We start from the raw sequence: 57,671 nt of genomic DNA on the forward strand, positions 1-57,671 counted from the left end.
TTTTTTTTCTGCTGTGTATTATATTGTTTCATAGATATTCCTTTTTTTTATTTTTAGCAATTTAAATTATAAGGAATATCTGATTTTTTTAAACTAAAAGTGTGCAATATCTATGGAACTTAAACAATTATTAGTATTTTTTAGTATTGTAAGTATAGCTTTTTCGCAATATTATTATTCTCCAAGCCCAAGAGTAGGTAATGTGAAACCATTTGTACCGCCAAGAACTAAAACTACAATACCTCTTTACACTTACAAAAATGATTTAACATCTCCAAGATATTCAAATCCTGGCTATACTAAAAGCTATTATAGAAATGGAAGATTTCATTATTTTGGAAATGGATATATGAGTTATAGAGAAAGACAGAAGTTAAAGGAAATAGATGGAAGATATTCACCTAGATATAGAATGCTTGAAAATGAAATGCGTTTGAATAATTCTGCTATAAAATCTCAAATATATCAAAGAAATCCAAATAATAATGTTATAAATAGTGCTGTTAATGATAATTTTAGAATAGAGATGGAAATGCAGATGATTAGAACTTTAAGAGAATTGGATATAAACAGACATTTCAGATAATAAAAAGGTGTATTAATAAAAATGATATTATTTTTTATCAATAATAATCTCTATAATATTTTTTATAATCATCTTCATCATTACTTTCTTCATCATCTTCAATATCTTTATAATTATTATCAAAAAATTCAAACATGCTATTAATGAATTTATTGCTTATATCCAAATCTCCAAGATGTATATAAAGAGGATTTTCAGATATTATTCTTCCTTTGAATTTCTTTAAATAATAACTTTGAGGATCTTTCAAATATATAAAAAGATAGCTTCCTATAATATCTAAATCTTCTATTTCTTTCCAAAGTACATATATATAACTTTTTACAAGAAGATTGTTATAATATATTCCTTTATCATCTAGTATAAAACTAGCTTTTTTAAAAAATATACTTCTTATCAAAATTATAGATAGTATAATCACTCCAAACATAAAAAAAGATACTACAAATATAATAGCAGCTTTCATATCACTATCAGTTTCTCTGGTAAAAAGTACATGAGTTAAAAGTACAGTAGTAATTAATCCTATTATCATCACAGCAAAAAATCTCATGTTATTAATATAAACTTTAATAGAAAATTTACTCTCTGAAAATAATTCATGTACATCTTTCATAGTTTTAAATCTCCTTCATAATTATTATTCTCAAAATAATATGTGATGAGATATATTAAAGTATCTCTTTTCATTTTTAATTCTGATATATATAAAACAATAGGTTCTTCATTATTTTTTTTATTTTCTAATAATCTGCTTTCTTCTTTTAGATAAATATATATAAATGTTTTTGAAGAAATTATTTCTTTAATATCTGTCCATTTAATAGATATATTTTTATTTTTTAACAGCATATAATATTTTATACATTTATCATCTAATATAATTACAGGTCTTTGTGATTTTAGCCATTGCAAAATAAAAATTAAAAGATATATAGTAAAAAATATTAATATAATAATACTTATAATCTCTTCTTTATATTCTTTTCTATTGATAAATAAGAATATAGCTATTAATATAAAAATTAAAGCCATAAATGTAAGCATGGATAATTTTCTTTTATTTATATATATTTCAATCTTTGGGAAAGAGTTTTCATTATTAATTAGTATTTCATTATTAGTTAATTCTTCATTCATAAAAAACACCTATAATTTATTTATATATCAAGTATTATAATAATTCAATAGTTTATAATGTATTTATTGCTATAGTATGATTTAAAATAATTAATGAAAAATTTTGATAGAAGTATATGTAAGAATAAAAAATAATTAATACTTTTTTTATTGCTTTATTTCAATCCCCACCCTTTATATTTATTGTTTTATTTTGTTATATGAAATTTTTTTTATATTTTTTATCTATTTTTGCAATTATAAAACCCACCCTAAATTTTATTATGTTTTATAATTTTTATACATAAGGAATATATATCTATTAATAATAACATTTAAATTATATAAATAAATTTTGTTAAATTTGCAGTTAAATAGATAAAAAATTTTATTTTTAATTTATATGACTTATAAAGCTTTTATAAATTCATCAATATTTTTTGTCCTTGAACTTTTACAATACGGACATTTTTGTTTATTTAGTTTTATTATCAATAAATTTATAGTATGTTTCTTTCTTCTTACTGTGAATTTTCTTTTGCAGCTCTTACATTGATAAAAATATGGAGGTTCATCTAAACGCATAAAAATATCCTTACAAATTATACTTTTATTTATTATCGTAAAACTTTGAATTTTATTAAGAGTTAATATTATGATATAATACCAAAAGCTTAACAACCCTAGAATAACTCTTAATTCCATCTTTTTGATTATTCGCTTTTAAATATGTATCATTAATTTTTTGGCTTACTCTTGATAAATGCCCCATATAGTTCTGCCAAAATTCATAATATTTTTTTATTTCTTCTTTGGTATCATTATTTAAATTTGACATTAAATGAGCATAGTTTTCATCTCTTTTAACTTCATTTAATACATATAATAATGCTTCAAAATTGGCAGAATACCTTATGAAAGGATCTGTATGTTTAGAGCATGCTACATACGATATAAAATTAGCTTCATCTTCATAGGCAATACCTATTTGATGTGATATTTCATGTCCTATAGTAAATGGAATTGAAACGCTAGGAATTAATATATTTACATTAGCCTCAGATGTAAAAGGTGAGTATATACCAGTTATTTGCAAATAAAGAAATATTTTTGATATCATTATAGGTTTAGTTCTTGAATAATTCATTTCCAAAAAAGGAAAATCTTCAAACACCTTATTATATTCAGCCTCTACCATTCTATTTAAAGCCTGATAATTGGTGTTAATTTCTTTATACTTCATTTCATGTTTTATATTATTAATATTTTTTATTAAAGTATCAGCTAATGTATATATATCATTATCATTTATATCTCTAGTATGATAATTTTCTATTAAAGGAAGTCTATGATAATTTAATCCCCATACCAAAATAAATACTATATATAAAATAATCATAGAAGATACAAATATATATAAGAAATTTAATGCTGCTTTAGTTTTGTTTGCTAATGTATTTATGTTGGCATTAAAGAAGGATTTCTTCATTGCTATTATGAAGAAAATAATGATCGCTACCACAAATAAAAATAACAGTAATTCCCCAATAGAAAAACTAAAATTTGAAGATATTTTATTAATTGTTCCAGATATTTTTTTATATAATGATCTAGAATAAAAATTTTCTATAAAATTTTTTGATAAAGTTATGATTTTTAATACAAAAACAATAAAAATAAGAGATAATATTAATGTGATTTTACTTTTCATCTTAATAATATTATACAAAAAAAGCAAAAATTGTAAAGCTATAATCTTATTTCATTTTTTTGATATCAGCATCCATTTTCTTCTTCCAAAGATCATACATTTTTTTCTTCTCTTCGGATTCTTCCATTTCATTCAAGTACACATGTATTCTTCTAAGTGAAGCTATGATATTTAGAGCCATTTTCATATCATCTAATCTTTTATCCTGAAGTTCGTATTTAGTTCTATAGTGTTCAGCGGCAGCAGCTAGTAATTTTTTTACTAATTCCATGAGTTTTACTCTGAATTTATATCCTTCAATTTCAGGACTTAATTCTTTAATATAGCTTTTAAAATCTATAATATTTTTTGCTATAACTGCAAATCTAGCTTCTATTTCTATAAAGTTTTGAAGCCATTTAGAATTTTCTCCATAGCAGTATTTAAAATAATCTATAATATATCCAAATGAACAAATAAATTTATATCTCCATTCATCGGATAATTTATCTTTGAAATATTCATGCATTTCTTCATTTAATGAAAGTGAATTATCAGTATGATTTCCAAATACTTCTTCCAAAAGCATAATAGCTTTATTTATATACCTTCTTCCATCATTAAGCTGATTATCGGAACGCACATCTATATGTTCTATTGCTATATAACAAATAGTAGCAACAAATGATGATGCTTGAATATAAAGTACAGCAGCCTCTATCTTTTTATTTGCTATTTCAAAATCATCTTCCAAAGTTAGAAGATCTTTTTCCACTTTTACCAATTTAGATTCTACACCTGCAAGTAAATTCTTGTATTTATTTTGCATTCTAGTACATTCGGCTTTTGCAGCTTCGCTTATTTTTGCCATAATTTACATCTCCACGCTATTTATTATCGGAAAATAATTTTTAATTGTTTAAATTAATAGGCATAGAAACAAAAAAAGTAGTTATTTTGAAATATTCATTTATACTTTTTATAATCATGCTTCCTCTATGAGCTTCAACTATTCTTTTTGAAATAGCAAGCCCTATTCCTACACCATGACTTTTTGTTGTGAAAAAAGGTGTAAATATCTTCTCGGCTACTTCAGGTTCTATATATGAATTTGTATTTTCTACTATTATATCAATAATAGAATCTCTATAAGCATTATCATCAAATACTACGCTTATAAAAGAACCTTCTTCATTATCATTGATAGCCTCTATAGCATTTATTATAAGATTGAATATTACTTCATTCATTCTATCATAATCCCATCTTACAATATCTTTTTTAGTTACTTTTACAGCATAGAATTTTATATTTTTTCCGCTTTTTTTAATATATTCATTTGTCAAAATAGTGAGATATTTTATCATATCATCAATTTTTATATTATCAACTTCCAAATTAATGCTTTTGGCAAATGATAAATTTCTTTTTAAATAATTTTCTAAATTTTCTACTTCATTCGCTATTATTTGAGCATAGTTTTTAATGTTTTCTTCTTTACTTACTTTAACAAGCCTATTAGCAAATCCAGCAATAGGTACTATAAAGTTTCTAAGATTATGAGCCATTGATGAACTCATTTCTCCTATTATAGCTAAACTTTTTAAATCCAATAAAGTTTTTTCAGCAGCTTTAAGAGCATTATTATTTTTTTCTATTTCATTATAAAGAGAAGAGTATTCCAAAGCAACAGCCGCCTGCCTTCCGAACATCTTCAAATAATCTAAATCATCTTCAGGTATAGGCTTACCATTATAAGGATTATCAACAACTATCATACCTATACAATTTGTAGCATTCATTATAGGTATAATTGCAAAAGGGCAGTCCCCGAATATGTCAGTATACTTTTTTATCTGATATACATCTTCATCATTTATATTAACAATATTAATACTTTTTTTATTGTTGTATACATCAAAAAATAATTTGCAGTTTTTATTATTTGGTATAACAGTATTCAAAAATCTTTGATTCAAATCCCAAGAATCTTCCATACTCCTTTTATCAAAAGAAAGCATTAATTTTTCTCTTAAAGCATATTTATCCAAACTTTTCATATTACTCCATATCATACCAGCATCTTGGGAATTTTTAGGAGCAACACACATTCTTCCTCTAAATACATTGAATTCTTTATCATAAAGAAAAGCAAAAGCTCTATTAAAAGCAAATACATCTCCTATCGTTGTAATAGTAAGAAGCAGAAATAATATATCTTCAGTTTTTGAACGTTCTAATAAAATATTGCTTATATCGTATAAAGTGTTCAAACGAGACATATGTTTAGTATTTTTTTCATTTGCTTTGCTTAATTCCACTATATTATAGTGTTCAGACATTCTGCTTGCTATATTTGCCAGAAGAGGGTTGAATAAATTAGAATCATTAAAATCAAAATCACCTAAAGGATTTTCAGCATCTGGTATCTTATCTATAACAGCAATATATCCGAAACAATCTTTTTTGGTTGGTATTCTATTAAACAATATTGATCTGTTTATAATGCCTTTGAATTTATCATAGTATTTATTTTTAGCAACATTGTTTATATAAAATATACCATTATCCCAATATTCATCAGAATATATTTTGTCTTCAAATATAGAATAGTCAAAATAATCTGGAAATCCAAAACTAGATCTTGTATAAAAATTATTATTTTCATCTATTAATCGAATAAATGCTTTACTTGATGTGAAAATATTTGCTATATCAGCTGCTAGATTATTTAAATTATTTTCAAAATCATCAACATCGCTTAATTTTAAATATAATTCTCTAACTAATTTTAACTGTTTATCTCTTTCATTATATGTAACACTTTGAAGCACATTATTGGCATATACAGCAAAATGACCTATAACATTTTTTATTTCTTCTATTATTGAATTGTAAAGCTCTATTTTATTTTCTTTATTTCTAAATACTACAACGCCTATAGGATTTGCATAGAAAAATATAGGAAGTATAAACATAGAAGAATAGTTAGAAAATACTTCCATATCTGTATGATTAATATTATCCCCTATAAATATTTTTTGTTCATATAATACATCTTTACAATGATTTGCTAATATTGGAAAATCTACTTTACATACATAGTATCTGTCTATACCATATACTCCCCTTAATATAAGATAATCACCCTTTGGAAAGTATACTTCCCCGCAATCGAACCCATAATACTGACAAGTTTTTTCTAAAAATAAATCGACAACTCTGTCTATTTCATTTGTATTTTCTGCAAAAAGCAGTCCCATAGATAAATCTGAAAAAAAACTGTCTATTGATTTTCTATCTTCCATAAAATAAACGCCCTATAATTCTAACCAATATGTATTTTTTAAACAGTAAATATTTTTAATTGATACGGCAATATTTCTATAGTATCATTGATATTCTCTATTTTATTTTCAAAAGATATATCTTCTTTTATACCATATTTCACCGCGTTCAACTCCCCAATTTTAGATGTTATATTAACTATAATAAGAAGTTTATCATTTTCATCTAAACTATATTTATAAAATTTTCTAAAAGGACTCTTTTCTTTTTTTTCTTTTTCATAATATTCATGACTATGTTCATTATTATTTTCTTTTTTTAATTTATCGAGTTCCTTTTTTTCTTCTATATCTATAGAAACTATTTTACCGCAATTGGCAAGTATACTATTATTTTTTATATAATTAGTCATGTTCTTTATGTATTCACTAAGATCATAACTTATATTTTCATAGTCCATTTCATTTCCACCTACAACATTGCATCTTTTGAAAAATCCGTATTCATCTCCAGTTGTAATCATCCACATATCGCATACTATAGCTGTAAATAGGAATGTTTGTTTTACCTTCCAAATATTACCGTCATATTCAGAAATAAGTCTTTTTGTGTCATGATTACTAGGGAAAGCTATTTGTCTGCATTTCTCTCTTGCAAGATCATACTGTTCTAAAAACCATTCGCTCTCATAATCCCACCATTTAGCACTGCTTGCTACATAATTAAAACCAGCATCTATTAATTTTTTGGTATCTTTGATAGAACAACCCAAGCTTTCTGCAAAGAATATTACTTCATTATTTATTTTTTTAGCATTATCTATTAAATATTTCCATAATTCTTTAGGTACTTTATAAGCAGCATCGCATCTAAACCCCATAAAACCCAAATTAAGATTATGTTTTATTAAATCATTCCAATAATACCATATAGGATTTAATATTTTATCATAATTTATTTGAATTTCTTCATCTTCTTTTTCTTCATTATTATTTTCATCTTTTTCATTAGGATCCATTTTATTATTGAATATAGCTAAATCACCCCATTCAATCCATTGTCCATTATCCCAAGCTCCTGGAGATTGTAAAGCACCATCTTTTGTTTTGTACCATTCAAAATGTTCTTCTGCTAAATTACAGTCTTTAGATGAATGGTTGATAACTAAATCTATCATTACTTTTATTTGTTTATTTTTGCAATATTCCAGAAAAACTTTCAATTCTTCTTCGGCGGTATTTTTATCAGTACTGCTGAAAAAAGCAGGGTTATATTGATAATAATTTTTGGTGGCATATAAACTTCCGCTAAAACCGGGATATGTTATTGGATTAATATATACCCATTCAAATCCCATTTCTTTAACTCTGTCAATATGACTGTACCAATTTTTTATATGCCCCAAGAGAGGCGGAAATAAATTATATCCAGATGTTTTCATATATAAATTATATATAAATAATAAAAAAAAACAACTTTTTATCATATTTTTGTGATTATATTTTATAATTCTATATAATATATTTATGTGTTATTATACAATAATATTATTATATGATTTGTATATATTATTGATTTTAATTTTTTATATTATATAATTATAGAGTATAAAAGTGTATCATTATTATTAGGTATAAGTTTTATGAGAGTATTAGTTTATGATTCATCTATGCAGATAAGAGATAGTTTTATCAGTATACTTATTACTGCAGGATATGAGGTAGTTGCTGTAAAGGATAAAAATAATATTTTAAGTATGTTTGGAAAGCTTCCGTTTTCTATTGCTATTATAGAAGCCGATGAAAATGATGAAGATATGTGCAATATACTTGAAAAAATTTATTTAGATGACAGATACAGTAATGTTCATGTTATAGTTCATGTTGAAGATCCAAGCAGAGAATTTTTTACTAAGATGATGAGAATAGGAGTTTCTGGTTTTTTATTAAAGCCTTTCAATGAAAAAGAGTTTTTGAATAGATTTAAGCTTTTAATAGAAAAAGCTGGAGTTAAATCTAAAAAATTAAAGCATATAGTTGTAAATAATTTAGATAATTTCAAATTGGTATTCAGACATGAAGGTGCAAGACAGATTCTTCATGGTATGATAATAGAAATGTCTCCTATAGGATTAAAATTTATTATGCCTCCTAATGAGCCTGATATAGAAATAGGGGATTCTATAAAAAATGCTTCTATGTCAATTAGTTCTTATAAAATTAGTTTCACTATTAATATCACAGAAAAGATTGGAAATGAATATATAGGATTATTTGAAGATTTATCTGTTTTTAATTCTAAATTAATATGTAAATTTATATATGATAAATATGTTGAAAAAATAAAATAATTAAATGGGGATTTTTTATTATGATAAAAGCTTTAACAATAGCAGGATTTGACGGTTCAGGAGGAGCAGGAATACAGGCAGATTTAAAAACATTTTCGGCTTTGGGTTGTTATGGAATGTGCGTACTTACTGCATTGCCTGTTCAGAATACTCAAGGAGTAAGAAACTGCTATGAGATAGATATTAAAGCTATAAAAGAACAATTAGAATGTATATTTGATGATATTACACCTGATGCCATTAAAATAGGAATGCTTTTTAATAGCGATATAATAAAATTAGTAGCAGAGTTTCTAAAAAATAATGCAAAGGATATACCTATAATAGTTGATCCTGTAATGGTAGCAAAAAGCGGAGATAGACTTCTTTTGGAGGAGGCGGTAGACAGTTTAAAAAAATATATACTTCCTATTTCAACCATTGTAACTCCTAATATACCAGAGGCTGAAGATTTAACTCTAAAAAAAATAAAAACTGATGATGATATGATATCTGTTGCTAATGATATACTTGATATGGGAGCTAAAAATGTTATGCTTAAGGGCGGACATTTAGAAGGAGAATTGTCAAGAGATTTATTTATGAACAGAGATAATAAAGAGTTTTTGGACGCTTTAAGAATAGATACAAAAAATACCCATGGAACAGGCTGTACTCTTTCTGCTGCTATATGCAGTTATATAGCACATGGAAAAACTCCTCTTGAGGCATCTAAATTGGGAAAAGAATATTTATTTAATGCCTTGAAAGCAGCCAAAATAGATAGTGTTGGTAAAGGTCATGGTCCTGTTCATCATTTTTATGAGGCTTGGAAACATTTAAATATATAATTTTATGCAATATGAATATTATAAATTTTCAATTATTATTAGCATAATCGCTAAATTCTTGTCTTAATTTTTTTACTAATAGTATTTATTAATTCTTTATTATCAAATAATTCTTGATCATTCATTTTTAATTTCCATTTTAATATGACTTATTTTTTATATGTTTTATAATGTATAAAATTTCGGTCTTTTTGTTTCTCACCGTAACAATAAAAGAACAGTGGGTTGTGGCAAAGCTACAATTATAAATAATGGGACTTTATCTTATCAATAAAATCCCATTTATAATTATGAATATTCATTATTTATTTTACCAAACTAGAAAAATCAAGCATATTCTTGAAAATTTTATCTACTGAAGAAAGTAAGGCTATACGATTATTTTTGATTTTTTCATCATCTACATTAACCATAATATCTTTAAAGAATTTATCCAATGGTTCATAAAGACTTGCCAATAAAGCAAATGTCTTTTCATATTCCTTATTTTCCATAAGTTTATTAACTTCATTTGATTTTTCTTTATATATATTGTATAAAGATTTTTCAGCTTCTTCTTTTAATAAAGATTCATCTAAATTGGTATCTTTTGATGATTTAATAATATTTTTTACTCTCTTGAATACTAAAAGAAGATTTGAGAATAATTCTTCATTTTTCTTTCTGAAAGCATCAATAGCTTCTATTTTTAAGTAAGCATCATACATATCATCTATACCAGTAGAAAGAACTCCAGCAATAGAATCTTTAGCAAAGTCAATATCATTTTCAAAACGCGATTTAAAGAATTCAAATATATCTTTTATCAAATCTTCGCTTTTGTTATTTCTAGCATTTTTAGGCATAGAGTTAATAGCATCTTCTATTAATTTTTTTAGATTGATATGATTTTTAGATTTTATAAGTATATTTATAATACCTAGTGCCTGTCTTCTCAAAGCATTAGGGTCTTGAGAACCAGTAGGTATATCTCCAACATAGAAACCTGCTGCTATATTATCCATTTTATCAAGTATAGCTATAGCCTTTCCCGTATCATTAGAAGGTATTTCATCTGCCGCAAATAAAGGTCTGTACTGTTCATTGATAGCCAAAGCAATATCATCATTAAGATTCATAGACTTGGCAAAATAACTGCCCATTATACCTTGAAGCTCTGGGAAATTATAAACCATATTACTTACCAAATCAGATTTCATATATTTAATAGCTTTAAGTATATTCTCTTTATCTTTTTCATAGCCTAATAATTTTATTAATAGTTCAGAATTTTTTTCAAGCCTTTTTACTTTATCAGCTACACTTCCTAATTCCTTTCTAAACATAAGTATTTCAAGTCTTTCATTCATCTCATCCATACCTTTTTTAATATCTTCTTGGTATAAGAATCTTCCGTCTGAAAGTCTTGCTGTTAAAACTCTTATATTTCCTGCTATTATTTGAGGAGTTTTAGGCTGATTTGCTGTTATTATAAATAGATTAGTTAAAGTACCGTCCTTTTTGCATAATGGGAAATATTTCTGATGTTCTATCATTTCACTTGTTAATACTTCTTTAGGTACTTCCAAGAATTTAGAGTCAAACTCTGCAGTAAGAAGATAAGGCTCTTCTGTTAAATCAACAACTATTTCAGATACTTTTTTCTTTGAAACAGCTTCATAACCATGTTCTTTTTCAATATTTTCTAATTGATTAATTATATTTTCTAATCTTTTTTCTCTTGATACAATTACATGCTTTTCTAATAGAATTTTTTCATAATCTTTAGGATTATTTATTTCAGCAAATTCAGGAGATAGAAGTCTATGTCCTGTTATTTTATTATTAGTTTCTATTCCCGCAATTGAAGTTTTTATAATTTCATTTCCGAATAATGCTAATATATTTCTAATAGGGCGTACGAATGCAAAATCTTTATTTCCCCATCTCATTTTCTTTTTAAAGTCTATAGAGGCAATTATATTTTCTAATTTTTCTTCAAATAATTTTTTAGTTTCTATACCTTTTTTTTCTTTTTTTACAAAAATATTTTTTTTTCCATTTACTTCTTTTATATACGGTTTATCAAATGATTCATTTTCATCTATATTTTTTATAGCATTTACATCAATATTATGAGATTTTAAAAATCCTTCTCCAGCTTTTGTCGGAACGCCATCTTTTACTGCACTTTCAAATAAAGGTCCTCTAAATTCTATAATTTCATCTTTTGATTTTTCTTCAACATCTTCTGCCAATACTGCTAATCTTCTTGGAGTAGTATATGAATTTATACAGTTGAAATTAACGCCGTTATTTTTCAATGTGTTTTCTACTATCTTTTTGAAACTTAAACTTGCATGGTATGCAAAATCGGCTGGTATTTCTTCAACTAATATTTCAATAAGCAAATCTTTCACTTTAATATTCCTTAAAATAATAATATATTAATGTTTTATATTGTATATTTATAGTATAAAAAAAACAATATTTTTTATATATATATCTATAATTTTGTTAACTATTTGTTTATTTGTAAGGTTTTATTTAAAAATGATGTAATATTTAGTAAAAATAATTATTATTTGACGATAATATATAATTTAGATATTTATTTTATATAATTAATATAATAATATTAATATAAACGGAAGATTTTGTAATATGCAAACAGTAACAACTAAACAAAATATACTAATCATAGATGATGAAGAAGATATACTTATTACCTGTCAGAATATATTAGAAAGTGAAGGCTATGATGTAGTGATAGCAAAAAATTATAAAGAAGCAGAATACATTTTTAATAAAAAAAAAATAAATTTGGTTTTTTTAGATGTATGGCTTCCAGACACTGATGGATTAGATATTTTATCATATATAAAAGAAAAATATCCTTCTACAAATGTAATTATGATGAGCGGACATGCAGGAGTAGAAACTGCAGTAAGAGCTACTAAAATGGGAGCTTATGACTTTTTGGAGAAGCCTATTAGTATATCTAAACTTCTCTTAAGTTGTGATGAAGTATTCAAAGAACATAAAAATGAAAATGATAGTATTGAATATGATAATAAAGAATGTCAGAATATAAAACATAATGGAAAATATAAAATTAAGCAGAGAACTTTAGCTAAAAGTATTGTAGTAAGCGGATTCGCTTTGATGGAAGGCAGAAAAACTGCTTTGACCTTAGTTCCTGCTGAAGTTAATACAGGAATAGTTTTTATAGATATTAATACAAATACTCGTATAAAACTTTCACATGATAATATACTTTCCAAAGATAAATCAGGAGCTGTTAATTCTACAGCATTAATATCAGGAAACAGATACATAAAAACAACAGAGCATTTTTTGGCTGCTCTTCATATGATGGGAATAACCAATTTAATAGTAAAATGCGATGGAGAAGTTCCTAATGTTGATGGCTCTGCTTTAGTATTTTGTGATGCATTGAAAGAGGCTGGATTTGTTGAGCAGAATGATTATATAGAACCTATAGTTATAGATGATACATTAACTTACGGAAATGTTAATGATAATGATACTTATATAATACTTTCACCTTATGACGGACTTGAAGTTAGTCTTCGTATAGATTTTGCTGGAAGTATAGGCGTTCAGGAATATACTTATAAATTTGAAGATTTTAATCAATTCACTGAAGAAGTTGGAAGAGCTAGATCATTTAATACTATAGATAATATAGATTATGCTCAGAAAATGGGTATGGCAGGAAGCGGTATGATAGGAAGTCATATACTTCTTTGTGATGGAAAGGTTATAAATACTAAATTACATTTTGATAATGAGTTTGTAAGACATAAAATCTTGGATATAATTGGCGATTTATATATATTAGCCAGACCTATAAGAGGAAAAATAGTTGCTAATAAATCTTCGCATTCTTTTAATCATTCAGTTGTTCATGATCTTGCAAATAGATATTTATAGAGCTTTATTTGAAAAACTGTATGATTAAAAACTAATTTGAAGAGTAGAATATATGTCAGAAAGCAGACCAAGAACAAATACGGAAGAACAGAATAATATATCATTATATTTTGCTGATGCTAAAAAAGAAAATCTTTTAACTAGAGAAGAGGAAATAGAATTAACTAAAAGATTAAAAGAGGGAGATGCAGAAGCAAGATCCAAACTTATTAGAAGTAATTTGAGATTCGTAATTACAATAGCAAAACAGTATAAAAATAGCGGACTTTTACTTGAAGATTTAATAAGTGAAGGAAATTTAGGGCTTATAATAGCAGCTGACAGATTCGATCCTGATAAAGGCTACCATTTTATATCTTATGCAGTATATTGGATAAGGCAGAGTATTTTAAGAGCTATTAATGAAAAATCAAGACTTATAAGACTTCCTTTGAATAAGGCTATGGACTTGGTTGATTTGGAAAGAGCTGTACATCAATATTATTATAAAAGCGGTTATACTCCTGATGTTAATGAACTTGCTACTATATTAAATAAAGATCCTAATGATATTCTTCATATTATGTCTATGAGTACTGAGCATATTTCACTTGAGGGTGAATATAATTATGACGGTATGAAAGATAGGCTTATAGATATTATAGAAGATAAAACTTCTGTAAATGTTGAAGAGACTGCTATAAATAAAGAGCTTATGGAAGAATTAAAAACAGCTATTGAGGGCTTATCGGATATAGAAAAGCAAATCATAAATGCAAGATATGGTATAGATCAGGATAGAAAAACTCTTAAAGAAGTAGGGGAAATGTTTTCTTTCACCAAAGAGAGAATAAGACAGATTGAGAAAAAAGCATTGAGAAAAATGCATTCTCAGAAATATAGTTCTTTAAAAGATTTCTTAAAGTAAAATTATTTATTTATTTTTCTTTAATTAAGTATTTTTATAAAATTGTTATGGAGGAATATCATTTTGAAAGATGCACAACTTTTGGATATACTTAATAAATTTTTGAAAGAAAAAGATAATATAATTAATAGCTTAAAAGAAGAAAAAAAAAGAAGAATACCTAAATTCAATATTATAGAATTATGTTCCAATAATGAAGTTTATAATACAAAATTATTAGATGAGATGCTTAAAATTGATTTTATTATTGATGATAAGGAAATTAATTTTGCAAAATACTTTTCTAATTATATTATTAAAGATAAATTAAATCATAATGATATTAATATAGATAATAATATAAATGTTGATACTGAAGTAATATCAAAAAATGGAAGAAGAATTGATTTGCTTATACATAATAATGATTTTGAAATCATTTTAGAAAATAAGATTAATGCAAATGAATTAAAAAATCAATTGCAAGATTATTATAACGAAAGACTTCAGTATATTGATGAAGAGAAATTATTTATTATATTTTTAACTAAATATGGTAATGAAGCATATTCATTAAATGAAGATTTAAAATGTAAATTAGAAAAAGATAATAGAATTTGTTATTTATCTTATAAAGATATAGCTGACTTTATAGATAAATGTTTAAATGAATATTCATGTATAAAAAGTGATAATTATGTATCCGTTTATTCCGCTTTAATTCAAATAAGAGATAATCAAAAAAATATAAGTAATAATAGAGTACAGGAGAACAATATGGAAAAAAATACTGTAATAGAAAAGTTATTTAATGATAATAATATTTATGAATCATTAAGTAAAATAGATGATATTGAAGAATGTTCTAAATTATTTTTAGATGCTGCTTATTTAATTAAATCAAGAAAAATAGAATTAAGTCCTATAAAAGATCAAATAGAAATTATTAATAATACTATTAAATATTTAAGAGATAATGGTTTAGAAAATGAAAATTGCAGATACTTAAATGAAGAAATATTTAAAGGAAATATTATAAGTAATGCAGATGCAAATTCAACTCCTATTATTATTAATATAAATAATAATCTCACAATTAAATTATTTATAAACAAAAATACCTGTTATCTTACCATATTTTCAAATAGCAGTAATATTATAAGTAAATTAAATGAAGAAAAAATCAAAGAAGAAATAAAAAATATATTTGGAAAATATGAACTTAGAGAGGGAAAGAATGATCCTGAACCTGATGATTATTTATATGTTTATTATTTCTATATCACTAAAGATGATAATTATCAAGAGATAGGATATATCATAATAAAACTTTATAATTACTTGAAAGAACAAAATTTATAATATACTATGTCTGGGCTTTATATACATATCCCTTTTTGCACTTATAAATGCAGTTACTGTAATTTTTATTCTATTGTTAATATGAACGATAGGGAAATATATAGAAAATATATAGAAGCATTGATATCAGAATTAAAATTAAGAATAGTAAATTATAAATCATATATAGAAACAATATATTTAGGAGGGGGTACTCCCTCTGTATTGAATGTTCATTTATTAAAGTATTTATTAGATAATGTTTTGTATATTGTATATTCTCATAATAAAAATAAAGAGCTAATTAAAGAAATAACAATAGAATCAAATATCAATAATATTAATGAAGAGTATATAAATTTTTTGGAAAGCATAGATAATATAAGGCTTTCTTTGGGAATTCAGACATTCAATGAAAAGAGTTTGGCTATTATAAATAGGCATACGGACAAAAAAGATATTATTGAAGCACTTAAGCTTATAAATAAATCATCTTTGGAAAATATATCTCTTGATTTTATATGCGGTCTTCCTTTGAATAGTGAAAATCAAATAAAAGATGATATATTATTTTCATTTGATTTACTTCCTAAAACTAAACATTTTTCACTTTATTATTTGGAATTGACTGAATCATTAAAAAGTAAATGGAATGTTTTTTTGCCAGATGATGAAAAGTCTGTAATATATTATAAAAAGGCATCTGATACATTGGAGGGGCTTGGATTTAAAAGATATGAAATTTCAAATTATTCTATTGAAAATTATAATTCTATTCATAATAGTCATTATTGGCTTTTGAAGGATTATATAGGTATTGGAGTTTCTGCTTCAGGATGCTATAACGACAACAGATACAGCAATATAAAAATTCTTAAAGATTATTTTGATTATATTGATAAAAATATTCTGCCTATAAAAGAAAATGAATATTTGAATATTGATGATAGAAAGAAAGAATTTATATTCCTTTCACTAAGAACAGTAAAAGGAATAGATATCCATAAATATAATAATTGTTTTAATGAAGTGTTTTATGATAAGTATTGTAAAATTATTAATGATAATAAAGAGTATTTTAATATATCTAATGATTATTTATCTATAAAAAAGTCCTATTTTGATTATGCTGATGAGATTAGTATACTTTTATTTTGATTTATTTAAAGATTCTTGAAAGTTTTTATTGCTTATAAGATATTTATCAACTATTATTGCTAAGGCACTGTCTTCTTTTTTTAATTCTTTTGCTCCTCTTGTTATTGAACAAAGACTTGCATTTAAATGTTTTGCTATTTCATATTGTGGCATCTTCTTCCTCAATAAGGTGACTATCCTTAGTCTTTGCTGTATCATATCCTGTTCATCTTTAGTAAAGAGCTCCATTAAAAGTTTCTTAATAAACTCTTCATTAGTTTCAGTTGCTAGAATATGTGCTAATAGTTCCATCTTTTTTTCTCCTTAAAAATTATTGCTATAAAATTATTACTATTTAGAATACTACTATATTAAGTATAGAATAAATATTAATTTTTTCAAGTAAATTTCTTATTATTATATATAATAATGTTTTATATATTACAAATGAATGAGTATTAATGTTTTTATATAAGGTCATTTTATGAAAAAGAGTAATAAAAATTCAAAGGTAATTAAGAAGATTTCAACAAAAGAAAAAAGCAATAATAATATATTTCTAATACTTTTTGTAGTATTTATTTTTTTTGCATTATTCATACATTTTTATAATAGAAACTTTTCATCGTCATCATTAAAGAATATAAATGAAGTTGATTCTTCAGGGCTTACTATAGTGATGAAAGCATTACTTAATGAAAATGGAAAATTAACTATTAATGATATAAAGAAACTTATAAGAGATAATAGAAAAAGTATAGATTATAAAATTAGAGATAGCAGCAGTAAAACTCTTTTAATGTATGCTGTATTTTATGGTGATGTTGAAATAATAAATGATATAGTAGAGTATGGCGGTCAGATAGATGAGGTAGATAATAATGGAAGAACTGCTTTGCATTGGGCGGTTTATTATAATAAATATAATGCAGTTGTTGCTCTTATAGAACTTGGGGCTAAAGATTATATAAAAGATAATTATTCTCTTACTCCTATAGATATAGCCCAGTATGAGGGGCATGAGGAGATATATGAATATTTATCTAATTTATAATAAAATAATAATGATTTTTTGATGATGAGTTTATTGTATAAAATATATTGTAAAAAATATTTTTTAATGTTAAAATTGAACATCAATTATAGTTAATAGAAATTAATAAAATAAATTAATAAAAAAGAGGAAGCGATGAGATTTAGATGTTTAAAAAAAGATATAGTAAAATCTATTGGCGTTACTGAGAATGTTGTTGAGGGTAAAGTAATTTATAATATAGAAAGCAATGTACTTTTTCATCTTGCTGGAAATATGCTTACATTAACAGCTACTGATGGTTCTGTTTGGGCTAGAAGCAGAATAATACTTGATGATTGCGAGGGTGAGGGTGCTGTTGCAGTATATGCTAAAAAGATAAGTTCTATATTAAAAGAGATGCCAGACGGACTTATTACAATTAATGTTGAAGAGAATGAAAAAATAAATATAGAATCTGAAAATGGAAAAACTAAACACTTAATTATTGGAATGAAAACAGATGATTTTCCTGTTTATCCTGAAAGTAATGGAGATATTAGCTATATAATGCTTCCTACTAAAGAATTAGTTACTATGATTAATAAAACTATTTCTTCTATAGCTAAAGAACCTTTCAAGCCTGCTTTAAGAGGTATATGCTTTGAAAAAACTGATTCTAAATTCCTTGCTGTTGCCACTGACGGAAGAAGAATGGCTGTAATTGAAAGAGAATTTGAGGGTGTTGAAAACGGATCTTTCTCAATAATAATAGAGCCTAAAGTATTAAATGAAATACTCGTTACTGCTAATTATGATGAGGTTGAGCAGGTAAAAATGGGAGTAGATGGTCAGCAGGTTTATTTCCAAGTTGGTAAATATGATTTTGTATCAAGCCTTATAGAAGGAAAATATCCTAATTTCAGACAGGTTATACCTAAAGAATTTGCTTATAGTTTCAGAGTGAATAAAAATGATTTGCTTGATGCTATAAGAAGAATTGTTCCTATGATTAATGATGTTCGTTCAAAAAGAATGATATTAACAGTATCGGAAGAATCTCTTAAAGTAAAAGGTATTAACCAAGAGATGGGAGAATCTTTAGAGGAGATAGATATAAAATATTCAGGCGAGGAGCATTCTGTAGCCTACAATTATACTTATATTCAAGATGTTATTAAGCAGATTGATTCTGAGATAGTTACTTTCATGGTTAATAAAGATTCAAGCCCTACTATGGTAAAAGAGATAGAAAGAGAGGATTATTATTATATTATCATGCCTATGAGTATAGGTGAGGAGTAATTAATATATAAACTTCTTATAATATCAATTATAATTTTATTGTCTGTTATAAAATATTTTGATAATTTTAAGATGGTGCAGATATAAATTCTTCTGACTATCAATACAGAACTCCTTTAATGTATGCTGTATCAAACGGAAATGCTGATATAATACTTTATATTTTTGATTTTGTTTTGCATCATTAATTGTTAATTATGTATTTTCATTTCTATCGAATGTTTGTATAAATTATTCGTATCAAAATCATTATCTTCTAAAAATAAATTATAATTATAGAAAACCTATTATATTTGATTTTTCTTTTCGTATATCATAGCCTTTATATTTCAAATCGCTTAATTTATAAATATCATCATTCATTATAGCAAAGCATTTAAAGAATAAATATTATAAAGATTAAATAGTTTATCATTGATCAACTGTAAATATAACAGATCTGTTTGATTGAGAAGCATTTGTCCAAAACTCTATACTTCTATAAAAATAATCCCAAGTATATTCAAAATCTTCATCATTTAAAGTATATTCATAATCTTTTTCATCTATTTTAAAATATTTTTCTTTGAACTTTTCTTTTGTTATAGTTTCTATTTTTTTAGCTATATCTTTAACCATATTTTCTTTTTTTAAAGTGATAATATAATCTTCCTCATCATCTCCGTTTCCGTATAAAACATCGCCTCCCATTATAATAGATCCTAAAGGATAATTATCATCACCAAATACTAAAAGTCCGTCATTAGAAAGACATCTATGCATAGTGTCCCAAGATTTATCTAGTTCATAAACATATTTTGTATGCTTTTCAAAGTAAATTTCTTCTAAATATTCAGTAACAAAATCGGGTCTTTCAAGTCTTGAAGTTTTTAATAATTTATTTAAATCTTTATCGCTTAAAGCAAAAAACATACCTAAACAGCCCATAAGATAACTCCATAGTAATTTATAATTTAATTATTCTAAAAATAATATTTTTGTCAAAATCATATTTTATAGAAAAGTATTAGCTGCAAATATTATTATTCCTAAAAATATACTGTATATCAAAGACATTTTTATTTTTATAGATTTAAGGAAATATATAACTAAAAATAAAGCAAAGATTAAAGTAGCTACAAAATAATATCTTTTAATACCATCATTAGTTACTATTAGAGTTATAGATGCTACTATATTACTAATCATAACTACTCTTGCAAGTATAAGCTGCATGGTTATGGCAAGAATATCATCTTTATCTGGTTCTTGATTCATATTTATATACCTTTATATTTTGTTTCATTATTACATATAAAGGTATAAAAATCAATTGAATTATTTGTATTTTATCTAAAAAATTCAGAGAAAGGATTTTTAAAATTAAATTTAAACTTACTTTTCTCATTCTGTTTTTTATGAGGTATATTTACCTGAGTAGCTTCATCTAAACTCATCATAAGTATACCTATAACAGCAGAATAAGCAGGATTATTTGCTATATCTCTGATACCTTCTATTTTGTCAGGCACACCGATTCTTGCGGTAATAGGAGCAGTACCCTTAACAGCCGTTTGATAAGCTTTAGCAAGCTCAACTAATCCCGGAAGTAAAGCACCTCCTCCAGTAAATACCATTCCTGCAGAAAGTGAATCAATATATTTCATTTTGCTTAATTCTTTTCCGCATAAGCTGAATATTTCTTCTACTCTAGGCTGTATTATTTCTGTCAATACTCTTTTAGGTATTGTACGCATTTGTCCGCTTGCAGTAGGTACTTCTATGATTTCTTTTTCTCCTACCATATCTATGAAAGCAAATCCATGATCTCTTTTTAATTTTTCAGCAGACGGTATGGTTATTCTAAGACCTTCGGCTATATCATTAGTTATATGCTGGCTTCCCACAGGTATAACAGCAGTATGCCAAACTGAACCTTCTAAATATACCATAATTGAAGTAGTTGAATGTCCTATATCAAATACAACAACTCCTAATTCTTTTTCATCTTCTGTAAGGCATGCTTCAGAACTTCCTCTTATATTAACTATAAAATCCTTTCCAGAAAAACGCATTTTATTCAAAGTCTTTTTTAAATGTTCACTTACATGTTTAAGCCCTGTTATTATATGCACTTTAGTTTCAAGTCTAGTTCCAGACATTCCTATAGGATTTTTTATTTCATCTTGTCCGTCTAAAGAATATTCTTGTTCTATAGCTTCTATTATTTCTCTGTCAGCAGGTATTAATATATTTTTCGCACTTTCTAATACTCTTTCTATCTCAACAGGTGTAACTTCTTTATCTTTAGTATTAACTCCTATTACACCTTTACTGTTTAATCCTTTTATATGATCTCCGCCTATAGCTGCAATTATATCAGGAGCCTGCAATCCAGCCATATGTTCAGCTTCATTTATAGATTTTTCTATAGCATTAGCAGCAGCATCTATATTGATAATTACACCTTTTTTAATGCCCTCACTTTCACTTTCGCCTATACCTATAACATCTAATTTATCATTATTAACTCGGGCTATTACAGTTTTTATTGATGCACTTCCAACATCTAATCCTGCTAAAATTGGCTCTTTCAAGGTAAACTCCTAAATAATAATATTATGTTAATATTCTCGGAAAAAATTAAAGTAGTATTAATATTTTTGCATGATTTATATACGATTAAATTATTAAATAAGTTTATAATTATTTATTTTTTATATTATAATATAACCCATTTATCATTTTCATAAGACATTACGAAGGTTTGTCTTGCTTTTGATGTAGTATCTTCCGCTCTGTCGTACACAGAGGAATCAGCATCTATATATGCTTTTTTTCCTTCCAATTTAATATCATAAACTTTTTCTATTTTAGTTTCAAATTCAAAATCTAATGAAGGATCGCTTTGTACATATTCATCAGCATTTTTTATATTTCTGCTTTTTTTCAAAATTTCTTTATAGCTTGAAGAATAGAATCTTTCATAAGCTATGCGAACTGTATCCTGATTATAAGGCATAGAATAAAATTCTTTCAAAGATGATAATGCTAATTTTTTTAATTTTTCTTCATCATATTCTTTTACTTCAATATTTTCTTTGAAATCTTCATCTGCTAAAATAATCTCTATTCTTTTGGCATTATCTGCATTATCATCTTTACTATTGCATGATATAAAAGATAATAGAGTGAATGATATTAATAATATATATTTAAACATTAATTAAAGTCCTTCTAATATAGATTTTCTAGTTTTTTGGGGAGGAACTTCTTCTTTTTCTTTTATTCTAGTTTGAGAAGTAGTTGTAACATTATTCATATCTATATATTTTATAATACTAGGTCTTTCTAATATTATTCTTATATTTCCGTTCTGCCAAGCTACAGTATTAGCATTCAAAAAAGAACCTTTTGTATATTTTGCATTTAAAGCAGAAAGCAATTCTAAGAAATCAACCTGATTAGGCTGAAAGTTTATAGTTATAGAATATAAGACATCATTTTTAAATATAAAATATCCACTTTTATAGAATTTATTTTCTTCTAAAGCAAGAAATGTTGCACTTTCTTCTGCATTCAAATCAACAGTACCAGTCATATACTGCTTTGGAAGAGTCATAGTATTATCACTTAATATAGCATTTATAGTATCTTCTCTTGTAGCACCTAATGTGATATTTTTGAAACCTGTTATAGGAGTATTTATCACAGCGGGCTTTCTTCCCATTATAGCATCATTAGTTATATATTCATTATTATTTTGATTATTGTCCTCTGTCTGTGTGTTATTATTATTTGGAACATAAGCATCATTAGTTGCATATTGAGGAAATAAATAATATCCAAATAAAAACATCAAAATAAATATATATTTTTTCATTTTTTATTCCTAATTCTTGTTTAAAATATAAATACAATCTTACTATATAGTTTCGGATATATTTTTATTTTCAAATAGTAAAATTATTTTAATATTACAAGTTTATGGTATATTAAATTTGACATTATGTAAATAAATACTATAATTAAAAATTATTTGTTTTCATTAAAAATTTGAAAAAATTATGAAATATATTATATTTTAAATATGTGTGGGGTTTTAGATAATATGAGTGATAATAGATACAATAGGGTTACAATAGTATGTGGGCATTATGGATCAGGAAAAACTACTTTTTCTATCAACTATAGTATATACATTAGAAAATTTGCATCTAAAGATATTTATATTGCCGATTTAGATGTTGTAAATCCATATTTCAGATCAAGAGAACATTCTAAATATTTAGAAGATAAAAATATAAAAGTAATAGGAAGTTATTTACCTCAATCAGGTTCTGATATACCAGCTGTATCTGCAGAAGTTTATTCTATTTTCAATAGAAAAGATATTATAGGAATAGTTGATATGGGAGGCAATTCCACAGGCAGTTTATCTTTTGCGACTTTTCGTGAGAATGTAGATGTAAATGAAACCGATGTTTTTTTTATTATGAATGCAGGCAGAAATGAAAATTCTACTTTTGAATTGGCTTTGGGACATTTATTAGATATAGAAGCAACACTTGGATTAAAAATTACTGCTATAATAAATAATACTCATTTGATGGATTATACTAGTTTAGAAGATATAGAAAAAGGAGAAAAAATCGCTAGTGAATTATCAAAAGAGAAAAATATACCTATAAAATTTACTTGTGTGAATAGTAAATTTTATAATAAAAATTCTAAAATGCATAGTCAATATGATTTGTTTTTAATTGATTATGATATAAAAAGTATAGGAAATATTATATAATTGATTTATGAATTATAGCGATGTGAGATTATATGAGATAGCCTCTATGTTATCGCCTAGTGTATATGAAACTATGTTTTATAGCCAGTATCAGGGACGTTCTGATAAAGATGCTATTATTTTGGATGATGAAACTTTTGAAAGGTATTATATATCAGATAATGTTTATAAGAATTTTTTATTTTCAAATTCTGTAAGACTTGGAAAAAGTGTTGATTATATAGGTGTTAATCAAATGTATAGCTCTGTGATAGAGGATATGGAAATAAGAAAAAATGATATTGTTATGAAATTAAATGATACTGCTTTGACTAATTTGGCAAACAGCTTAATAAAAATAAAATCTATAAATGTTCAGTTAGAGCCTTTCTATATAACTTTTATCTTTAAAGGTATAAATTACTATTCTAATAATTCTTTAGATGAAAATGAAAAATTAATACCTATAGATGAAAGTCCTATTAATACTATATATTGTCAGGATCAATTAGTTTTTGTTAATGATAAACATATAGATATGGTTATATCCACTCAATGCTCTAATACTAATAAATTAAAATACATTATTATAAATTGTAATCATATTGAAGTTATAGAATCGGCTAAAGATGTATGGAAGAATACTTTTAAAAATGATTTTTCTATGCTTTATGAATATTTTGTAAATATTAGAAAATCTAATAATTTAATAATAGAATGGAGTGTATATAAGAATATAATAACTGGATATGAAAAGTTTATGTCTGATTTTATAGATTTAGATGATTGTTAAGTTTATTATATATTTTATAATTGCATTATTATATATGAAAGATATTAAAAATTTGCTTATACATTCTCCTAATTGGCTTGGTGATATAATTATGTCTATGCCTACCATTTATCTTATAAAAGAAAAATATAAGGATATTAAAATTACTGCAATGGTAAAAAAATCTATGATGGGTATTTTTACAGTTAGTGATTTGGTTGATGATTGTATAGAATTAAAAAATTTTCCAAGTTTAAGAAAATATAATTTTGATGCGGCTTTGATTTTCCCTAATTCATTTGAAAGTGCATTTAGAATATTCGGTCATGGTATAAAAACTCGTATAGGGTATAAGGCCGATTATAGAAGTTTTATGCTTACTGATGCTGTAAATAGAAAAGAAGTAAGATGGATACATACATCTGATTATTATGTTAATTTACTTAAGACTCTTGATATAAATGAACAAAGACCTAATTTTACTCTTAAAATAAAAGATGAGATATTAAATAAAGCAAAAGAATATTTAAAAACTGTAAATCCTGATAATAAAAAGATATTTGCATACGGAATAGGTGCTACAAATAGTTTTGGTAAGATTTGGAAAGAGGAAAATTTTGCTGAAGTTGCTAACTATTTATCAAATAAATATGATGCTTTAACATTATTCGTTACAACCACTAATGAGAAAGAAATATCTGATAAAATATCTGCGATGCTATTAAAAGAACCTATAATACCTTATATGTCTTTGGACATGATAGCGGCAATTTTGAGTTTATGTGATGGTTTTATAGGCAATGATTCAGGTGCTATGCATGTGGCATCTATAGTTGGTATACCTACTTTGGCATTATATTTTGCTACACCTGCATGGCAAAATTATCCTATAGGCATTAATAGTTATGTAATAGAAAAAAAACCAGATAATCCTGCCTGTATATGTGGCGGAAAAAAATGCAAATTAGAAACTTTTGAGTGTAGGTATATTATAAGTTCAAAAGAGGTTATAAATAAATTTGAAGGGATTATTGATGGATTATGATGTTAGTTTAGTTATAGTGGCATACAATGAAGAAAAATATTTACCTATATTACTTAATTGTATAAAATCTCAGAAAACTAATTTGAAAATCGAAATTATATTGATAGATGACTATTCTACAGATAGAACATTAGAAATAGCAAAATCTTATGAAGATGTTAGAATTATTCATAATGATAGGAAATCAGATGTTCAGTATATGAGAAATACAGGACTTAAAGAAGCTTTGGGAAAAGTTATTATATTTTTTGATACAGATGTAGCAATATCTGATAATTTTGTAGAAAATATGGTAAGACCTATAATTGATGGCAGAACAGATACAACATTATGTAAAACTTATGCTGTATTAGAGGCTTTTTATGATGTACTTCCTGAAAAATATTCTAAAAGTTATGTTAAGTTTATAAGGCATTGCCCTAGATTTATGATGAAACGTTTTCCTGTTCAATTTATTCCATGGATAGGAAGATGGTTCAAAATGATGAAAGATAAAAAAGGATTTGTTAGTATATGGAATGTACCAAATAGAGCTCATACTACAGGCATAGCTACAAAAACAGAAATTGCAAGAAAATCTGGTGGATGGAAAGTAGGAATAGATGACTGTAATGATGCTCAATATTCAAATGATATATGCGATGCTAGTAATAAAGTTTTGTGGGTAGGTAAGTGTATATTATTTATTTCAAGAAGAAGGGTTTTCCCTACTGATAATGGCTGGATAACAGATATATTATTTAAGCCAATTAAGAAATTGTATTAAAGATAAAATCAAAAAGAAAAATGATAATGATTATACTCAACATATAAGATAATATATTATTTATATAATAATTCTTTAAATAAGAGTATACTTCTATTAACTGCAGAATCGATATTATAATATTTATAATCTCCTAACCTTCCTAAAAAATTTAAATTATCTATATATTTTGATTTATTAATATATTTTTGATATAATTCATTTGATTTTTTATTATTAACTGTATAATATATTTCATTTTTTTCAATGTCTTATAGTATAATTTTTAAATATATTTTCGTATATATATTCATATAAAAATTTTATATCATTATTATTTTTCATACTCCAACTATTAAATATTTATTCATAAATTAATCCTCAAATTGTTTTATCTTATATGAAATTTACTTCTGTTTTGTTTTCCATTTATTAAAGTATTTTTTATCCAAGAACTATTATCATTCATAGGTATCCATCTTCTCTCTTCCACCCTGTAATGCCAGTCCTTATCTTCCTGATAATATATTTGTATACTGCTACCCTCATGTATATTTAGTATTTCATTGTCATGATAATTAATTTCATCATAATCAGTGCATGATTTCTGTCCCATCTCTGAGTAGTATTCATTTAATGACATCAAAGATTCATTTAATTTATCATCCATTTCTTTTACATTTAGACCTAATTTTTTAGCTTCTCTTATAGTAATAGGGTAATTATGTGAAGGATATGCAGAATTAAGTGAATTTGATATATTATCTATTAATTTTTGATCATTCATATGATATGATAATATATCCTTACATAACTTTATAGAAAGACTAGATGCTCTATCAACTGCTCCCAATACTAAAGGATGTATATATTTGTATATATGTTCATAAGGATTATTGTCATTATCTTTAGACTGCTCTTTCCATAACTTTATAACCCTTGCTAATTCATCTTGACTTACATAAACAAGACTATTGTCTTTATTCACAGGGGATAATTCATGCTGTAAAGAAGTATCTACTGCTGTTATGAATGCTAAAGGTCCCATTTGTATTTCATCAGCACCTAAACATAGCATAGTTGCCGCACTTGCAGCTTCTAAAGGTAATAATGCCACAACCTTTTTGCAGGATTGTCTAAGCAAATGAACTATTCTTAAAGAAGCCTGTCCATTTCCTCCTGCACTTTTTATGAAAAAGTATATTTTATCACATTTTCCTATATGTTTCAGTATATCAGAAAGTACAACAACATCATTTTGACATACACTTCCGCCATTTGAATTCCAATATGCAAGCAAAGGAGCATCGAGCTGTTTTGTAATTTTACCAATGATTTCCTGAGTTTTTGAAAATAGTATAGGCGGTTTTATAGTTTTAGTTTGTGATTTTTTATCTGTCATAGACATATCCCTTTTTTAATTTACATAATTACATTTTTTTAATAGATTTTACATTATTAATAGATAATGTCAAATATTGGTTTATTTTTTTGATTAAATTTGCTTGACAAATTAAGAAATTTAGTGTATAAAAGTTATATTATTATGCTTATTAATTAGTACAAGGAGTGCAATAAATTATGAAAAAGTTATTCGTAGTATTAACTTCCATTTTTATCGCTGCATCTGCTTACGGTTTAACAAACTCAACTTTGATTGATTTTGCTTTAACAGGTAATGCTGATAACTTACAAGCTGGAGAAGGTGATACAAATGAATTAGTTCCAGTTGCAGAAAATCTTTATAATGATAACTGGGTAGTATGGTTGAATGAATCTGCTAGATTAACAGAGAATCGCAGAAATTCTTATGTTACTAATGTAGACAGTAAAGGTAACAATGGTGCTTGGGAAGCAGGTAAAGTTCTTGGTATAAGAGTACATTTCCCATTAGCAGCTTGGAACAGTTATGCTTTAGTAAAACCAGTATATGAACTTGAAATGTATGGCGGTGCTGACGGCACTAAATATACAGAAGGTAAAGGTGTTATACATAATATTGGCGAAATCAAATCTATTAGTTCTTGGGTTTATGGCCGCAACTATTTAGTTAGCTACTTTGTAAACTTACAGAATGAATTCGGTGAATTAAAGTCTTATCCTATGGGTAATATTTACTTCAATGGTTGGAGACAAGTAAAATGGGAAAACAGAGAGTACTTACCTAATGTTCGCGACAGAGTATTAGTAAGAGAGCCTCTTTATCCTAGAATGATTCCTTCTGTTAAATTAGATTCTTTAGGTTTCTATAGAACTAAAGATACTCATGGTGGAGATTTCATCACTTATGTTAAAGATGTAACAATTGAGTATGATGTAGTAGTTGTTGATCCTGAAGGGGATATCGATGATGAAGGTACTTGGCAGATCTTAAAAACAGAAAACGATAGAAAACAAGCTATCGAATCTGCTAGAATACGTGAACAAGCTGAGTTAATAGATCTTGAACAGAGACGTATCGGTGATGGTACTGCTACTGGTGATCAAGGCACTGCTGCTACTGGTGATCAAGGTGCTACTGCTCAAGAGCAAGCTCAATAATAGTTAGTTTTGGTAATTAAAAAAGCTAATTAATAAATTAAGAGGAAGCTGTTAAAGTTTCCTCTTTTTTATTTGTATTTTTTATCATTTTAGAATATAATTTATAAAAATATAAAATAAAGGAGTTATTTATGAGATTAATGAAAGAACCTTTGATTAATAAAGATGATACTTTATATATTTGTATTGATGAACAGGCTAAATTGGTGCCTGCTGTATGTGATGTTGATGAAGTTATAAAAAATACAAATATGCTTTTTAGAGTTGCTGATATGCATGATATACCTGTTTTAATTACAGAGCAATACCCTAAAGGGCTTGGTGGCACTGATGAAAGATTAAAATTTCCTAAAAATTATAAATTATTTGCAAAAGATTATTTCAGTATATTTGGTACAGAAGATTTTGTGAATGAATTTAATTCTATTAATAAAAAAAATATTGTAGTTTTTGGTATAGAGACACATGTTTGTGTATATTATAGTGTTGTACATTTACTTGATAATGGTTATAATGTATATGTTGTGGCAGATGCTTGTGCTTCAAGAACTAAAGAAAATAAGAATATAGCTTTGGAAAATATGAGAAAACTTGGAGCTAATATTGTAAGTACAGAAATGATAGTATTTGGTCATATAGAAAATTGTAAGGTTTCTTGTTTCAAAGATGTTAGTAAATTATTGAAAGATAATTAATATATATTAAAATATGGGGGATAAAAATGGCTAGAAAAAAACTTATTGCTGGTAACTGGAAAATGAATAATTCTAATAAAGAAGCTTTGGAATTGGTTAACAGTTTAAAAGATTTAGTCAAAGATGTAAAAGATAGAGATATTATGATAGCTCCTACATTTACTTGTTTAAGTGATGTTCATAATGTTATTAAAGGTACTAATATTAAATTAGGTGCACAGAATTTATATTTTGAAGAGAAGGGGGCTTTCACAGGACAGATTTCAGCTGATATGCTTTTAGCTGTTGGATGTGAATATGTTATTATAGGACACTCTGAATGCAGAGATATATTCGGGGAAAAAGATGAATTTATTAATAAAAAAGTAAAAAGGGCATTGGATAAAAATCTTATACCTATTTTATGTGTAGGCGAGCATTTGGAAGAGAGAGAAAAAGGAATTACTTCTGATATAGTTAGTGGTCAAACTAAAGAAGCATTTAAAGGTTTAACTGAATCTGAAGCTAAAAAAGTTGTTATAGCTTATGAACCTGTTTGGGCAATAGGTACAGGTAAAACAGCTACACCTCAAGATGCTGATGATGTTCATAAAACTATTAGAGAAACTTTGAAATCACTTTACAATGACAGTGTTGCTGATGGTATGATTATACTTTACGGCGGAAGTGTTAATGAAAAAAATGCTGATGATTTACTTAATATGCCTAATATAGATGGTGCTTTAGTTGGTGGTGCATCTTTAGTTGCTGATAAATTTGCAAGAATAGTTAATTATGTAGCTAAATAATATAAATTATTCAATAATTATAAGGGTAATGCTTTGCAGTGTTACCCTTGTTTTATTTTTTTATTAAATATATAATATTATTATATTTTATTAAATAATTGGAAGAGCATAATAATTTGAAAGTTTATAAATGTTTTTGTATATTAATATTTGTTTTTTACAGTAGTATTTTATTTTCTCAATCTCCAAAAATTTCTTATAAAAATTTTTATATTTGTAATGGCAATATAGGAGAATCTGAAATATACATGTATTTGTATGTATATGGGAACAATGTTAGTGGTAAGTATTATTATAAAGATATAAATCAGTTTATATATATAAAGGGTACTCTCATTCAAAATGAATTATCTCTTGAAGAGAGAGTCAATAATCGTATAACTGGATATTTTCATGGATATCTTTCAGAGGATTTAGTTTTTTCTGGTGAATGGTCTTCTTATGACGGTAATAATAAATATAATTTTAAATTTGCAAATGATAAAAGATATCCTATAAATAATTTAGAAATAATAACTTCATCATTGGAAGAAGATTTTGATAATAAGAAATTTGAATCTAGTAAAGATGCTATTATAATAAAAAATGAAAAAAGCCTTAATAATTTAGATAGAATTTCATTAGATGTTGATGGGGCTAAATCTTTAAATAAAGAAAGAATGGAATTTCTTCTTAATAATTCTGTTATGGAAGAGTATCATAGTTGGAAAACTTCATCATATAGTGAAGATGATTTTTATATGAAAAAGGAGATTAATGTTTCATATTTAGATGATAAAATAATATCTTTTTCTATATATAATTATTCTTATGCTGGAGGAATTCATGGCATATACAATTCTTCATCTTATATATATTTGATTTCAAGGGGTGAGAGAATAGGGAATAATTTATCCGAACTTATAGAAAATAAAAATGATATAGAATTAATTAATCTTATGAGAAAGAAATTACTTAGAAACTATACAGATAAAGATTTCTTTGATTTTTATTCTATAGAGTTAAGCAATGTTTTTGATATTACACCTTCAGGTATAAAATTTATATGGCCTTTATATAAAATAGCAGGATATGCTCAAGGTATTATAGAGATTGATTTTACATATTTAGAACTCAAGCCATTTATAAAAAAAGATTCTAAATTTTTGTACTTATTTGATAAATAATGATTATATGATGCAGAGGTTTATTTTATGAATGATAATGATATACATCCAATAATGAAAGAGCTTATTAAGGTTACTAAGGAAATGCCTATGCCTGTTGTAACTGAAATAAAAATACTAACCAATAGAGATGCTTATAAAATTTTAATATCTACAATGCTTTCTCTTAGAACTAAAGATCCTACTACTAGAGATGCTTCTATGAGATTATTTGAAAAAGCAGGTAATCCTAAAGATATGCTTAAACTCACTGAAGAGGAAATAGAAAAGTTAATATATCCTGTAGGATTTTATAAAGTTAAAGCAAAAAATATATTGGAAGTATCTCAGATGATAATAGATGATTTTGGCGGAAATGTACCTGATGAGATTGATGAGCTTTTGAAACTTAAAGGAGTTGGAAGAAAGGTTGCTAATTTAGTTGTAACTGAAGCATTTGATAAAGATGGCATATGTGTTGATACTCATGTTCATAGGATATCAAATAGATTCGGATATGTTAGTACTAAAACTCCAGAAGAAACTGAATTTGCATTGAGAGATAAACTACCCAAAGAATATTGGAGAGTTTACAATGACACTTTAGTTGTTTACGGACAGAATCTTTGTAAACCTATTTCGCCTTTATGTTCAAAATGCACTGTATCACAGTATTGCGATTATTTTAAAAATGAATATAAAGAAAAAAAGTCTTCCAAAAAAAATAAATTATAGTTGTTTTTTATTTGTATTTTTCAATAGAAAATCTGTTTGAGATATTATTACACCTAATAATATAAAAATTATTCCTATAATAGCGAATATGGTTATATTTTCATTTAATACTATTTTAGATATTATTAAAGTTATTATTGGAATGAAATATATATAAGTATTATTTTTAACAGCTCCGAGTATTCTAGTTGAATATGCCCAAGTGATGAAGCATAATGTACATGCTATGAAAGATAGAAATAAAAAGTTAATCAAGTTTATTGGTTTTATATAGTTATTTATATTTATATTAAAACCTGTAAAAAACATTATAGGCAACATAAATATTATACCATACATAAATGTTTTTTTTGTTATTAATATAGAATTATGTCCCAAATCTGATATTTTTTTTACCAATACAGAATATATACCCCACATAACTGCAGCAAGTAATGCGAACATATCACCTATTGGGCTTATTTTTAATATAAATTTACCATTAAAAGTTATTATTGCAATTCCTATTATTGCGAATATAAAGCCTATAAAAAAATTAGGTTTTAATTTTTCTTTTATTAAGAAATAGGCAAATATACCAGTAAATAAAGGACCAATTGCCACTAAAATACCTACATTTGAAGCTAGTGAATAATTTAAAGCTATATTTTCAAATAAGTAATAAAGTGTAATACCACTTAAACCTGTAATAGCAAAAAGTATTTCTTCTTTTTTACTATATATTTTATTGTTTTTAGGATATATTATAAACAATAAAATAAGTCCAAATAAGAATCTTGTAAAGAGTATTTCTATAGGAGAAAAATCTGTTAATAATATTTTTGTTGAAATGAAAGTAATGCCCCACATTAATATACTAAAAAATGTACATGCATATGCTTTTATTTTTTGATTGTTTTTTCCATTTTTCATTTTCTAATTATTTAGAAGAATCCTTTACAACATTTTTTATATATTCCTCATCTTCTATAACATTGATAGAATTTTTATTATTTGTTTCTTTTTTATTTTTATCCGCACAGGATAGTAATAACATGATTAATGTCATCAAACAATATATTTTTCTAACCATTTATATGTCCGTAAAAAGTTTATATTATATAAACAGTATAATGTTTAAAAATATAAAAAATAATTACTTTATTATTAAAATAGTTTGACAAAATATATAAATATAATATTATTAACATAATATTATTGTTTTTTTAATTAACTAAAGGAATATAAGATGAAAAGAATTTCAATGTATTTTATTATTTTTATGCTATTGTTGTTTATTATATCATGCTCTAAAAAGCCTTATAGTAATATTAATATAGAAAAAGCATTAGAACTAATGGATAAATCTACAAATTTAGTTTTATTGGATGTAAGAACTGAAGATGAGTATATGTCTGGAAGTGTTCCTAATTCTATTAATATTGATGTACTTAATACAGATTTCAAAAGTAAAATAGATATTCTCGATAAGAATAAAGATTATATAATTTATTGCAGAAGTGGAAACAGATCAACTATAGCATCGAGTATAATGTCTAGTAATGGTTTTTTGAATGTTTATAATTTGGCTAATATTAATTATTCTGATTTTGTAAATGCTGTATTGACTAATGAAAATTAATTTTTGTCGTATATGAAATAATAAAATAATATTAACAAGCAAGGAAAATAAATCCTTGCTTCATTATTTTATATTAATTTATTATGATGCTTTTATTTCTTTTATAGCTTTTTGTATATTATCATGTATTTTTACTTTTTTATGAGCTTCTAAAGATTTAAAAGACCATTTTGCATATTCATTTAAACCTGTAATTATTATATTTCCTCCTCTAAACTCTAAAACCTTTTGAACTTCCATAATTAAATATATAGCATTTGATATTATATATTTAGTATTGTTTCTAAAATGTATAATAATATTTTTGGCATAATTTTCTAAAAGCCTATTGAATATATTATAAAGTTCATCGTATATACTTAAATTAACATCTCTTTCTATAACCAATATTATATTTTTATTTACATAGTATTCTCTTATATTTCCAATTTTCATAAATCAACCCCTTTAAAATTATTTTATATTAGATTTCCTCCTTCTCTAAAATTATCTACTTTTTCTTTCAAAGTGTCATACAGTCTTAGGAAACTCGGTAGAGATAAATATACAGCAGTATCAACATCTACAGTACCTTCCTCTCTCATTTCATTCCCAAGTAAAAGCACTATTTCTTCATCATTTTGCAGTATGGCACTCCTATTACTGTATATGGCTCTTAATTTTTTCATATTATATTTTGTATTGTTTATTTTCATATTTTCTCCTTTTTTTATATTTTAAAGTAAAATATAATGTGATTGTTTATCATTATTTTTTATGTATTTAAAATATACTTTTTATTTTTAATAAGTGTTTAATGTAAAGTAATATATAGTTCTTATAACTTTAAAAAAGTATATATATCGTTTAAAAATGTATATTTCATACTCATTTCATATAATAAACGAGTGTGAATTTATTTGTTTTAAATAAAAAAATAAAATACTTGTTTTTTATGTATTTTTATTATATCATACAATATTAATAAAAAATTATTTTGAGTCCTAATATAGGGAAAGAGAAAAAGTTATTATGAAAAAAATTTTATTATTTATAATATTGCTGACAGTACAAGCTCATTCACAAATAATGACCCCAGAAAAAGTGGTAAGTATGATATCCAACAGATTTTTAACTATAAAAGGCTTTTCAGCAAATTTTGTAGAGAGAAATGGAGAAAAAGTATCTTCAGGTAATGTTATAACTAAAAATCCTAATTTATTTAGACTTCAGTATTCAAGTGGAGGAAATGGACAATCCGTATATTGTAATGGAGAAACTTTATGGATAATATTTCCTAGAAATAATGTAGTAGCGGAACAGAAATTAAATTATGGTGATACAGGTTCTATATACACAGCAGAAGGTATTATGAGATTAACTACTAAATTTAATATAGATTTTTATAATGAAAGAGAATTATTATCTGTTAATAGTTTTAATGATTCTGAATTGGGAATAGCTAAATATAATAGTTCTTATGCAGCAAATGATACTAGAAAAGCTTATCATATGCTTTTAACTTCCAAGCAGGCTAGTGTTGATAGAACAGGTTTTACTAAAATACATTTATGGGTTGATGATACAGGTATGATAATAAGAATATTGGGTATTACTACTACTAATGTTCCAGTGGAATATTTATTTACTTCTATTAGATATAATCCTCAGTATGAAGAAAATAATAAAGATTTTGAACCAGAGATACCAGAAGATATGCAGGTACTAAAAGATGGTTTGGTTCCTACTAATTAAATTTAAGGATTTATATGGAAACTATAGGTCAAATATTAAAAAATGCCAGAGAAAAGAAAGGACTAACTATAGAAGAATTAGAAGCTACTACTCATATAGTTGCGAAATTTATAAAGGCTTTGGAAAATGAAGAGTTTGATATACTTCCTGGCGAAATATATGTAAAAGGCTTTATAAAGAATTTAAGTGATAAGTTATCATTAGATGCTGATATGGTTCTTGAAAGATATAATTTGCAAAAGAATGGAAACAAATCTGAACAAGACTTAATAAAAAACAGTAAAGGTCTTAAAGTTATTAAAAAGAATAAAGAACAGGTAAAAGAAAATAAAGAACCTGATAATACTAAAGAAGCGGTAAAAGAAACAAGCACTAAAGAAAATATTAATACAGAAAAACATGAAGAAAAAACTATAAAAGAAACAAATAAAAAAAATAAAAATGTAAATTTAAATAGTAATGCCGAAGCTGATTTGTTATTTATGGCAAGAAGAGATTTATATAAATTAAGAAATAAAAATAAATCTATTGTTCCCACTATTATTATTATACTTGCCATTATAGTTGTTATAGCAGTTATAGCAGTCAATTGGAAAAATATAATAGGTTTATTTTCATCAGGAAATAAAAAACAAAATAGAAATAGAGCAGAGATATCAAAGAATATAGTTGATAGTAAGGCAAAGCAAAGTGTTAAGGTAGGGGATTTAATATACTTCAAGCCACTTGGAATATCCGCTACAATAAAATTTAATACAATAGGAAATGTACTTCATATTAATGTAAATGGTCAGGATTTATCATTTTCAAAGAGCAGTCCTATAATATTAGATTTGAATGGTAATGGAATAAATGATTTCAAGATAAGTGTTATAGAAGTTTATGATAATTCAGCCACTGTGGAGATGGAAAGACTTGAAGAAAACCAAATGGTTAATACTGGATATACCAATGATATTGATACAACTGAATTGAATAATACAAATTATAATAACACAATATCTACAAATCTACTAGTAATAAATGGTGAAACTTATATAGAACAGGATACTGAGAAGGTTGATATTAGAATAGAAATAACAGCTAAGCATTTTGTATATATAAGATATTTTATAGATTCAAACAGACCTGCTACTACAAACCTTTTAAGCGGAAAGACATTATATTTAGAGGCTAAAGATGTGGTTATGCTTACTATAGGTAATGCTGGAGAGGTGGTAGTTAAAGTTAATGGAAAAATCATCAATGTAGGTGCTGCTGGAGAAACTGTTAATAAGACTATAAAATGGGTTAAGAATTTGAACGATTCCACTAGATATAATCTTATTATGTTGGATACTAAATAATTTTTATATTTATTAAGAGGATAATTAATTTGCAAAATATATATTTACATAGTTTAGGATGCGAGAAAAATACGGTTGATGGAGAGCATATATTAGCTATACTTGAGAAAAACGGTTTTAATATTATTGATAATGCTGAAGATGCAGATATTATAATTATAAATACTTGTGCTTTTATAGAGGATTCCAAAAAAGAATCTATTGATGCTATATTTGATCATTCTATTTATAAGAAATATGGAAAATGTAAGAGATTAATAGTATCAGGCTGTATGAGCGAGAGGTATAAAGATAATTTTCTTGATATGTTCAAGGAAGTAGATTCTGCTATAGGTATATATGATTTAGAGAATATATTAAAAGCCGTAGGAAAAGATGGTTTTCATGATGCAAAAGAAAATATAGAATATAAAGAGTATGGCGATAGGGTAAATACAGGTACTAAGCATAGTGTGTATATAAGAATAAGCGATGGATGTCATGCCAATTGCAGTTTTTGTGCTATACCAAAAATTAGAGGTGATCATAGAAGCAGAAAGATTGAAGATATAGTAAAAGAGGCTGAAAATTATGCAGCAAGTGGAGCTAAAGAAATTAATTTAATAGCTCAGGAAACAACATTTTATGGATATGATATTTACAAAAAATTAGCTTTGCCTGATTTATTAAAGGCTCTTTCAAAGGTAGAAGGTATAGAATGGATAAGAGTGCTTTATCAAAATCCTGTTGTTTTAAATGATGAAATAATGGAATCATTTTTTACTATAGAAAAAGTAGTTCCTTATTTTGATATACCTTTGCAGCATGTTGATAAAGAAATATTAAAAGATATGAATAGAGGTACTAGAAGCTATAAATTCTATAGGGAAATGATAGAAAAAATAAGAAGCTATAATAATGATGCTGTTATAAGAACTTCTCTAATAGTAGGTTTTCCGGGAGAAACTGCTGAATCGTTCAAAAAATTAATAAAATTCGTAAGAAATGCCAAACTAGATAGGGTAGGAGTGTTTACATATTCAGAGGAAGAAAATACTAATTCCTTGCTTATAGATAAACCTAAAATGAGTAAAAATAAAAAATTAATGCTTAGAGAAAAACTTATGAAAGTTGCTATAGAAGTATCCGAAAAAAGACTAGAGAGATTTGTAGGAAGAACTATAGATGTATTAGTAGAAAAAAAGGAAGATGATGGCAGAATTATAGGCAGAAGTATATATGATGCTCCTGAAGTAGATGGTTATGTTGAAATATACAATGAAAATAATAGCAATATAAATATTGGGGATATAGTTAAAGTTGCCATTACACATAGTACAGAATATGATTTAATAGGCAATGCTATTTGATTAGGAGAACTGTGATATGAAGAAAAAAAATATAGAAAATGAATCCAATAGTAATGAAAAAAAATCGTTGAATAAATATGAAAATAGAGAAGAAGCTTTTAGGGCATATTTTGAAATAGTTACAAAGATTGTTTATACATTGAATTTAATATCCGATCGTAATGATATGCCTAGAAGACTTTCAAATAATATTGACAGGGCTTTGGGATATGATGATGAAATGCTCCCAAATAATGAAAAAATAGTAAATAATATTAATGAAATAGAGATACTAATCAATTCACTTAAAGGAGATGTGAAAAAAATATCCTCTTTTAAAAAATATAATTTTAATATAGAAAGATTTATATCAGAACAGAATTTAGATTTAGATGAGAGATATATATTGTATTCTGTATTAGTTTATACTATTTATGGGGATTCGATGTCTGCCATATCTATTAGAAGAATATTAGAACTTATTACATTAAATAATGATATATATATAAATAAATATCATTATTTTGAAAGTAATAATAAATTAATTTCCAGCGGTATATTTAATTTATCTCATGAACCATATCCAAGCGGTGGAATATTTGAAATTACAAATACACTAATAACATTCGTAAGTTCCAAAGTGATATTTGCATTTTTAGAAAAATATAATTATGACATTATATACAATATAATAAATAGTGAAGAAACTACTAAAAAGACTGCATCTGAATATGTAGGAAAATCTTCCAAATCCAGCATTTTAACCCCTAAAGAAATTATTGCAGAACTTAATAAAACAGTTATAGGTCAGGACGAAGCTAAAAAGGCATTAGCAGTGCATGCTTATTTACATTGTTTGAGAATCAACGGTAATAAAGATATACCATTCAGATCAAATATACTTATGATAGGTCCTACAGGTGTAGGTAAAACTTATCTAGTAAAGACATTAGCCGAGATATTAGATTTACCTTTTGCAAGGGCAGATGTTACTACTCTTACGGAAACTGGATATGTAGGAGATGATGTAGAAGTTGTTCTTTATAATCTCTATAGAAAGGCTAATGGAGATTTGGACAAGGCTCAATATGGTATAGTGTTTTTAGATGAGGTTGACAAAATAGCAAAAGCCGATGCTCATCAATCGACAACAGGTAACCCTTCTGACAAAGCTGTTCAGGAAGCACTTCTTTCTATGATGAATGGAGAGGATATAAGAGTTCCTGAATTTGGTGATAGAAGAATGATGCATTCCAGCGACGGTATACTTATGAACACTAAAAACATATTGTTTATATTCGGAGGTGCTTTTGTAGGACTTGATGATATTATAAAAATGCGTTTAAAAGGCGAGAGCAGTTTGGGATTTGGTTCCAATGCTGTTATTAATAAACTTCAGAAAAATAGGATACTTAGTCAGGTTGATGTTAAGGATATAGAAAAATATGGTATGATACCTGAATTTATAGGAAGAATACCTATAGTAGTAACTTTAAATGATCTTACCAAAGAAAATTTAAAAGATATCTTGACAAAAACTTCAGAATCTCCTATTATAAAATATACTGAATTTTTCAAAAGTATAGGTAAAAAATTAACAGTAACAGCAGATGCCGTAAATTTTATAGTGGATAAAGCAGCCAGTATGAATATGGGTGCTAGGTCATTAAAAAGTATAGTTGAAACTGCTATGGTAAATATACTTTTTAATTTAGATGGAGTAAAAGGTAATACGTTTACTCTCACTAAATATGATATAGAAAATGCATTTAGTGAGAAAGAGTTTGTAAATTCAGGCAATGATGATAAAAAAATAGACAATTCCAATAAGAATTTTTCCAAAGAATCATTTATGGCTTGATTTTACTTTATGTTTGTTTATTTGTTATAAATAATGTATGTATATTTATTATTTAAGACAGGTAATAATTGGAGTTTGTAGAGATGATAGTAACTAAAGAAAAAGAATTATTAAAAGATTATGAGTTAATAGAAGCACATAAAAAAGGTGATGTAGAAGCATTAGATATATTATTAACAAGATACAAAAATTATATATTTAATTTATCATACCGTTTTATGCATAATTATGAAGATGCTATGGATTTAACACAAGATGTATTGATACGCGTATATAAAGCAATAGATAGATATGAAGAACGTAACTATTTTAAAGGCTGGCTATATCGTATAATAAGCAATACAGCTATAAATATGTATTCTAAAGCATATAGAAGGGAATCTCCATATTTAGAAAAATTAGAAATAGTAGATGATAAAAGGTATAATACAGAAAAAGAATATGAGAGGATATACCTTCAGGAGAAAATATACAATGCTTCTAGAAAACTAAAAGGAAAACAGAGAGATGTCTTTATATTGAGATATTATGAGAATTACTCATATAAAGAAATAGCAGATATACTAAGTATATCAAGCGATTCAGCTAAGAGTAATTATTCTTATGCTCTTAAGAAAATGAAATCGCTATTAGAAAAAGAAAGGACTCTTTTATGAAATTACATGACATGATGCAATTTAAAAGCAAAATCGAAAAGAAAAGATATCATTTTGATTTGCCAAGTTTGCCTGATAGGGAATGGCAGTACATGCTTCAAAGGGCTAAAATGGAAAGTATGAATAAAAAAGAGCTTAATCCAATATATGCCTTTATGTGTTCTGTTAGATTATCATTGGCTCTATCAACAGCAATAGTTTTAGTATTGGCTTTGTCATTATTTTATGGAAATGATAATGATACTTCTATTAAAGCTAACACTGCATCATCTAATAAGACTACAGTAAATGTAGTTAATAGTAGTTTTATTTAAATTGTAAATCTATAATAGAAATTTTAATTATACATTAACATTTTTTTATGTTAATGTATAATTTTATATTATTTATAATAATTATTTCTATTATATCCGATAATTAGTAAAATATTTTTATATATGCTTTGAAAAAATGGCATATATGTGGGATTATAATATGTTTCAGTTTCATTTAACAAGTAAAGCAAAAAAAGTTATAGAATTATATGCTCAAGAGGAAGCTAAAAGATTAAATCATGATATGGTTACTCCAGAACATATACTTTTGGGGTTATTGCATGAATCTGAGGCTTTGGCAACAAGAGTTTTGATGAGATTGAAAATAGATTTAGACAGATTAAAGTTAGAATTAGAATCTGTCATGGTAAAATCTTCAACTACAAAAGTATTTGGAACTTTACCTACTGCTCCGAGAGTACAAAAACTTATAAGTAGATCTGCTGAAGAAGCTAGAGCTTTAAGCCATAACTATATAGGTACAGAACATCTTCTCTTGGGACTTTTAAGGGAAGAGAGTGGTACAGCTTATAATGTACTTACAGGTATGGGGCTTGAGCTTACAATATTAAGACAAGAAATATTGAAAATGCTTGGTGTGGCAGGAAGCAGTATATCCTCTTCAGAGCAAACGCATCAAGATGATAATGTTAAAAAAGTTAAAACTCCTACTTTAGATCAATTTGCACGCGATTTGACTAAAATGGCTAGAGATAAAGCTTTAGATAGAGTTATAGGCAGAGAAAATGAAGTTATGAGAGTTGTTCAAATTCTTTCAAGAAGAAAGAAAAATAATCCTATACTTTTGGGAGAGCCAGGAGTAGGTAAAACTGCCATAGTTGAAGGACTTGCAGAGAAGATAGTTGCTGCAGATGTACCTGATATACTTCTTAAAAAAAGAGTTCTTACTCTTGATTTATCTTCAGTTGTTGCTGGCACAAAATATAGAGGAGAATTTGAAGAGAGAATAAAAAATATAGTATTAGAAATTAAAAAAGCTAATAATATTATAATATTTATAGATGAGCTTCATACATTAATAGGAGCTGGAGGTGCTGAGGGAGCTTTAGATGCAGCTAATATGTTAAAGCCTGCACTTTCAAGAGGAGAGATTCAATGTATAGGGGCTACTACAATCAATGAATATAAAAAATATATAGAAAAAGATGGTGCTTTGGTAAGGAGATTCCAGTCCATTAATGTAGAAGAACCTAGTATAGAAGATACTATAGAAATATTAAATGGTATAAAATCTAAATATGAAGAGCATCATAAGGTAAAATATACAGATGAGTCTATTAATGCTGCTGCTATTTTAAGTAAAAGATATATTTTTGAAAGACATTTGCCTGATAAAGCTATAGATTTAATAGATGAGGCAGGTTCTAGAGCTAGACTTCTTAATATGACTAGACCTCAGGAATTCAAAGATTTAGAGAAGAGAATAGAAGAGCTCAATGAAGAGAAGAAAAATGTTGTGGATAATCAAAATTTTGAAGAGGCTGCTAAAATAAGAGATGAAATAAGTTCATTACAGGAAGAACTTTCTAGTAAAGAGGAGAAATGGCGTGAAGAGAGAGAAAAGATTGAAACTTATATAGAAGAAGATGATATAAGACATGTTATATCTGAAATAACTAATATTCCTATAAAGAGATTATTAAATTCAGAAAGTAAAAGACTTATAGATATGGAAGAGGAGATTCATAAAAAAGTTGTAGGACAGAAAGAAGCTATATCTTCTATATCAAAGGCTATAAGAAGAAGCAGGGCAGGACTTAAAACATCGAAAAGACCACTTGGAAGTTTTATATTTTTAGGACCTACTGGTGTTGGTAAAACTGCTTTAGCAAAAGTACTTTCAGAGTTCATGTTTGGAGATAGTGATGCACTTATTAGAATAGATATGAGTGAATTTATGGAGAAGTTTGCAGTGAGCAGACTTATAGGAGCTCCTCCCGGATATGTTGGTTATGAAGAGGGGGGTGGACTTACTGAAAAAGTAAGAAGAAAGCCTTATTCTTTAATACTATTCGATGAGATAGAAAAGGCTCATCCTGATGTTACTAATATCCTTTTACAGGTACTAGAAGAGGGGCAGCTTACAGATAATTTCGGCAGAAAGGTTGATTTCTCCAATACTATTATAATTATAACAAGCAATTTGGGTGCTAGAGATATTGTAAAGGGAAGTTCATTAGGTTTTAATGCCGTAGGAAGCGAAAAAGATGCTAATGATATTAAAAACTTTGCTTTGGAAGAATTAAAACAAACTTTTAATCCTGAGTTTTTAAATAGAATAGATGATATTATAGTATTCCATACTCTTAGTAAAGATGATTTGAAAGATATTATTAATATAATGCTTAAAGAACTTAATGATGCTATAAAAGAAAGAAATATAGTTATTAATTTAAGCGAAGAGGCTAAAAATTATATTATAGATAAGGGATTTGATAAGAAATATGGTGCTAGAAGTTTAAGAAGGGCTATACAGAAAGAGATAGAAGATTATGTGAGTACCGAGATATTATTCGGTAATATAGAAGATGGTAATACTATTGATGTTGATGCAAATGACGGCTCTTTGGTATTTTCTTATAGTAAGTCTGTTAAGACTGAAGATAAGGAACTATCTAAAAGTTAGTTTAACATACTCCTATAAATATTGAAGATGCTTCCAAAATTTTATAATAAAATTTTGGGGCGTCTTTTTATAATACTTCAATGATTTGTTAGTATTTTTCTGATTCTATAATTAGTATAATCTTTTTTACATCATAATCTATAATTATTAAATTAGTCCTCATATTCGTATATCTTTATTATATTATTAACATCATATCCGTTTATAATTATACCTTTCCATTGCATTTCTGTTTTATTTATACGATATTTTATATTTGGTTTTAGATATTTATTTTCATTAGATGTATTTTATCATTTTCATATTTTATATTATATACATTATTGGTTTATTAATATTGTAAGAAAAAAAATAAATATATATTTCATTTTATCGCACTATAATTAAGAAATATAATTTTTAGTTATATACTTACAACATTTTAAATATTACTTTAAGATTTTTTTATATTAAAATATATCTTATATTTATTAATTATAAAAAAGTTAAAATAAAAGGCCATGTACGATTTCACTCATACATAGCTCTTATTTTTAATTGATTATTTATTGAGCAGCTTCATTAGTATTGTTGTTATTATTATTTTGCTGCTGATTTTTCAATATTATAGCTTCATCATAAGTTATATATTGCATATTAGGATCATAAGTACCAGCTCTTTCTTCACCATTCATACTAGGTATAGTTAATACCTGTCCTGGTAATATTAAATCTGGATTATTAGGGTCTCTTAATACATTTCTGTTAGCCTGATATAATCTATACCATTGAATAGGATTATTATATATGAATGAATATCCAGCTATTCTCCATAAAGCATCTGTTAAAGGAGTTCTTTGTACAACTGTGTAATACATAGGAAGTACAGTAACTTTACCTTGAGTATTAACAGTTTGACCAGTAGTAGCATCTATAATCTGACCTGTTTCATTATTATTTTCAGTTTCTATTAAATCTCCATCTCCAGGTCTTTTAGGTCCCATTTCATATATAGCATTCATAGTCTTATTAGCTTCTTCTAATTTTTGTTTTGCTAAAGTATTATCATTATTATTTAAAGCATCTTCAGCATCTTTAATTATTTGAGAAAGATTTTTATCTTCATCACTGTCTGGAATTATATATCCTTCATCTTTTAATTGCTGATATCTAGCTTTAAGATCATCTAATTGTTTTTGATTTTCTTCTCTATCTATAGTACTATTAGCATTATTAAGTAAATCATCCATAGCTTTAGAAGCTTCTAACGCTTTTTGACTTGCAGTAGTAGGATCAGTTTCTACTACATTGTTAGCATCAGCTAAAAGGGTAGATATATTTTTATCTGTTTCATCACCTTTTGTTATAGTGTTATCGTTTACAAGATTATTATATTTTTCCTGAGCATTAGCTATATCTTGTTTAGCTTTAGCTATAGAATCATTTTTTTCTTTATCAAGAGATTCCTGTTCAGCTTTTAATCTAGCTTCCTCCTCAGCCTTTCTTTTAGCCTCAGCTTCTGCCTTAGCCTTTGCTTCAGCTTCTGCTTTAGCCTTTGCTTCAGCTTCTGCTTTAGCCTTTGCTTCAGCGGCAGCTTTAGCCTTTGCTTCAGCTTCTGCCTTAGCTTTAGCAGCCGCAGCAGCTTTCTCAGCCGCAGCCTTAGCGTCAGCCTCCGCTTTAGTTATTCCAGCAAGAGCCGCAGCAACATTCTGCTGTACACTAGCAAAGTTATCAGTTTGTAAAGCCTCATCAGCTTTAGTTAAAGCACCAGAAACAGCTTTATCATTATTATCACCTGCTTTTATGCTTTTACCCAAAGCGGCATTGTATTTTCCTCTAGCATCAGCTATAGCTTTAGATGCAGTATCTCTTTCTCTTCCTAAATATCCTTCTTTAACTGTATTAGCAGAAGCTAATGCATTATCAAAATACTGTAAAACAGTAGTAAAAGTGTTTGAAGCAGTATTAAACTCTTCATCATTTTGAGCAACTGTATCAGGAGAAGGTATACTTCCTATATTAGAATTTCCTTCTTCAAAGTATTTTACAGCCTCTTCATATTGAGTTTTAAATTGATTATCGCTTGCAGCACCCATTTGATTTATTTCATTGATAGCATTATTAGCTTCATTTTTTGTTTTATTTATTCTAGCGTTCATAAGTCTGTAGAATAAAGCCATAGAAGCTTTGTCTATACTTGCAGATGCTTCCTGAGATTTATCATAAGACTGTTGATACTGACCTTCATTTTGCAGAGTATTTGCTTCTTCTGTTATTCTTGCTGCATCCTCATAAGTTTGAGCAGGCAAGATAGACCATGTAAAAGATAATAAAGCTATAGTAGCTATTATTTTTTTTATTTTCATCATTTACTCCTTAAATATTAATTCTGTTCCTGTTCGAAGACTTCTATTTCCTGCATCATCTTTTCCAATTGTGCCAGACGCTCTTTTACCAATTTCAAAGCTTCGTCACTTCTATCAAATTGCTCTTTAGTTTTATTGTATAAATCTGTATAAGCAACTTTAGCTTGATAAAGTTTATCAACCATAACTCTATAATCTTTAGTTTCAGCTGTATACATTGCATTAGCTTCCTGATATACAGTATCAGCCTTAGCGAATTCATCGCCATACATTACACCAGCTTTGATATCAATAGCATTAGTTGCACTTTCATCTGTTTGTTTTTTTAGTATTTCAGAATATGGTGGCAGACCTTTATCTAAAACCACATTATAATTAGTTTCAGCTGTTAATAATAATTCTTTAGCTTTTGCAGCCTCATCTTTGTTTTCTTCTTTCATTATAACATCGGCTTCAGCATATCCTTTCTCAGCTATGTCAAAATCTTCTGGAGCGAATGTTTTTATCTCCGAATATTTGTTTACTACTGTATCTCTTAAAGCAGTTACTCTCTCATATTCTTTAACGGGTAAACCTCCGCAGGAAATGAGCATAAAAGCTATTAGAGTAATGAAACCTATTTGTATCTTCAATTTCATAATCAGTTTGATCCTCCCAATCTTTATAAAATATATTTTATGGCTTTTAAATTAATAAAACCATAATTATCAAAATAAGAAAAAAATATAATTGTATTTTATAACAAAAAAAAATAAATTATGTTAACTATATTATTATTAACGGTATAAAAGTCAAGAACATTCGTAGTTTTTTTGTTTTTTATGTACTTATAAATAAAATAAAAAAGGGACTTACAATCAGTTAGTCCCTTTTTAATATCAAAATTAATAAATAAAATTATTTATTAGATAAATATTTATCTATACCTGCAGCAGCTTTTTTACCGTCACCTATAGCTAAAATAACGGTAGCAGCACCTCTTGCAGCATCTCCTCCTGCAAATACTCCCTCTATAGAAGTAGCACAAGTTTCTTCATCTATTTCATAAGTACCTTTTCTAGTTGTTTTTAACTCTTTTACTTTTCTAGCTATAAGAGGATTTGGAGTAGTACCTATTGCTATAACTACAGCATCAACTTCTATATCCTCTGTTTGTCCTTCAACTGGAACGGTTTTTCTTCTTCCATCAGGATCAGGCTCTCCTAATTCCATAACTTGAGTTCTAATAGCCACAACATTATCATTTTCATCTCCAAGTATCTCTAAAGGAGATCTTAAGAATCTAAATTCTACACCTTCTTCAACAGCATGGTGAATTTCTTCCAATCTTGCTGGAAGTTCTTTTTCAGTTCTTCTATATATTATATATACTTTTTCAGCACCTAATCTCACAGCAGTTCTGCATGCATCCATAGCCACATTACCACCACCTAATACAGCAACTTTTTTATGTTTTATTACAGGAGTATCTACTTCAGGGAATTTATAAGCACCCATTAAATTAACTCTTGTTAAATATTCGTTAGCAGAATATACGCCACAGAAATGTTCTCCAGGTACATTTAAGAATACAGGAAGTCCTGCACCTGTTCCTAAAAATACTGCATCATATTCCTTTCTTAATTCTTGAAAATCTAAAGATATTCCTGCAACTTCATTTATTTTAAATTTTACGCCGTCTTTTTTAAGGTTTTCTACTTCATGGGCTACTAATTCTTTAGGCAAGCGGAATTCAGGTATTCCATACATTAAAACGCCACCTATTGTATGTAAAGCCTCCAATACTGTAACATCATAACCTAATTTTATTAAATCTCCTGCACATGCTAATCCTGCAGGACCAGCACCTACTATGCACACTTTCTTACCATTTTTTTCTACCTGTAATTTTTCATGTTTAGCATGTTTTCTTTCATAGTCAGCAACAAACATTTCTAATTTACCTATAGCAACAGGTTCAAATTTTTTACCAACTACACATCTCTCTTCACATTGCTCTTCTTGAGGACATACTCTGCCGCAAGCAGCTGGTAATGCATTAGTTTCTTTAATTTTTTTAGCTGCTTCTAAAAATTTCTTTTCTGCTATAAGACCTATAAATTCAGGTATCTTTACTTTAGCAGGACATCCATCCATACAATGCGGTTTCTTACAATCCAAACATCTTAAAGCTTCTTGATATGCCTGTTCTTCTGTATATCCTAGAGGAACCTCTTTGAAATCTTTTCTTCTTTCTTCTGCACTTCTTGTAGGCATTTCTTGTCTAGGTATTTCACCTAATTTTGATCTTTGTGGCATATATATCTCCTATTTATTTCAGGTATTTTAATATAATTAATAGTGTATAAATTATACTATAATTCTAAATATAATCAAGGCAATTATTATGTTTAAATGTAAAAATCTTATTATTAATTTAAATAACTATTGACTATAATCGTTTTTTATAATATAATTACGAGAATAGTTAGGTAAAAAAAATTATTATCATTTTTATCGGAGGAAAATAATGGCAAGAGTATGTGAAATATGCGGAAAAGGTAAACAAAACGGTCATAGTGTGAGTCACTCTAATATAAAAACTAAACGTTCTTTTAATGCTAATTTACAAAGCGTGAGAATAGAAGTAAACGGTGCAGTAAAAAAGGCATTAGTTTGTACTAAATGCATCAAAGGCAATAAAATATCTAAAGCTAAATAATAAAGGTTTTTTAAATTTCAGAATATAATGAATGTTGATATAGGTAAATTTGCTGGATTTTGTGACGGTGTTAAATATGCCGTTGAAAATACTTTTTCTCAAGCTGCTAAAAATGACAGTGAAATATATATAGATGGACATTTAATTCATAATCCTCAAACTCTTAATATGTTGGAAAATATTGGTGTAAAAACATATGAAGATGATGAGGATATGTCTGTTTTGGATAATAAAACTGTTATTGTAAGAGCTCATGGTATATCTCCAAAAAGAAGGGATGCTCTTTCTTCTCATGCCAAAAAAATAGTGAATCTTACCTGTAAATATGTAGCTAAAATTCAAGGTCTTGTAAAAAAACATAGTTCTTTAGGATATAGAATCATAGTGATAGGAAATCCAATGCATCCTGAAATAATAGGGGTTTGCGGATATGCTGATGATGTTTATGTTGTATATAAAGATGAAGATTTAAATGAACTTCCTGATGATTCTAAAAAAACTTTAATAGTAGCTCAAACCACATTACAAAAGTCTGTTTTTGATAAATTTGTAAATCAAATAAAAGATAAATATAAAGATACTGAAATAATAATTAAAAATACTATTTGTATAGCTACTGAACAAAGACAAAATGAAATATTAGATATTGCTAAAAGAAATGATGTTGTTCTTGTTATAGGAGGCTCTGAAAGTTCTAATACAAGAAATTTATATAATATTGCCTCTGCCATTAAACCAGCTTTTTATGTTGAATATAAAGAAGATTTAGAAAATATAGATTTATCGAATTATAAAAATATTGGAATTATGGCTGGTGCTTCCACTCCTGATTGGCTGATAGAGGATGTAGCACAGACTATAAAGGATAAATATGCAAGTAATATAACTAGAATCTTTTCAAAAATATTCGATTTTCTTAATTATGGTTATATTTTCTTTTCTGTAGGTGCTTTTTTAATGTCATATGCCATATATGATATATTATCACAGCCTTTTCAGTATAAAATTGGTATTATAACTGCATTATATTATTTGTATATGAGTTTGGGAAATGGATACAGTAATTATACTATTAGAATAAGTGATTATAGAAGATATTTATTCTATCAAACTAATAAAATATTTTTTATTTCATTGATGGTGGTAAGTGCTTTATTGATGTTTTATTTTGCTTATAAGGTTGATATTGGTATATTAATGCTTTCTATACTATCAAGTTTACTTGGGGTAGGGTATAATATTAGCTTTGAAAATAAATCTAGATTTGAATCTTCATTTTTCTTTAGATTGTTTAAAAAGCTTATACCATTCAAAGCAATAGTGATATCAGTTGCAGTTGTTGTATTGTTAAATGGTTCTATATTTATTATGCATAGAGATATATTCAGCAGAAATCCGTTTTTATATTTATTTTCTACTAGCATAGTATTTTTGTTCATGTTTATAAGACAAGCTTTGATAGAAATAAAATTTTCTCAAAGTGATAAAATAGCAGGGGCAGTAACTTTGACAACATATATAGATTCTCATAAATTAGCTATTATTACAGGTATAATACCCATTATATTGGCTTTATTTATGGTAGTTGGTATTATTATAGATAAGTTTTATTTAGAAATCGATAAATTAAAATATTTTGTTCCTATTATATACAGTAGCATTATATCATTTGTTGTTATGAAGAAGAAAATAATAACTAGCAGACATTTGTTTTCAATTTTAATAGATTCTCCTCTTTATGTATTATTTTTAGCGGCATTAATTAATATTTAATTTATAGAGTCCAAAAATTACAAAAACAGAAAAATTCAAATATTATATGCCTTATTAATTAACACCGCTTAATATCATTAATTTTTTTTCATAAATAATGAAGAAGATGAACCAGCAAGATGATGTCTTCTTAAATCTATAAGTTCGAATATTGTAGCAGAAGATAAACTTTCTCTTAAAGCTTTAGGAGATTTTAGTAATTTAATAATCTCTTCATTAACCATCCATTCTTCATCATAAACATTACTCATAGAATCTCTAGGTGCATAAATCATATTACTTCTAGCCAATACTATAAATCTATTATTTTCATCATAATATCCTAATTCACCTATAAAGTAAGCATGAGGCATAGCTAGATTAACATATCTATCACCATAAATGTAATTTACTTCTATTTCTTTATGGATTTCGCCGTTAGTTATATCATAACCAAATACATGGAATATTCTAACTGATATTCTTTTTCCTTTTAAAGAGTGGTAATTTATATCATCATCAGATATATCCCAATAGAAAAAACACCATTCAGGATCACGCATCATCAGTACTAATTTAGTTTCATTGTATCTATCAGGTAATTCTCTGACTATATCTACTTCATCAGGTATATATTTAGGCTCTTGTACTTCTTCTATTTCTTCTACTTTTTCTACATCTTTAACTTCTTTTTCAACTTTTTTCTTTGATGATACTTTTTTAGTTGTAGTTTTTTTAGCAGTAGTTGAAGTTGTTTTTTTACCAGCTGCAGATTTTACTGAAGCTTTTTTGGTTGTACTGCTTGATTTTTCTTCTACATCTTTTTTATCAGCTGCAGATTTTTTAGCGGGGGTTTTTTTAGTGCTTTTTTCAGCTGCTTTTTCTGTTTTTTTAGTAGCCATTAAATATCTCCATAAACTTATATTTTTCAAAAAATATTATAGAATAAATACTTTTATTGTCAACAATTAAATTTAGTTTTTTACTTTTTTAGTTTTACTAGATTTTAATTATGACGATAATAAATAAGATTGAAAAAATTTTATATATTATGTATATTTATTTTTATATGATATAGGAGATAAAATGAAATTAAAGATTAGTATATTTTTATTGTTTATTTTTCATATATTAGCATTTTCTCAAGAATCCTTATCAATACCTGTTACTCCTAGTAAGGATCAGGAATTGGATAAAATTGTAGGTTATGCTAGAACATTATCCGAATTTGATGGCAGTATAAATGCATATACAAAATTAAAAGCATATTTAAATGTTTTGGACTCTAAAGGAATGGCAGCTTTGAAATCACATCCTTCATATCCTATACTTGGAGATGTATATATGTATGGTGCTGTTTATCTTTCTAAAGAGTATAAAGAAGATAAAATAATTGAATTTTATAAAAAAGCTTTAGAATTAAGGGCAGATCCGAATTCTAATTATAGACTTGCAACAATATACAAAAAAAGATTTGATGAATCTGTAAAGAAAAATGATACTCAAAAAGAAAAAGAATATGGTAAAAAAGTATATGAGCATTTAAATACATATATGATATTATCAGGAAATAAATCAGCAAAATATAAAGAAATTCTTCAATATTTTAGTGCATATAAATAAAAAATTATGTTTTAGTATTGACATTTTTTTTTATTATGCTATAATGCTGAAATATTAAAAATAATCCGAGATAGCTCAGTCGGTAGAGCAGGTGACTGTTAATCACCGGGTCGCAGGTTCGAGCCCTGTTCTCGGAGCATATTGAAGCTCCCATTTCAGGGAGTTTTTTTATTATTCTATTTTTTCTTAATATACTTCTTTATAAATCTACTTATAATCATAATAAAACCCATTATAGCCGATACTCCAAAACCTACCATTCCTATAACAGATGTTCCATGAAATAGGGGAGGAATATTACTTGTTATTATCAAAGCACTAGCCATAATCAATGAAGCTAGAACTATAGAATAGCTTAATCTATCAGCTAAAGCATCCAAAGTATTGGATAATGATTCCAATTTTCTATGTTCAAGCTGAATTTTCATGCCTCCTTTTTTTATAACAGTAAGTAAATCTCCTATATCTGTTGGAAGTTCTTTTAATATGCCAGTATAATCATAAAATAATTTTTTGAACTGTTTAAATAAATTATTAGGCTTCATCTGTTCTCTTACATATTTGAAAGCAAAAGGTTTAATATGTTCTATCAGCTTTACATCTTTATCCAAATTTCTAGCAACACCCTCAAGTACTATCAAAGATTTGATTAAAAGCATAATATTGCTAGGTAAAGTTAATCTAAATTCTCTTATTATATAAATAAGCTCATTGAATACATCTTCTATATTAATATTATCTAAAGGCATATCAACATATTTGCTTACTAGAACAAATATTGCCATATTAAATTCATCCATATTTTTTATTTCAGCATGATAACATAAATCAAGTATTGCCTTTGATAATTCTAAATAATCACCAGAACTGATACTCATGATTATAGAAGAAAATGCTTCTTTAGAATTTGGAGGAATAAACCCTATCATACCGAAATCTAAAAAACATAAAACATTATTTTCTAAAGCCATCAAATTTCCTGGATGAGGATCAGCATGAAAAAATCCAAGCATAAATATTTGTTCTAATACAGAATCAATACCTATAGATACAAGTTTTTTTCTATCATATTTTTCATCATCAGGCGATATATCAGATATTTTTATGCCTTCTATATATTCCATAGTCAATATACTTTTTGTACTGTATTCTTCATATATTTTTGCTATTTTTATATTTTTATTATTTTTAAAATATCTTGCAAATTTGAGAGTGTTATTCTTTTCAAAATTGAAATCCAATTCCTGCAAAAGCTGTGCTTTAAAAGCTGTTATTAATTTCTGAGGCTGCATTAAAACAAATTCCTCATTATACTTTTCTATGATATTTGAAAGCCATGTAATAACCTCTATATCCATAAGTATATTTTCTTCTATGTTAGGTCTTTTTACTTTAACAGCAACTTTTTCTCCATTTTTTAATACACCAGTATGAACCTGAGAAATAGAAGCACTAGCTTTTGGTTTTACATCAAATGTTTCAAAAATTTCATCTATTTTTTTACCTAGATCTGTTTCTATAATATTGATAGCCTCTTTTTCATCAAAAGGCTTTACATGATTTTGAAGTTTACTAAGTTCATCTATTATATCTCTAGGTAATATATCATTTCTATTAGATAATATTTGTCCTAGTTTGATAAAAGTAGTACCTAAATCTTCGCAGGCCATTCTAATTCTTTCGCCTCTGCTGTATTTACGCAAATCAATACCATTATGTTTTATATTAATTTTGTCTATTGGATTTTTTATTATTTTCAATATTGGTGTTATAGATATAATATCTCTGAAACCATAGGATATTATTATAGAAATTATTTCTCTAGCCCTGTTTATAAATTTCATGTTATTCATTTTCCATTCCCTATAAAAAAATGCATTATTAAAAGTATATAAATAATTTTAACAATGCATTTATAATCAATTCTGATAATAATTATTGCTTATTCTTTTGCAAAGATTCTTTTAATTCTTCTAATTCTTTTCTCATAGAGTCGTATTCTTCTTTTCTTACATAGCCAATTTTATCAATAGCTTTTTTTACTCTCTCATCTATGAATTGAGTTACTTCATCTTTAGTTTCAGAAGCTTTGCTTACCATATCCTTTACAAATTTTTCTCCCTCTTCAGCACTTACATTTTTATCTTTAATAAATTCGCGTGCAGCTTCTTCTAATTTCTCTTTACCTTTAAGCATCATTCCAATGCCTGAATAAAATCCTGATTTAATATCGTCTGATAATGACATGATGTCCCCCTTGTATCTATTACTTAATTTTTATCATTACAAAATAAAAAGTCAATATAAAATAATTAACTTTTCTATTTATAAAACCTATTATATGCTATTTTATAAAAGATAAATTATTTTTTAGTTATATAATATTTTTATCTACAGCATCAAAATAGCAGGCCATAAAATCGCCTTCTCCATTTTCAAAATCATTAACCATAGCAGCAACTTTTTTATTAAGTTCTTTTATCATAATATATGCTATTTCCTGAGCCTTACTCTCTGTTATATCAGTATTATTTTTTTGAATATTTTTTATAACTTTATTTACATTTACTCTTTTATATACTCCGTCGCTATCCACTTCTAAACTCCTTTATTAAATATGACCTTCTTTTTTCAAATTTGATTTAAGTACATCGATATCGCTTACAATATCTATAATATCTTCCTTTTGTATATTTTCTAATATATTATTTAAATATTTTGTAACTGATTCTATAGATTCTTCTATGTTAGATTTTATATTATTGGAATTTTCAGTATTTGAAGATGATAAATCTATATATGAATTAATGAGTTTCAATGTTGTAGGTATATTATATTCAAGCATTTTTTTCAAATATTTTACTGACTGTTCTTTTTTATCATCATCATCATTTATAATTTTGTCTATAATGTATTTAAATATATTATTTAAATTCTTAACTTTAGATGAAAAATTATAGTCATATATTTGGCTAACTGAATTATTAATTGATTCGTAATATTCCAATGCTTTTTCAATTACTGGGTTTTCATTTTTGTCTGAATCTTTTTTATTAACATAACTATATTCTATATCTATAGCATCATTAAATTTATCATTATTGTATCCATTTTTATTTAAATTTTCTCTATATTCTTTATTATATATGGAATCAAAATCTTTTTCACTCATAAATATAAATCTGAGTAAATCTATAATGCATAATAAATATGGTATGCCTGTCCAGAAAAATAAAATATATAATATTCCTCTTTTATTCTGTCCTAGATAAAATTTTTGTATTCCGATTCCTCCAAATATCAAAGAAAGTGCAGAACATATTATAGCTTTAATTCTTTTTCTCATTTATAATAAACCTAAAATATTTATTGTTATATAATATCAAAGTATTAATTTTTAACAAGTAATTTTTTATATGTACTTTATATTAAATTTTTTATTGAAGCGGATAGAATTATGAAAAAGAAATTAGAATTACAGACTACAACTCTTTGGGATTATCCATCTCAGCAGTATTTAAAAAGTGAAGAAGAAAAACATAAACATTATATAGGTGCTACACCTTCATATATAATATGGAATTTAATTAATAAATATACAAAGGAAAAAGATTTAATTGTTGATCCTATGGCTGGAAGTGGAACTACTGTTGATGTGGCTAGAGAACTTGGAAGAAGGGCATTAGGTTATGATATAAACCCTAAAGCATTACAAAGAAAGGATATTTTTAAAGCTGATGCTAGAAAAATACCTATAGAAGATGAAAAAGTAGACTTTGTATTTATAGATCCTCCTTATAGTACGCATGTAAATTATTCTGATGAGAAAAACTGCATTGGAAAACTTACTGCAAAAGAAAATGAATATTATGAAGCTATGGAAAAGGTTATTAGTGAAATATTTAGAATAATGAAAAAAGATAGATATATGTCTTTATATGTTTCTGATTCTTATGAGAAGGGATTTCCTTTTATGCCTATAGGATTCAAACTATTTGAGATAATGTCTAAATATTTCATGCCAATAGATATAATATCTGTTGTTCGTCATAATAAAAATCTCAATAAAGGTAATTATCATATAGCAGCAGTGGAAAATAATTTTTATTTGAGAGGATTTAATTATCTTTTTATAATGTATAAAAAAAGCAATAAAACAATAGATAGAAATGGAAAGCTACATCTTCGAAATTTATAATTATTTTAATATTTAAAAAATAAAAAAGCAGAGAGTATATTTAATCTCTGCCTTTTTATTAAAATTTATTTATTTCAAATAATTCATATCTTTAGGAATATAATCATCTATTACCGTAGCTTGTTTTAGATTTCTTCTTCCCTGCATAGACATTATATTATAAGAAGCGGCACCAACATTTTGATTATCTATAAGTATAGTTCTTTTCTCCATTCTTTCTAAATCTATATTTGAAGTTCTTACCTGATCGAAATATTCACTAGCCAATACAAAATGTTTAAATGCTTCTTGTTCATTAATAATATTATTTGTAACAGTGGAATTATGAGCATAAGCCACACCTATATTGTTATAAAGACTAGCTAAATAACTTACAAGTATAAAGTCGCTTTCCATACGCATTTCCAATCTTCCCAATCTGTCTCTTTTTGCCAATATTTGACTTAAAGCATTTCTATAAAAACCATTGGCTAAATTAGCTTTATCCAAATGTAAAAGTGAATTACCCAATGCATAGGACACTACACTATTACTAGGATTTTTTTGGAATAAAGCATTAAATCCTTCAAAAGCTCTGTCGTATTCACTATCTAAATAATATATCCAAGATAAATTATATAGAAGTTTATCGCTTCTTAAATTAGGAGCTAAATTATCATAAGCCATTTGATAATGCTCTTTTGCTTTAGGATAATCTTTTTCTTTATAGAAGTATACATTACCTAAATTATAATTAGCATCTGGATAAGCTGCATTTATAGCCAAAGCTTCATTAAAGTTTTTAACAGCATTTCCATATTCTCCTAAATTATAATATATCTGACCTAGCATATTATATAC

General features: G+C 26.3%; 60 protein-coding genes and 1 tRNA gene (1 of these 61 running past the window's edge). 32 read left to right on the forward strand and 29 right to left on the reverse strand.

Going from position 1 to position 57,671, the window contains the following annotated elements; all coding sequences use genetic code 11:
- Positions 1-112 precede the first annotated feature (112 nt).
- Positions 113-586 (forward strand): hypothetical protein, encoded by a 474-nt coding sequence (locus tag Q1J76_RS08780; protein WP_300369708.1) that lies wholly within the window; start codon positions 113-115, stop codon positions 584-586.
- Between the two features lie 37 nt (positions 587-623).
- Here the strand turns inward: Q1J76_RS08780 and Q1J76_RS08785 are convergent, their stop codons facing one another.
- From Q1J76_RS08785 to Q1J76_RS08815, 7 genes are all read right to left on the reverse strand, one after another.
- Positions 624-1,202: a hypothetical protein gene (locus tag Q1J76_RS08785; RefSeq protein ID WP_300369709.1), complete on the reverse strand. Its 579-nt coding sequence runs from the start codon at positions 1,200-1,202 to the stop codon at positions 624-626.
- A complete protein-coding gene (locus tag Q1J76_RS08790; protein WP_300369710.1) occupies positions 1,199-1,726 on the reverse strand; it encodes an STM3941 family protein in 528 nt (175 codons plus the stop codon). The genes Q1J76_RS08785 and Q1J76_RS08790 overlap by 4 nt, the downstream gene beginning before the upstream one ends.
- Before the next feature lie 387 nt (positions 1,727-2,113).
- Positions 2,114-2,290, reverse strand: coding sequence for a hypothetical protein (locus Q1J76_RS08795; RefSeq protein WP_300369711.1), 177 nt, complete (start codon positions 2,288-2,290; stop codon positions 2,114-2,116).
- Between the two features lie 55 nt (positions 2,291-2,345).
- A complete protein-coding gene (locus Q1J76_RS08800) occupies positions 2,346-3,416 on the reverse strand; it encodes a DUF3810 domain-containing protein (protein WP_300369712.1) in 1,071 nt (356 codons plus the stop codon).
- 46 nt (positions 3,417-3,462) lie between these two features.
- A complete protein-coding gene (locus Q1J76_RS08805) occupies positions 3,463-4,266 on the reverse strand; it encodes a TP0443 family flagellar-associated protein (RefSeq protein WP_300369713.1) in 804 nt (267 codons plus the stop codon).
- 40 nt (positions 4,267-4,306) lie between these two features.
- Positions 4,307-6,703: a sensor histidine kinase gene (locus Q1J76_RS08810; RefSeq protein ID WP_300369714.1), complete on the reverse strand. Its 2,397-nt coding sequence runs from the start codon at positions 6,701-6,703 to the stop codon at positions 4,307-4,309.
- 38 nt (positions 6,704-6,741) lie between these two features.
- Positions 6,742-8,124 (reverse strand): alpha-amylase family glycosyl hydrolase, encoded by a 1,383-nt coding sequence (locus Q1J76_RS08815; protein WP_300369715.1) that lies wholly within the window; start codon positions 8,122-8,124, stop codon positions 6,742-6,744.
- Between the two features lie 201 nt (positions 8,125-8,325).
- Here Q1J76_RS08815 and Q1J76_RS08820 point away from each other — a divergent pair, with 201 nt between their 5' ends.
- Together Q1J76_RS08820 and thiD are read left to right on the forward strand one after the other, a co-directional pair.
- Positions 8,326-9,033, forward strand: coding sequence for an ANTAR domain-containing protein (locus tag Q1J76_RS08820; protein ID WP_300369716.1), 708 nt, complete (start codon positions 8,326-8,328; stop codon positions 9,031-9,033).
- A gap of 20 nt (positions 9,034-9,053) precedes the next feature.
- The gene (gene thiD, locus Q1J76_RS08825) at positions 9,054-9,863 is read left to right on the forward strand and encodes a bifunctional hydroxymethylpyrimidine kinase/phosphomethylpyrimidine kinase (protein WP_300369717.1); all 810 of its coding nucleotides are present in this window, start codon (positions 9,054-9,056) and stop codon (positions 9,861-9,863) included.
- Between the two features lie 305 nt (positions 9,864-10,168).
- Here thiD and glyS read toward each other — a convergent pair whose 3' ends face one another.
- Positions 10,169-12,262 carry a glycine--tRNA ligase subunit beta gene (glyS, locus tag Q1J76_RS08830; protein WP_300369718.1) on the reverse strand — a complete coding sequence of 698 codons (2,094 nt, stop codon included), beginning with the start codon at positions 12,260-12,262 and terminating at the stop codon, positions 10,169-10,171.
- 244 nt (positions 12,263-12,506) lie between these two features.
- Between glyS and lpxC the strand changes: the two genes are divergently transcribed.
- From lpxC to hemW, 4 genes are all read left to right on the forward strand, one after another.
- Entirely contained in the window at positions 12,507-13,799 is a 1,293-nt protein-coding gene (gene lpxC, locus Q1J76_RS08835) for a UDP-3-O-acyl-N-acetylglucosamine deacetylase (protein ID WP_300369719.1), read from the forward strand.
- A 52-nt stretch (positions 13,800-13,851) separates the two neighbouring features.
- A complete protein-coding gene (locus Q1J76_RS08840; protein WP_300369720.1) occupies positions 13,852-14,706 on the forward strand; it encodes a sigma-70 family RNA polymerase sigma factor in 855 nt (284 codons plus the stop codon).
- 63 nt (positions 14,707-14,769) lie between these two features.
- Positions 14,770-16,047 carry a PD-(D/E)XK nuclease family protein gene (locus tag Q1J76_RS08845; protein ID WP_300369721.1) on the forward strand — a complete coding sequence of 426 codons (1,278 nt, stop codon included), beginning with the start codon at positions 14,770-14,772 and terminating at the stop codon, positions 16,045-16,047.
- Between the two features lie 6 nt (positions 16,048-16,053).
- Complete coding sequence (gene hemW, locus Q1J76_RS08850; RefSeq protein ID WP_300369722.1) at positions 16,054-17,184, forward strand: radical SAM family heme chaperone HemW; 1,131 nt, start codon at positions 16,054-16,056, stop codon at positions 17,182-17,184.
- On the opposite strand, the gene Q1J76_RS08855 is transcribed toward hemW, so the two are convergent.
- On the reverse strand, positions 17,176-17,475 hold the full coding sequence (locus Q1J76_RS08855) for a Trp family transcriptional regulator (protein ID WP_300369723.1): 300 nt from the start codon (positions 17,473-17,475) through the stop codon (positions 17,176-17,178). The two genes, hemW and Q1J76_RS08855, sit on opposite strands and share 9 nt — an antisense overlap.
- A gap of 172 nt (positions 17,476-17,647) precedes the next feature.
- Between Q1J76_RS08855 and Q1J76_RS08860 the strand changes: the two genes are divergently transcribed.
- From Q1J76_RS08860 to Q1J76_RS12530, 3 genes are all read left to right on the forward strand, one after another.
- Positions 17,648-18,217, forward strand: coding sequence for an ankyrin repeat domain-containing protein (locus Q1J76_RS08860; protein ID WP_300369724.1), 570 nt, complete (start codon positions 17,648-17,650; stop codon positions 18,215-18,217).
- Positions 18,218-18,352: 135 nt separating this feature from the next.
- Positions 18,353-19,480 carry a DNA polymerase III subunit beta gene (gene dnaN / locus Q1J76_RS08865; protein ID WP_300369725.1) on the forward strand — a complete coding sequence of 376 codons (1,128 nt, stop codon included), beginning with the start codon at positions 18,353-18,355 and terminating at the stop codon, positions 19,478-19,480.
- Positions 19,481-19,563: 83 nt separating this feature from the next.
- Positions 19,564-19,668 carry a hypothetical protein gene (locus tag Q1J76_RS12530; protein WP_367182117.1) on the forward strand — a complete coding sequence of 35 codons (105 nt, stop codon included), beginning with the start codon at positions 19,564-19,566 and terminating at the stop codon, positions 19,666-19,668.
- Between the two features lie 223 nt (positions 19,669-19,891).
- Here the strand turns inward: Q1J76_RS12530 and Q1J76_RS08870 are convergent, their stop codons facing one another.
- The 5 genes from Q1J76_RS08870 to Q1J76_RS08890 form a co-directional block, all read right to left on the reverse strand.
- A complete protein-coding gene (locus tag Q1J76_RS08870; RefSeq protein WP_300369726.1) occupies positions 19,892-20,407 on the reverse strand; it encodes a DUF1877 family protein in 516 nt (171 codons plus the stop codon).
- 66 nt (positions 20,408-20,473) lie between these two features.
- Positions 20,474-20,737, reverse strand: a complete 264-nt coding sequence (locus Q1J76_RS08875) for a hypothetical protein (protein ID WP_300369727.1) — start codon at positions 20,735-20,737, stop codon at positions 20,474-20,476.
- A gap of 71 nt (positions 20,738-20,808) precedes the next feature.
- Complete coding sequence (gene ftsA, locus Q1J76_RS08880) at positions 20,809-22,056, reverse strand: cell division protein FtsA (protein ID WP_300369728.1); 1,248 nt, start codon at positions 22,054-22,056, stop codon at positions 20,809-20,811.
- 125 nt (positions 22,057-22,181) lie between these two features.
- Positions 22,182-22,682 (reverse strand): hypothetical protein, encoded by a 501-nt coding sequence (locus Q1J76_RS08885; protein WP_300369729.1) that lies wholly within the window; start codon positions 22,680-22,682, stop codon positions 22,182-22,184.
- A 3-nt stretch (positions 22,683-22,685) separates the two neighbouring features.
- Complete coding sequence (locus Q1J76_RS08890) at positions 22,686-23,342, reverse strand: hypothetical protein (protein ID WP_300369730.1); 657 nt, start codon at positions 23,340-23,342, stop codon at positions 22,686-22,688.
- A gap of 228 nt (positions 23,343-23,570) precedes the next feature.
- Between Q1J76_RS08890 and Q1J76_RS08895 the strand changes: the two genes are divergently transcribed.
- From Q1J76_RS08895 to Q1J76_RS08910, 4 genes are read left to right on the forward strand one after another with little or no spacing between them, the layout of a single operon-like run.
- Complete coding sequence (locus Q1J76_RS08895; protein WP_300369731.1) at positions 23,571-24,260, forward strand: ATP/GTP-binding protein; 690 nt, start codon at positions 23,571-23,573, stop codon at positions 24,258-24,260.
- A 7-nt stretch (positions 24,261-24,267) separates the two neighbouring features.
- Complete coding sequence (locus Q1J76_RS08900) at positions 24,268-25,032, forward strand: hypothetical protein (protein ID WP_300369732.1); 765 nt, start codon at positions 24,268-24,270, stop codon at positions 25,030-25,032.
- 34 nt (positions 25,033-25,066) lie between these two features.
- The gene (locus Q1J76_RS08905) at positions 25,067-26,056 is read left to right on the forward strand and encodes a glycosyltransferase family 9 protein (RefSeq protein WP_300369733.1); all 990 of its coding nucleotides are present in this window, start codon (positions 25,067-25,069) and stop codon (positions 26,054-26,056) included.
- A complete protein-coding gene (locus Q1J76_RS08910; RefSeq protein ID WP_300369734.1) occupies positions 26,046-26,822 on the forward strand; it encodes a glycosyltransferase family 2 protein in 777 nt (258 codons plus the stop codon). Before Q1J76_RS08905 ends, Q1J76_RS08910 begins: the two co-directional genes overlap by 11 nt.
- A 56-nt stretch (positions 26,823-26,878) precedes the next feature.
- On the opposite strand, the gene Q1J76_RS12535 is transcribed toward Q1J76_RS08910, so the two are convergent.
- Together Q1J76_RS12535 and Q1J76_RS08915 are read right to left on the reverse strand one after the other, a co-directional pair.
- Positions 26,879-27,070, reverse strand: a complete 192-nt coding sequence (locus Q1J76_RS12535) for a UDP-galactopyranose mutase (protein ID WP_367182118.1) — start codon at positions 27,068-27,070, stop codon at positions 26,879-26,881.
- 122 nt (positions 27,071-27,192) lie between these two features.
- Positions 27,193-28,203, reverse strand: coding sequence for an SDH family Clp fold serine proteinase (locus tag Q1J76_RS08915; RefSeq protein ID WP_300369735.1), 1,011 nt, complete (start codon positions 28,201-28,203; stop codon positions 27,193-27,195).
- 179 nt (positions 28,204-28,382) lie between these two features.
- Between Q1J76_RS08915 and Q1J76_RS08920 the strand changes: the two genes are divergently transcribed.
- The 5 genes from Q1J76_RS08920 (at position 28,383) to Q1J76_RS08940 (ending at position 32,705) form a co-directional block, all read left to right on the forward strand.
- Positions 28,383-29,342, forward strand: a complete 960-nt coding sequence (locus tag Q1J76_RS08920) for a flagellar filament outer layer protein FlaA (protein ID WP_300369736.1) — start codon at positions 28,383-28,385, stop codon at positions 29,340-29,342.
- Between the two features lie 131 nt (positions 29,343-29,473).
- Positions 29,474-30,037: an isochorismatase family protein gene (locus tag Q1J76_RS08925; protein ID WP_300369737.1), complete on the forward strand. Its 564-nt coding sequence runs from the start codon at positions 29,474-29,476 to the stop codon at positions 30,035-30,037.
- Positions 30,038-30,063: 26 nt separating this feature from the next.
- On the forward strand, positions 30,064-30,825 hold the full coding sequence (gene tpiA, locus Q1J76_RS08930) for a triose-phosphate isomerase (protein ID WP_300369738.1): 762 nt from the start codon (positions 30,064-30,066) through the stop codon (positions 30,823-30,825).
- A 248-nt stretch (positions 30,826-31,073) separates the two neighbouring features.
- The gene (locus tag Q1J76_RS08935; RefSeq protein WP_300369739.1) at positions 31,074-31,991 is read left to right on the forward strand and encodes a DUF3298 domain-containing protein; all 918 of its coding nucleotides are present in this window, start codon (positions 31,074-31,076) and stop codon (positions 31,989-31,991) included.
- Between the two features lie 27 nt (positions 31,992-32,018).
- A complete protein-coding gene (locus Q1J76_RS08940) occupies positions 32,019-32,705 on the forward strand; it encodes an endonuclease III domain-containing protein (protein WP_300369740.1) in 687 nt (228 codons plus the stop codon).
- Here Q1J76_RS08940 and Q1J76_RS08945 read toward each other — a convergent pair.
- A complete protein-coding gene (locus Q1J76_RS08945; protein ID WP_300369741.1) occupies positions 32,700-33,617 on the reverse strand; it encodes a DMT family transporter in 918 nt (305 codons plus the stop codon). The genes Q1J76_RS08940 and Q1J76_RS08945 overlap by 6 nt on opposite strands.
- A gap of 7 nt (positions 33,618-33,624) precedes the next feature.
- Positions 33,625-33,777, reverse strand: a complete 153-nt coding sequence (locus Q1J76_RS08950; protein ID WP_300369742.1) for a hypothetical protein — start codon at positions 33,775-33,777, stop codon at positions 33,625-33,627.
- Between the two features lie 156 nt (positions 33,778-33,933).
- Here Q1J76_RS08950 and Q1J76_RS08955 point away from each other — a divergent pair, with 156 nt between their 5' ends.
- Complete coding sequence (locus tag Q1J76_RS08955) at positions 33,934-34,326, forward strand: rhodanese-like domain-containing protein (protein WP_300369743.1); 393 nt, start codon at positions 33,934-33,936, stop codon at positions 34,324-34,326.
- A gap of 81 nt (positions 34,327-34,407) precedes the next feature.
- On the opposite strand, the gene Q1J76_RS08960 is transcribed toward Q1J76_RS08955, so the two are convergent.
- Entirely contained in the window at positions 34,408-34,761 is a 354-nt protein-coding gene (locus Q1J76_RS08960) for an STAS domain-containing protein (protein WP_300369744.1), read from the reverse strand.
- A 23-nt stretch (positions 34,762-34,784) separates the two neighbouring features.
- Complete coding sequence (locus Q1J76_RS08965; protein WP_300369745.1) at positions 34,785-35,021, reverse strand: DUF3467 domain-containing protein; 237 nt, start codon at positions 35,019-35,021, stop codon at positions 34,785-34,787.
- Positions 35,022-35,337: 316 nt separating this feature from the next.
- Here Q1J76_RS08965 and Q1J76_RS08970 point away from each other — a divergent pair, with 316 nt between their 5' ends.
- From Q1J76_RS08970 to Q1J76_RS09000, 7 genes are all read left to right on the forward strand, one after another.
- Positions 35,338-36,060: a LolA family protein gene (locus tag Q1J76_RS08970; protein ID WP_300369746.1), complete on the forward strand. Its 723-nt coding sequence runs from the start codon at positions 35,338-35,340 to the stop codon at positions 36,058-36,060.
- Positions 36,061-36,074: 14 nt separating this feature from the next.
- Complete coding sequence (locus Q1J76_RS08975; protein WP_300369747.1) at positions 36,075-37,406, forward strand: helix-turn-helix domain-containing protein; 1,332 nt, start codon at positions 36,075-36,077, stop codon at positions 37,404-37,406.
- A gap of 29 nt (positions 37,407-37,435) precedes the next feature.
- A complete protein-coding gene (rimO, locus tag Q1J76_RS08980) occupies positions 37,436-38,755 on the forward strand; it encodes a 30S ribosomal protein S12 methylthiotransferase RimO (RefSeq protein ID WP_300369748.1) in 1,320 nt (439 codons plus the stop codon).
- A 16-nt stretch (positions 38,756-38,771) separates the two neighbouring features.
- Entirely contained in the window at positions 38,772-40,595 is a 1,824-nt protein-coding gene (gene clpX, locus Q1J76_RS08985; protein ID WP_300369749.1) for an ATP-dependent Clp protease ATP-binding subunit ClpX, read from the forward strand.
- Positions 40,596-40,678: 83 nt separating this feature from the next.
- Positions 40,679-41,251, forward strand: coding sequence for an RNA polymerase sigma factor (locus Q1J76_RS08990; protein ID WP_300369750.1), 573 nt, complete (start codon positions 40,679-40,681; stop codon positions 41,249-41,251).
- Positions 41,248-41,565: a hypothetical protein gene (locus tag Q1J76_RS08995; protein WP_300369751.1), complete on the forward strand. Its 318-nt coding sequence runs from the start codon at positions 41,248-41,250 to the stop codon at positions 41,563-41,565. The genes Q1J76_RS08990 and Q1J76_RS08995 overlap by 4 nt, the downstream gene beginning before the upstream one ends.
- A 160-nt stretch (positions 41,566-41,725) precedes the next feature.
- Positions 41,726-44,212, forward strand: coding sequence for an ATP-dependent Clp protease ATP-binding subunit (locus Q1J76_RS09000; protein WP_300369752.1), 2,487 nt, complete (start codon positions 41,726-41,728; stop codon positions 44,210-44,212).
- A gap of 545 nt (positions 44,213-44,757) precedes the next feature.
- Here Q1J76_RS09000 and Q1J76_RS09005 read toward each other — a convergent pair.
- The 3 genes from Q1J76_RS09005 to gltA form a co-directional block, all read right to left on the reverse strand.
- A complete protein-coding gene (locus Q1J76_RS09005; protein WP_300369753.1) occupies positions 44,758-46,560 on the reverse strand; it encodes a LysM peptidoglycan-binding domain-containing protein in 1,803 nt (600 codons plus the stop codon).
- Between the two features lie 14 nt (positions 46,561-46,574).
- Entirely contained in the window at positions 46,575-47,195 is a 621-nt protein-coding gene (locus Q1J76_RS09010; protein WP_300369754.1) for a hypothetical protein, read from the reverse strand.
- 259 nt (positions 47,196-47,454) lie between these two features.
- Positions 47,455-48,855: an NADPH-dependent glutamate synthase gene (gene gltA / locus Q1J76_RS09015; protein WP_300369755.1), complete on the reverse strand. Its 1,401-nt coding sequence runs from the start codon at positions 48,853-48,855 to the stop codon at positions 47,455-47,457.
- A gap of 211 nt (positions 48,856-49,066) precedes the next feature.
- Here gltA and rpmB point away from each other — a divergent pair, with 211 nt between their 5' ends.
- Both rpmB and ispH read left to right on the forward strand, forming a co-directional pair.
- Positions 49,067-49,258 (forward strand): 50S ribosomal protein L28, encoded by a 192-nt coding sequence (rpmB, locus tag Q1J76_RS09020; RefSeq protein ID WP_300369756.1) that lies wholly within the window; start codon positions 49,067-49,069, stop codon positions 49,256-49,258.
- A 27-nt stretch (positions 49,259-49,285) separates the two neighbouring features.
- Entirely contained in the window at positions 49,286-51,031 is a 1,746-nt protein-coding gene (gene ispH, locus Q1J76_RS09025) for a 4-hydroxy-3-methylbut-2-enyl diphosphate reductase (RefSeq protein ID WP_300369757.1), read from the forward strand.
- 77 nt (positions 51,032-51,108) lie between these two features.
- On the opposite strand, the gene Q1J76_RS09030 is transcribed toward ispH, so the two are convergent.
- Complete coding sequence (locus Q1J76_RS09030) at positions 51,109-51,912, reverse strand: DUF4912 domain-containing protein (RefSeq protein WP_300369758.1); 804 nt, start codon at positions 51,910-51,912, stop codon at positions 51,109-51,111.
- Between the two features lie 184 nt (positions 51,913-52,096).
- Between Q1J76_RS09030 and Q1J76_RS09035 the strand changes: the two genes are divergently transcribed.
- Complete coding sequence (locus Q1J76_RS09035; RefSeq protein WP_300369759.1) at positions 52,097-52,633, forward strand: hypothetical protein; 537 nt, start codon at positions 52,097-52,099, stop codon at positions 52,631-52,633.
- A gap of 64 nt (positions 52,634-52,697) precedes the next feature.
- A tRNA-Asn gene (locus Q1J76_RS09040) sits at positions 52,698-52,770 on the forward strand.
- 39 nt (positions 52,771-52,809) lie between these two features.
- Here the strand turns inward: Q1J76_RS09040 and Q1J76_RS09045 are convergent.
- The 4 genes from Q1J76_RS09045 to Q1J76_RS09060 all read right to left on the reverse strand — a co-directional run bounded on the left by Q1J76_RS09045 (position 52,810) and on the right by Q1J76_RS09060 (position 55,979).
- Positions 52,810-54,486 carry an ABC1 kinase family protein gene (locus tag Q1J76_RS09045; protein ID WP_300369760.1) on the reverse strand — a complete coding sequence of 559 codons (1,677 nt, stop codon included), beginning with the start codon at positions 54,484-54,486 and terminating at the stop codon, positions 52,810-52,812.
- Positions 54,487-54,568: 82 nt separating this feature from the next.
- On the reverse strand, positions 54,569-54,880 hold the full coding sequence (locus Q1J76_RS09050) for a phasin family protein (RefSeq protein WP_300369761.1): 312 nt from the start codon (positions 54,878-54,880) through the stop codon (positions 54,569-54,571).
- 127 nt (positions 54,881-55,007) lie between these two features.
- Positions 55,008-55,229 (reverse strand): hypothetical protein, encoded by a 222-nt coding sequence (locus Q1J76_RS09055; protein ID WP_300369762.1) that lies wholly within the window; start codon positions 55,227-55,229, stop codon positions 55,008-55,010.
- A gap of 15 nt (positions 55,230-55,244) precedes the next feature.
- Complete coding sequence (locus Q1J76_RS09060; RefSeq protein WP_300369763.1) at positions 55,245-55,979, reverse strand: TM2 domain-containing protein; 735 nt, start codon at positions 55,977-55,979, stop codon at positions 55,245-55,247.
- A 111-nt stretch (positions 55,980-56,090) separates the two neighbouring features.
- On the opposite strand from Q1J76_RS09060, the gene Q1J76_RS09065 reads away from it, so the two are divergent.
- Entirely contained in the window at positions 56,091-56,831 is a 741-nt protein-coding gene (locus Q1J76_RS09065; protein ID WP_300369764.1) for a DNA methyltransferase, read from the forward strand.
- A gap of 69 nt (positions 56,832-56,900) precedes the next feature.
- Here Q1J76_RS09065 and flcA read toward each other — a convergent pair.
- Positions 56,901-57,671: part of a periplasmic flagellar collar protein FlcA coding region (flcA, locus tag Q1J76_RS09070; RefSeq protein WP_498034137.1), annotated on the reverse strand (this coding region is incomplete at its 5' end). Its footprint extends 2,513 nt past the window's final position; the window shows 771 of its 3,284 annotated nt.

It is taken from the genome of Brachyspira sp. (genome assembly GCF_029258575.1).
Lineage (GTDB): Bacteria > Spirochaetota > Brachyspiria > Brachyspirales > Brachyspiraceae > Brachyspira.

Coding starts and splice junctions, on each gene's coding strand:
- Q1J76_RS08780 (WP_300369708.1), top strand. CDS start 113: ATGGAACTTAAACAATTATTAGTATTTTTTAGTATTGTAAGTATAGCT.
- Q1J76_RS08785 (WP_300369709.1), bottom strand. CDS start 1,202: ATGAAAGATGTACATGAATTATTTTCAGAGAGTAAATTTTCTATTAAA.
- Q1J76_RS08790 (WP_300369710.1), bottom strand. CDS start 1,726: ATGAATGAAGAATTAACTAATAATGAAATACTAATTAATAATGAAAAC.
- Q1J76_RS08795 (WP_300369711.1), bottom strand. CDS start 2,290: ATGCGTTTAGATGAACCTCCATATTTTTATCAATGTAAGAGCTGCAAA.
- Q1J76_RS08800 (WP_300369712.1), bottom strand. CDS start 3,416: ATGAAAAGTAAAATCACATTAATATTATCTCTTATTTTTATTGTTTTT.
- Q1J76_RS08805 (WP_300369713.1), bottom strand. CDS start 4,266: ATGGCAAAAATAAGCGAAGCTGCAAAAGCCGAATGTACTAGAATGCAA.
- Q1J76_RS08810 (WP_300369714.1), bottom strand. CDS start 6,703: ATGGAAGATAGAAAATCAATAGACAGTTTTTTTTCAGATTTATCTATG.
- Q1J76_RS08815 (WP_300369715.1), bottom strand. CDS start 8,124: ATGAAAACATCTGGATATAATTTATTTCCGCCTCTCTTGGGGCATATA.
- Q1J76_RS08820 (WP_300369716.1), top strand. CDS start 8,326: ATGAGAGTATTAGTTTATGATTCATCTATGCAGATAAGAGATAGTTTT.
- thiD (WP_300369717.1), top strand. CDS start 9,054: ATGATAAAAGCTTTAACAATAGCAGGATTTGACGGTTCAGGAGGAGCA.
- lpxC (WP_300369719.1), top strand. CDS start 12,507: ATGCAAACAGTAACAACTAAACAAAATATACTAATCATAGATGATGAA.
- Q1J76_RS08840 (WP_300369720.1), top strand. CDS start 13,852: ATGTCAGAAAGCAGACCAAGAACAAATACGGAAGAACAGAATAATATA.
- hemW (WP_300369722.1), top strand. CDS start 16,054: ATGTCTGGGCTTTATATACATATCCCTTTTTGCACTTATAAATGCAGT.
- Q1J76_RS08855 (WP_300369723.1), bottom strand. CDS start 17,475: ATGGAACTATTAGCACATATTCTAGCAACTGAAACTAATGAAGAGTTT.
- Q1J76_RS08860 (WP_300369724.1), top strand. CDS start 17,648: ATGAAAAAGAGTAATAAAAATTCAAAGGTAATTAAGAAGATTTCAACA.
- dnaN (WP_300369725.1), top strand. CDS start 18,353: ATGAGATTTAGATGTTTAAAAAAAGATATAGTAAAATCTATTGGCGTT.
- Q1J76_RS08870 (WP_300369726.1), bottom strand. CDS start 20,407: ATGGGCTGTTTAGGTATGTTTTTTGCTTTAAGCGATAAAGATTTAAAT.
- Q1J76_RS08875 (WP_300369727.1), bottom strand. CDS start 20,737: ATGAATCAAGAACCAGATAAAGATGATATTCTTGCCATAACCATGCAG.
- Q1J76_RS08885 (WP_300369729.1), bottom strand. CDS start 22,682: ATGTTTAAATATATATTATTAATATCATTCACTCTATTATCTTTTATA.
- Q1J76_RS08890 (WP_300369730.1), bottom strand. CDS start 23,342: ATGAAAAAATATATATTTATTTTGATGTTTTTATTTGGATATTATTTA.
- Q1J76_RS08895 (WP_300369731.1), top strand. CDS start 23,571: ATGAGTGATAATAGATACAATAGGGTTACAATAGTATGTGGGCATTAT.
- Q1J76_RS08900 (WP_300369732.1), top strand. CDS start 24,268: ATGAATTATAGCGATGTGAGATTATATGAGATAGCCTCTATGTTATCG.
- Q1J76_RS08905 (WP_300369733.1), top strand. CDS start 25,067: ATGAAAGATATTAAAAATTTGCTTATACATTCTCCTAATTGGCTTGGT.
- Q1J76_RS08910 (WP_300369734.1), top strand. CDS start 26,046: ATGGATTATGATGTTAGTTTAGTTATAGTGGCATACAATGAAGAAAAA.
- Q1J76_RS08915 (WP_300369735.1), bottom strand. CDS start 28,203: ATGACAGATAAAAAATCACAAACTAAAACTATAAAACCGCCTATACTA.
- Q1J76_RS08920 (WP_300369736.1), top strand. CDS start 28,383: ATGAAAAAGTTATTCGTAGTATTAACTTCCATTTTTATCGCTGCATCT.
- Q1J76_RS08925 (WP_300369737.1), top strand. CDS start 29,474: ATGAGATTAATGAAAGAACCTTTGATTAATAAAGATGATACTTTATAT.
- tpiA (WP_300369738.1), top strand. CDS start 30,064: ATGGCTAGAAAAAAACTTATTGCTGGTAACTGGAAAATGAATAATTCT.
- Q1J76_RS08935 (WP_300369739.1), top strand. CDS start 31,074: ATGTATTTGTATGTATATGGGAACAATGTTAGTGGTAAGTATTATTAT.
- Q1J76_RS08940 (WP_300369740.1), top strand. CDS start 32,019: ATGAATGATAATGATATACATCCAATAATGAAAGAGCTTATTAAGGTT.
- Q1J76_RS08945 (WP_300369741.1), bottom strand. CDS start 33,617: ATGAAAAATGGAAAAAACAATCAAAAAATAAAAGCATATGCATGTACA.
- Q1J76_RS08950 (WP_300369742.1), bottom strand. CDS start 33,777: ATGGTTAGAAAAATATATTGTTTGATGACATTAATCATGTTATTACTA.
- Q1J76_RS08955 (WP_300369743.1), top strand. CDS start 33,934: ATGAAAAGAATTTCAATGTATTTTATTATTTTTATGCTATTGTTGTTT.
- Q1J76_RS08960 (WP_300369744.1), bottom strand. CDS start 34,761: ATGAAAATTGGAAATATAAGAGAATACTATGTAAATAAAAATATAATA.
- Q1J76_RS08965 (WP_300369745.1), bottom strand. CDS start 35,021: ATGAAAATAAACAATACAAAATATAATATGAAAAAATTAAGAGCCATA.
- Q1J76_RS08970 (WP_300369746.1), top strand. CDS start 35,338: ATGAAAAAAATTTTATTATTTATAATATTGCTGACAGTACAAGCTCAT.
- Q1J76_RS08975 (WP_300369747.1), top strand. CDS start 36,075: ATGGAAACTATAGGTCAAATATTAAAAAATGCCAGAGAAAAGAAAGGA.
- clpX (WP_300369749.1), top strand. CDS start 38,772: ATGAAGAAAAAAAATATAGAAAATGAATCCAATAGTAATGAAAAAAAA.
- Q1J76_RS08990 (WP_300369750.1), top strand. CDS start 40,679: ATGATAGTAACTAAAGAAAAAGAATTATTAAAAGATTATGAGTTAATA.
- Q1J76_RS08995 (WP_300369751.1), top strand. CDS start 41,248: ATGAAATTACATGACATGATGCAATTTAAAAGCAAAATCGAAAAGAAA.
- Q1J76_RS09000 (WP_300369752.1), top strand. CDS start 41,726: ATGTTTCAGTTTCATTTAACAAGTAAAGCAAAAAAAGTTATAGAATTA.
- Q1J76_RS09005 (WP_300369753.1), bottom strand. CDS start 46,560: ATGATGAAAATAAAAAAAATAATAGCTACTATAGCTTTATTATCTTTT.
- Q1J76_RS09010 (WP_300369754.1), bottom strand. CDS start 47,195: ATGAAATTGAAGATACAAATAGGTTTCATTACTCTAATAGCTTTTATG.
- gltA (WP_300369755.1), bottom strand. CDS start 48,855: ATGCCACAAAGATCAAAATTAGGTGAAATACCTAGACAAGAAATGCCT.
- rpmB (WP_300369756.1), top strand. CDS start 49,067: ATGGCAAGAGTATGTGAAATATGCGGAAAAGGTAAACAAAACGGTCAT.
- ispH (WP_300369757.1), top strand. CDS start 49,286: ATGAATGTTGATATAGGTAAATTTGCTGGATTTTGTGACGGTGTTAAA.
- Q1J76_RS09030 (WP_300369758.1), bottom strand. CDS start 51,912: ATGGCTACTAAAAAAACAGAAAAAGCAGCTGAAAAAAGCACTAAAAAA.
- Q1J76_RS09035 (WP_300369759.1), top strand. CDS start 52,097: ATGAAATTAAAGATTAGTATATTTTTATTGTTTATTTTTCATATATTA.
- Q1J76_RS09045 (WP_300369760.1), bottom strand. CDS start 54,486: ATGAATAACATGAAATTTATAAACAGGGCTAGAGAAATAATTTCTATA.
- Q1J76_RS09050 (WP_300369761.1), bottom strand. CDS start 54,880: ATGTCATTATCAGACGATATTAAATCAGGATTTTATTCAGGCATTGGA.
- Q1J76_RS09060 (WP_300369763.1), bottom strand. CDS start 55,979: ATGAGAAAAAGAATTAAAGCTATAATATGTTCTGCACTTTCTTTGATA.
- Q1J76_RS09065 (WP_300369764.1), top strand. CDS start 56,091: ATGAAAAAGAAATTAGAATTACAGACTACAACTCTTTGGGATTATCCA.